Source organism: Micromonospora sp. NPDC049359 (assembly GCF_044466585.1).
GTDB lineage: Bacteria > Actinomycetota > Actinomycetes > Mycobacteriales > Micromonosporaceae > Micromonospora.
Genome location: NZ_JBITMW010000007.1, coordinates 111263 through 167205, shown reverse-complemented (window position 1 = coordinate 167205; position 55943 = coordinate 111263). Strand labels below are relative to the sequence as shown.

General features: G+C 71.6%; 54 protein-coding genes (2 of these 54 running past the window's edge). 31 read left to right on the top strand and 23 right to left on the bottom strand.

Annotated elements, in window-relative coordinates:
• From ACIBTX_RS18065 to ACIBTX_RS18055, 3 genes are all read left to right on the top strand, one after another.
• A protein-coding gene (locus ACIBTX_RS18065; protein WP_357172127.1) for a sugar phosphate isomerase/epimerase family protein crosses the window boundary here: on the top strand, window positions 1-851 show its 3' portion. The gene continues 1 nt to the left of window position 1, outside the view; 851 of the gene's 852 nt are visible here — the last part of the coding sequence; the start codon is cut by the window's left edge — 2 of its three bases fall inside, at window positions 1-2; the stop codon is at window positions 849-851.
• A gap of 73 nt (window positions 852-924) precedes the next feature.
• Window positions 925-3321 carry an RICIN domain-containing protein gene (locus ACIBTX_RS18060; protein ID WP_357172128.1) on the top strand — a complete coding sequence of 799 codons (2397 nt, stop codon included), beginning with the start codon at window positions 925-927 and terminating at the stop codon, window positions 3319-3321.
• A gap of 268 nt (window positions 3322-3589) precedes the next feature.
• Window positions 3590-5266, top strand: coding sequence for a ricin-type beta-trefoil lectin domain protein (locus ACIBTX_RS18055; protein ID WP_357172129.1), 1677 nt, complete (start codon window positions 3590-3592; stop codon window positions 5264-5266).
• Between the two features lie 135 nt (window positions 5267-5401).
• On the opposite strand, the gene ACIBTX_RS18050 is transcribed toward ACIBTX_RS18055, so the two are convergent.
• Complete coding sequence (locus ACIBTX_RS18050; protein WP_357121317.1) at window positions 5402-6427, bottom strand: LacI family DNA-binding transcriptional regulator; 1026 nt, start codon at window positions 6425-6427, stop codon at window positions 5402-5404.
• A 361-nt stretch (window positions 6428-6788) separates the two neighbouring features.
• On the opposite strand from ACIBTX_RS18050, the gene ACIBTX_RS18045 reads away from it, so the two are divergent.
• From ACIBTX_RS18045 to ACIBTX_RS18030, 4 genes are read left to right on the top strand one after another with little or no spacing between them, the layout of a single operon-like run.
• Window positions 6789-8144, top strand: coding sequence for an extracellular solute-binding protein (locus ACIBTX_RS18045; protein WP_357172130.1), 1356 nt, complete (start codon window positions 6789-6791; stop codon window positions 8142-8144).
• Window positions 8141-9112, top strand: a complete 972-nt coding sequence (locus ACIBTX_RS18040; RefSeq protein WP_357172131.1) for a sugar ABC transporter permease — start codon at window positions 8141-8143, stop codon at window positions 9110-9112. Before ACIBTX_RS18045 ends, ACIBTX_RS18040 begins: the two co-directional genes overlap by 4 nt.
• Window positions 9109-9933, top strand: coding sequence for a carbohydrate ABC transporter permease (locus ACIBTX_RS18035; RefSeq protein WP_355050051.1), 825 nt, complete (start codon window positions 9109-9111; stop codon window positions 9931-9933). The genes ACIBTX_RS18040 and ACIBTX_RS18035 overlap by 4 nt, the downstream gene beginning before the upstream one ends.
• A gap of 3 nt (window positions 9934-9936) precedes the next feature.
• Entirely contained in the window at window positions 9937-11091 is a 1155-nt protein-coding gene (locus ACIBTX_RS18030; protein WP_357172132.1) for a serine hydrolase domain-containing protein, read from the top strand.
• A gap of 101 nt (window positions 11092-11192) precedes the next feature.
• On the opposite strand, the gene ACIBTX_RS18025 is transcribed toward ACIBTX_RS18030, so the two are convergent.
• Complete coding sequence (locus ACIBTX_RS18025; RefSeq protein ID WP_357172133.1) at window positions 11193-12620, bottom strand: endo-1,4-beta-xylanase; 1428 nt, start codon at window positions 12618-12620, stop codon at window positions 11193-11195.
• Window positions 12621-13288: 668 nt separating this feature from the next.
• On the opposite strand from ACIBTX_RS18025, the gene ACIBTX_RS18020 reads away from it, so the two are divergent.
• From ACIBTX_RS18020 to ACIBTX_RS18010, 3 genes are read left to right on the top strand one after another with little or no spacing between them, the layout of a single operon-like run.
• Window positions 13289-14296, top strand: a complete 1008-nt coding sequence (locus ACIBTX_RS18020) for an ABC transporter permease (RefSeq protein WP_357121332.1) — start codon at window positions 13289-13291, stop codon at window positions 14294-14296.
• A 40-nt stretch (window positions 14297-14336) separates the two neighbouring features.
• Complete coding sequence (locus ACIBTX_RS18015; RefSeq protein WP_357172134.1) at window positions 14337-15389, top strand: ABC transporter substrate-binding protein; 1053 nt, start codon at window positions 14337-14339, stop codon at window positions 15387-15389.
• The gene (locus ACIBTX_RS18010; RefSeq protein ID WP_357172135.1) at window positions 15389-16201 is read left to right on the top strand and encodes an ATP-binding cassette domain-containing protein; all 813 of its coding nucleotides are present in this window, start codon (window positions 15389-15391) and stop codon (window positions 16199-16201) included. The genes ACIBTX_RS18015 and ACIBTX_RS18010 overlap by 1 nt, the downstream gene beginning before the upstream one ends.
• A 93-nt stretch (window positions 16202-16294) precedes the next feature.
• On the opposite strand, the gene ACIBTX_RS18005 is transcribed toward ACIBTX_RS18010, so the two are convergent.
• Window positions 16295-16990, bottom strand: coding sequence for a FadR/GntR family transcriptional regulator (locus ACIBTX_RS18005; RefSeq protein WP_357172136.1), 696 nt, complete (start codon window positions 16988-16990; stop codon window positions 16295-16297).
• 8 nt (window positions 16991-16998) lie between these two features.
• Window positions 16999-18393: an enolase C-terminal domain-like protein gene (locus tag ACIBTX_RS18000; protein WP_357172137.1), complete on the bottom strand. Its 1395-nt coding sequence runs from the start codon at window positions 18391-18393 to the stop codon at window positions 16999-17001.
• Between the two features lie 408 nt (window positions 18394-18801).
• Here ACIBTX_RS18000 and ACIBTX_RS17995 point away from each other — a divergent pair, with 408 nt between their 5' ends.
• Window positions 18802-19296 carry an N-acetyltransferase family protein gene (locus ACIBTX_RS17995; protein WP_357121345.1) on the top strand — a complete coding sequence of 165 codons (495 nt, stop codon included), beginning with the start codon at window positions 18802-18804 and terminating at the stop codon, window positions 19294-19296.
• Window positions 19297-19366: 70 nt separating this feature from the next.
• Here ACIBTX_RS17995 and ACIBTX_RS17990 read toward each other — a convergent pair whose 3' ends face one another.
• The 3 genes from ACIBTX_RS17990 to ACIBTX_RS17980 all read right to left on the bottom strand — a co-directional run bounded on the left by ACIBTX_RS17990 (window position 19367) and on the right by ACIBTX_RS17980 (window position 22461).
• Window positions 19367-19720: a TraR/DksA C4-type zinc finger protein gene (locus ACIBTX_RS17990; RefSeq protein WP_357121349.1), complete on the bottom strand. Its 354-nt coding sequence runs from the start codon at window positions 19718-19720 to the stop codon at window positions 19367-19369.
• 37 nt (window positions 19721-19757) lie between these two features.
• Complete coding sequence (locus ACIBTX_RS17985) at window positions 19758-20705, bottom strand: ion transporter (RefSeq protein ID WP_357172138.1); 948 nt, start codon at window positions 20703-20705, stop codon at window positions 19758-19760.
• Between the two features lie 496 nt (window positions 20706-21201).
• On the bottom strand, window positions 21202-22461 hold the full coding sequence (locus ACIBTX_RS17980; protein WP_396832743.1) for an ice-binding family protein: 1260 nt from the start codon (window positions 22459-22461) through the stop codon (window positions 21202-21204).
• A gap of 313 nt (window positions 22462-22774) precedes the next feature.
• On the opposite strand from ACIBTX_RS17980, the gene ACIBTX_RS17975 reads away from it, so the two are divergent.
• Window positions 22775-23467 carry a TetR/AcrR family transcriptional regulator gene (locus ACIBTX_RS17975; protein ID WP_357172140.1) on the top strand — a complete coding sequence of 231 codons (693 nt, stop codon included), beginning with the start codon at window positions 22775-22777 and terminating at the stop codon, window positions 23465-23467.
• A gap of 61 nt (window positions 23468-23528) precedes the next feature.
• Here the strand turns inward: ACIBTX_RS17975 and ACIBTX_RS17970 are convergent, their stop codons facing one another.
• A complete protein-coding gene (locus ACIBTX_RS17970; protein ID WP_357172141.1) occupies window positions 23529-24386 on the bottom strand; it encodes an SDR family oxidoreductase in 858 nt (285 codons plus the stop codon).
• 87 nt (window positions 24387-24473) lie between these two features.
• Between ACIBTX_RS17970 and ACIBTX_RS17965 the strand changes: the two genes are divergently transcribed.
• Window positions 24474-24869, top strand: coding sequence for a helix-turn-helix domain-containing protein (locus ACIBTX_RS17965; RefSeq protein WP_357121365.1), 396 nt, complete (start codon window positions 24474-24476; stop codon window positions 24867-24869).
• Between the two features lie 30 nt (window positions 24870-24899).
• Here ACIBTX_RS17965 and ACIBTX_RS17960 read toward each other — a convergent pair whose 3' ends face one another.
• Entirely contained in the window at window positions 24900-25355 is a 456-nt protein-coding gene (locus ACIBTX_RS17960) for a DUF6624 domain-containing protein (RefSeq protein ID WP_357121368.1), read from the bottom strand.
• 248 nt (window positions 25356-25603) lie between these two features.
• A complete protein-coding gene (locus ACIBTX_RS17955) occupies window positions 25604-26566 on the bottom strand; it encodes an AraC family transcriptional regulator (RefSeq protein ID WP_357392744.1) in 963 nt (320 codons plus the stop codon).
• A gap of 367 nt (window positions 26567-26933) precedes the next feature.
• Here ACIBTX_RS17955 and ACIBTX_RS17950 point away from each other — a divergent pair, with 367 nt between their 5' ends.
• The 3 genes from ACIBTX_RS17950 to ACIBTX_RS17940 all read left to right on the top strand — a co-directional run bounded on the left by ACIBTX_RS17950 (window position 26934) and on the right by ACIBTX_RS17940 (window position 31313).
• Window positions 26934-27596 (top strand): hypothetical protein, encoded by a 663-nt coding sequence (locus tag ACIBTX_RS17950; protein ID WP_357121374.1) that lies wholly within the window; start codon window positions 26934-26936, stop codon window positions 27594-27596.
• 84 nt (window positions 27597-27680) lie between these two features.
• Window positions 27681-29633, top strand: coding sequence for a Xaa-Pro dipeptidyl-peptidase (locus tag ACIBTX_RS17945; protein ID WP_396832742.1), 1953 nt, complete (start codon window positions 27681-27683; stop codon window positions 29631-29633).
• A 171-nt stretch (window positions 29634-29804) separates the two neighbouring features.
• Entirely contained in the window at window positions 29805-31313 is a 1509-nt protein-coding gene (locus ACIBTX_RS17940; protein ID WP_357172145.1) for a phosphoesterase, read from the top strand.
• A 73-nt stretch (window positions 31314-31386) separates the two neighbouring features.
• Here the strand turns inward: ACIBTX_RS17940 and ACIBTX_RS17935 are convergent, their stop codons facing one another.
• Window positions 31387-31911, bottom strand: coding sequence for a MarR family transcriptional regulator (locus tag ACIBTX_RS17935; RefSeq protein WP_357172146.1), 525 nt, complete (start codon window positions 31909-31911; stop codon window positions 31387-31389).
• 113 nt (window positions 31912-32024) lie between these two features.
• Here ACIBTX_RS17935 and ACIBTX_RS17930 point away from each other — a divergent pair, with 113 nt between their 5' ends.
• The 4 genes from ACIBTX_RS17930 to ACIBTX_RS17915 are packed head-to-tail and all read left to right on the top strand — an operon-like array spanning window position 32025 to window position 35507.
• A complete protein-coding gene (locus tag ACIBTX_RS17930) occupies window positions 32025-33320 on the top strand; it encodes an LLM class flavin-dependent oxidoreductase (RefSeq protein WP_396832741.1) in 1296 nt (431 codons plus the stop codon).
• A gap of 12 nt (window positions 33321-33332) precedes the next feature.
• The gene (locus ACIBTX_RS17925) at window positions 33333-33617 is read left to right on the top strand and encodes a hemerythrin domain-containing protein (RefSeq protein WP_396832795.1); all 285 of its coding nucleotides are present in this window, start codon (window positions 33333-33335) and stop codon (window positions 33615-33617) included.
• Between the two features lie 40 nt (window positions 33618-33657).
• Window positions 33658-34254 carry a helix-turn-helix domain-containing protein gene (locus tag ACIBTX_RS17920; RefSeq protein ID WP_357172148.1) on the top strand — a complete coding sequence of 199 codons (597 nt, stop codon included), beginning with the start codon at window positions 33658-33660 and terminating at the stop codon, window positions 34252-34254.
• Window positions 34251-35507, top strand: a complete 1257-nt coding sequence (locus tag ACIBTX_RS17915) for an MFS transporter (protein WP_357172149.1) — start codon at window positions 34251-34253, stop codon at window positions 35505-35507. The genes ACIBTX_RS17920 and ACIBTX_RS17915 overlap by 4 nt, the downstream gene beginning before the upstream one ends.
• A 193-nt stretch (window positions 35508-35700) precedes the next feature.
• Here the strand turns inward: ACIBTX_RS17915 and ACIBTX_RS17910 are convergent, their stop codons facing one another.
• From ACIBTX_RS17910 to ACIBTX_RS17900, 3 genes are all read right to left on the bottom strand, one after another.
• Window positions 35701-36396, bottom strand: coding sequence for an alpha/beta hydrolase (locus ACIBTX_RS17910; RefSeq protein WP_357121394.1), 696 nt, complete (start codon window positions 36394-36396; stop codon window positions 35701-35703).
• A gap of 39 nt (window positions 36397-36435) precedes the next feature.
• Window positions 36436-36816, bottom strand: coding sequence for a VOC family protein (locus ACIBTX_RS17905; protein WP_357121397.1), 381 nt, complete (start codon window positions 36814-36816; stop codon window positions 36436-36438).
• A 94-nt stretch (window positions 36817-36910) separates the two neighbouring features.
• Entirely contained in the window at window positions 36911-37948 is a 1038-nt protein-coding gene (locus ACIBTX_RS17900; RefSeq protein ID WP_357121400.1) for an L-dopachrome tautomerase-related protein, read from the bottom strand.
• A 236-nt stretch (window positions 37949-38184) separates the two neighbouring features.
• Here ACIBTX_RS17900 and ACIBTX_RS17895 point away from each other — a divergent pair, with 236 nt between their 5' ends.
• Window positions 38185-39987, top strand: a complete 1803-nt coding sequence (locus tag ACIBTX_RS17895; RefSeq protein ID WP_357172150.1) for an acyl-CoA dehydrogenase — start codon at window positions 38185-38187, stop codon at window positions 39985-39987.
• 3 nt (window positions 39988-39990) lie between these two features.
• Here the strand turns inward: ACIBTX_RS17895 and ACIBTX_RS17890 are convergent, their stop codons facing one another.
• Both ACIBTX_RS17890 and ACIBTX_RS17885 read right to left on the bottom strand, forming a co-directional pair.
• On the bottom strand, window positions 39991-40167 hold the full coding sequence (locus ACIBTX_RS17890; protein ID WP_357121405.1) for a hypothetical protein: 177 nt from the start codon (window positions 40165-40167) through the stop codon (window positions 39991-39993).
• Window positions 40168-40383: 216 nt separating this feature from the next.
• A complete protein-coding gene (locus ACIBTX_RS17885) occupies window positions 40384-41097 on the bottom strand; it encodes a spermidine synthase (protein ID WP_357172151.1) in 714 nt (237 codons plus the stop codon).
• A 126-nt stretch (window positions 41098-41223) separates the two neighbouring features.
• Between ACIBTX_RS17885 and eccB the strand changes: the two genes are divergently transcribed.
• The gene (gene eccB, locus ACIBTX_RS17880) at window positions 41224-42594 is read left to right on the top strand and encodes a type VII secretion protein EccB (RefSeq protein ID WP_357172152.1); all 1371 of its coding nucleotides are present in this window, start codon (window positions 41224-41226) and stop codon (window positions 42592-42594) included.
• Window positions 42595-42639: 45 nt separating this feature from the next.
• Here eccB and ACIBTX_RS17875 read toward each other — a convergent pair whose 3' ends face one another.
• The 4 genes from ACIBTX_RS17875 to ACIBTX_RS17860 form a co-directional block, all read right to left on the bottom strand.
• Window positions 42640-43245, bottom strand: a complete 606-nt coding sequence (locus ACIBTX_RS17875; protein WP_357172153.1) for a class I SAM-dependent methyltransferase — start codon at window positions 43243-43245, stop codon at window positions 42640-42642.
• 61 nt (window positions 43246-43306) lie between these two features.
• Window positions 43307-44173, bottom strand: a complete 867-nt coding sequence (locus ACIBTX_RS17870; protein WP_357121417.1) for a carbohydrate ABC transporter permease — start codon at window positions 44171-44173, stop codon at window positions 43307-43309.
• On the bottom strand, window positions 44173-45123 hold the full coding sequence (locus ACIBTX_RS17865) for a sugar ABC transporter permease (RefSeq protein WP_357172154.1): 951 nt from the start codon (window positions 45121-45123) through the stop codon (window positions 44173-44175). Before ACIBTX_RS17865 ends, ACIBTX_RS17870 begins: the two co-directional genes overlap by 1 nt.
• Complete coding sequence (locus ACIBTX_RS17860; RefSeq protein WP_357172155.1) at window positions 45120-46514, bottom strand: extracellular solute-binding protein; 1395 nt, start codon at window positions 46512-46514, stop codon at window positions 45120-45122. Before ACIBTX_RS17860 ends, ACIBTX_RS17865 begins: the two co-directional genes overlap by 4 nt.
• 116 nt (window positions 46515-46630) lie before the next feature.
• Between ACIBTX_RS17860 and ACIBTX_RS17855 the strand changes: the two genes are divergently transcribed.
• Genes ACIBTX_RS17855 through ACIBTX_RS17835 form a run of 5 tightly spaced genes read left to right on the top strand, consistent with a single transcriptional unit; the run spans window position 46631 to window position 50847 of the window.
• Entirely contained in the window at window positions 46631-47668 is a 1038-nt protein-coding gene (locus tag ACIBTX_RS17855) for a zinc-binding alcohol dehydrogenase (protein ID WP_357172156.1), read from the top strand.
• Window positions 47669-48490 carry a sugar phosphate isomerase/epimerase family protein gene (locus tag ACIBTX_RS17850; RefSeq protein WP_357172157.1) on the top strand — a complete coding sequence of 274 codons (822 nt, stop codon included), beginning with the start codon at window positions 47669-47671 and terminating at the stop codon, window positions 48488-48490.
• Window positions 48487-49827, top strand: a complete 1341-nt coding sequence (locus ACIBTX_RS17845; RefSeq protein ID WP_357172158.1) for an MGH1-like glycoside hydrolase domain-containing protein — start codon at window positions 48487-48489, stop codon at window positions 49825-49827. Before ACIBTX_RS17850 ends, ACIBTX_RS17845 begins: the two co-directional genes overlap by 4 nt.
• 57 nt (window positions 49828-49884) lie before the next feature.
• Window positions 49885-50283, top strand: coding sequence for an NUDIX domain-containing protein (locus ACIBTX_RS17840; protein WP_357172262.1), 399 nt, complete (start codon window positions 49885-49887; stop codon window positions 50281-50283).
• A gap of 60 nt (window positions 50284-50343) precedes the next feature.
• Complete coding sequence (locus ACIBTX_RS17835) at window positions 50344-50847, top strand: DUF2267 domain-containing protein (RefSeq protein ID WP_357172159.1); 504 nt, start codon at window positions 50344-50346, stop codon at window positions 50845-50847.
• Window positions 50848-50869: 22 nt separating this feature from the next.
• Here the strand turns inward: ACIBTX_RS17835 and ACIBTX_RS17830 are convergent, their stop codons facing one another.
• Together ACIBTX_RS17830 and ACIBTX_RS17825 are read right to left on the bottom strand one after the other, a co-directional pair.
• A complete protein-coding gene (locus tag ACIBTX_RS17830) occupies window positions 50870-52183 on the bottom strand; it encodes a hypothetical protein (RefSeq protein ID WP_357172160.1) in 1314 nt (437 codons plus the stop codon).
• Window positions 52184-52232: 49 nt separating this feature from the next.
• The gene (locus tag ACIBTX_RS17825) at window positions 52233-52748 is read right to left on the bottom strand and encodes an NUDIX domain-containing protein (protein ID WP_357172161.1); all 516 of its coding nucleotides are present in this window, start codon (window positions 52746-52748) and stop codon (window positions 52233-52235) included.
• Between the two features lie 64 nt (window positions 52749-52812).
• Here ACIBTX_RS17825 and ACIBTX_RS17820 point away from each other — a divergent pair, with 64 nt between their 5' ends.
• The gene (locus ACIBTX_RS17820; RefSeq protein WP_355050009.1) at window positions 52813-53304 is read left to right on the top strand and encodes a type II toxin-antitoxin system PemK/MazF family toxin; all 492 of its coding nucleotides are present in this window, start codon (window positions 52813-52815) and stop codon (window positions 53302-53304) included.
• A 27-nt stretch (window positions 53305-53331) separates the two neighbouring features.
• Here the strand turns inward: ACIBTX_RS17820 and ACIBTX_RS17815 are convergent, their stop codons facing one another.
• Entirely contained in the window at window positions 53332-53982 is a 651-nt protein-coding gene (locus ACIBTX_RS17815) for an NAD(P)H-dependent oxidoreductase (RefSeq protein WP_357172162.1), read from the bottom strand.
• Between the two features lie 152 nt (window positions 53983-54134).
• Between ACIBTX_RS17815 and ACIBTX_RS17810 the strand changes: the two genes are divergently transcribed.
• The 3 genes from ACIBTX_RS17810 to ACIBTX_RS17800 all read left to right on the top strand — a co-directional run.
• The gene (locus ACIBTX_RS17810) at window positions 54135-54479 is read left to right on the top strand and encodes a metalloregulator ArsR/SmtB family transcription factor (protein WP_355050007.1); all 345 of its coding nucleotides are present in this window, start codon (window positions 54135-54137) and stop codon (window positions 54477-54479) included.
• Window positions 54463-54936 (top strand): SRPBCC family protein, encoded by a 474-nt coding sequence (locus ACIBTX_RS17805; RefSeq protein ID WP_357172163.1) that lies wholly within the window; start codon window positions 54463-54465, stop codon window positions 54934-54936. Before ACIBTX_RS17810 ends, ACIBTX_RS17805 begins: the two co-directional genes overlap by 17 nt.
• A 149-nt stretch (window positions 54937-55085) precedes the next feature.
• A protein-coding gene (locus tag ACIBTX_RS17800) for a phosphotransferase (RefSeq protein ID WP_363661236.1) crosses the window boundary here: on the top strand, window positions 55086-55943 show its 5' portion. Its footprint extends 81 nt past the window's final position; 858 of the gene's 939 nt are visible here — the first part of the coding sequence; its start codon is at window positions 55086-55088; the stop codon falls past the right edge of the window.

Genomic DNA, 55943 nt, shown 5'->3' with positions numbered 1-55943 from the left:
TGTACGCCATTGGCGTCAACCCCTGGGTGTGGGCCTCGCCGGTCGACGACGAGGCCCTCGCCCGGTTGATCCCGCGGATCGCCTCGTTCGGGTTCGAGGCGGTCGAACTGCCGATCGAGCAGCCCGGTGACTGGGATCCCGTCCGCACGCGGGACCTGCTGGCCGAGCACGGTCTCGCCGCGGCCGGGGTCTGCGCGGTCACCCCGCCCGGGCGGGATCTGGTGGACGCCCCGCCGGCCGTCGTCGAGTCGACCGTCGCGTACCTCATGGGGTGTGTGGCGAGCGCGGCGGCGGTCGGCGCGCCCTGCGTCGGCGGTCCGGTGTACGCGGCCGTCGGGCGTACCTGGCGGATGTCGGCGGCGGCCCGCGCGGCCTGCTACGCCGACTTCCGGCGGGCGCTCGCGCCGGTCGCCGACCGGGCCGGCGAGTGTGGCGTGAGCATCGGTGTCGAGGCGCTGAATCGCTACGAGACGAGCGTGCTCAACACCGTCGAGCAGACGATCGAGGCGATCGACGGCCTGCCGTCGAGCGTCGGCATCATGATCGATACGTACCACATGAACATCGAGGAGGCAGACCCCTACGCGGCCCTCGCGCTGGCCGGTCCGCACATCAAGCACGTCCAGGTCAGCGGCACCGATCGGGGCGCTCCCGGCGCGGACCACTTCGACTGGCCGCGCTTCTTCTCCGTCCTGCGGGGCACCGGCTACCGGGGCGCGGTCTGCATCGAGTCGTTCACGGCCGACAACGCCACCATCGCCACCGCGGCGTCGATCTGGCGGCCCCTGGCCCCCACCCAGGACCGCCTCGCGGTCGACGGCCTGCACCACCTCCGCAAGGTCGTCGCCTGACCGGGCGTCGGCACGCCCATGTTGTTAGCGCTAACCCCACCACCCCACCTCTACCCCCCCAGGAGACCGTCCAGTGTCCGTCTCATCCATCGCCGTGGCGCGCCGGCTCCTCGCCGGCGCCGCCACGGCGGCACTGACCGCAATGGTCGCCGTCACCGCCGCGGCCACACCGGCCGCCGCGGCGACCACCACCCTCTACGCGTCCCCGTCGGGCGGCGGGAGCACCTGCTCCGCCAGCCAGCCGTGCTCGCTTGCCGGCGCGCAGGCCGCCGTCCGGACGCTCAACAGCTCCATGTCCGGCGACATCGTCGTGGAACTGGCCGACGGCGTGTACCGGCTCACCTCGCCGCTGCGGCTGACCGCCGCCGACTCCGGCACCAACGGCTACCAGGTGATCTGGCGGGCGGCCGCCTCGGCCCACCCGACGATCAGCGGCGCGCGGGCGGTCACCGGCTGGTCGCTTGTCGACTCCGCGAAGAACATCTGGCGAGCCAGCGTCCCCACCGGGCTGGACAGCCGCCAGCTCTACGTCAACGGCGCCATCGCCACCCGGGCGCGTACCGCCGTCAACCGCGCCGACTTCACCTTCACCACGACCGGCATGCGGTTCAGCAACAGCGCGTTGAGCTACCTGAACAACGTCGGTAACCAGAGCCGGGTCGAGGTGGAGAGCGTCGGCTCGTTCACCGACCGGTACTCGCCCGTGCAGAGCATCAGCGGGAACTTCCTGACGATGCAGCAGCCGGCCTGGAACAACAACACGTTCGGCTTCGACACCCTGTCCCGTCCGCACCGGGCCGGCCCGTTCTACCTGGCCAACGCGTACGAGTTCCTCGACTCGGCGGGGGAGTGGTATCTCAACCCGGGCAGCGGGCAGCTCAACTACATCCCGCTCGCCGGGCAGAACATGAACAGCGTCAGCGTGGAGCTGCCGCAGCTCCAGTCGCTGGTCAACGTGGGCGGCACGTACGACGCGCCCGCGCACCACATCTCGTTCAGCGGCGTCACCTTCACCGGTACGAGCTGGCTCGGCCCGAGCAGCAGCAACGGCTTCGCCGACCAGCAGACCGGCGCGCACATCGTCGGCACCTGGGCCCGCCCGTCCGACGCGTTGACCTCCTGCCAGGAGGGCTGCCCGCTGTTCGAGGCCACCCGGCCGAGCTGGGCCCAGATGCCCGCCGCCGTGCAGGTGTCGGCCGCCAACACCATCTCCTTCAGCGACTCCCAGTTCGTCAACCTGGGTCAGACGGCCATCGGCATCGGCAACGACGCCAACGCCCACGCGAGCGGTGTCGGCCTGGGTACCAGCAACATCACGGTCACCCGTTCCGAGATCGCCCGCAACTCGGCCGGCGGCATCGTGGTCGGCGGCGTGCGCGCCGACGCCCACCACCCCGGCGACCAGCGGATGGTCAACCGGAACGTTACCATCAGCAACAACCGGGTGCACGACCTGGGCGTGGAGTACCGGGGCGTGGTGTCGATCCTGACCACCTACGTCAGCACCTCGTTGGTCTCGCAGAACGAGGTCTACAACATGCCGTACACCGGGCTGTCCGTCGGCTACGGCTGGGGCGCCAACGACGCCGGTGGCAGCCAGCACTACGCCAACCGGGGCCTCTACAACTACCAGCCGCGCTACTCCACGGCCACGACCGCGTCGAACAACCAGGTCATCGGCAACTACGTGCACGACGTGATGCAGCAGATGACCGACGGCGGGTGCATCTACACGCTCTCGGCGAACCCGGGCGGGACCATCAACCAGAACTACTGCCTGCGAACCAACGGCTGGTTCGGGCTCTACTTCGACGAGGGCTCGCGCTACTACACCGCCCGCAACAACGTGTTCTCCTCCACCGGCACCTGGGCCACCGCGAACTACTACTACGCGGAGAACATGGGCAACTTCACCGTCACCAACAACTGGTCGACCAACGGCAGCACCAACGTGACGAACGGCGACCGGGGCAACGTGGTCAACAGCAACGTCACGGTCTCCAACGGAAACTGGCCGTCGGGCGCGCAGTCCGTGATCGCGGCGGCCGGCGTCCAGGGCGGCGGCAGCACCAACCCGCAGAGTGGGCAGATCGTGGGCGTCCAGTCGGGTCGCTGCGCCGAGATCGGCGGATCCGTCACCACCAACGGCACGCAGGCCCAGCTCTGGGACTGCATTAGCGGAGCCACCAACCAGCGGTGGACGGTGACCGCAAGCCGGCAGCTCATGGTGTACGGCAACAAGTGCCTGGACGCCTCCGGTGCCGGCACCGCCAACGGCACCAAGGTGGTGATCTGGGACTGCAACGGCCAGGCCAACCAGCAGTGGAACGTCAACGCCAACGGCACGATCACCGGCGTGCAGTCGGGCCTCTGCCTGGACGCGAACGGCGCCGCAACGGCGAACGGCACGAAGCTCATCCTCTGGTCGTGCAACGGCGGCACCAACCAGCAGTGGCAGTTGCGTAGCTGAGGCGGGCTCGCCCCGACCGGCCGTACCCCCGGCCGTCTGCGGCGGGAATGGGCCCCGTCGGTCATCCGTGACCGACGGGGCCTGCGCCTGCCCTGGTGGGTCCGCTCGCCGATACGTCGAGACATGGAAGTAGTTGAATTCGACGAAACGGCTCCGTAATATGACCGGCGTCTGCTGTTAACGCTAACAGTGGTCGCGCACACGACGGTGCCCGCCTCATCCGGGTTGCCGTCCCCCGTGGATGGCACTACCGAAAGGACGCTCCCGAATGAAGCGAATCCGAGCCCGTCACTGGGGGCGGGCAGCGGCGGCCGGGCTCCTCGTGGCCGCCGCCCTCGTGGGCCTGCGGGCACCCGGGGCCCAGGCGCTGGAGAACGGCGTCGCCCGGACACCCCCGATGGGGTGGAACAGCTGGAACTCCTTCGGTTGCAACATCAACGAAGGGCTGATCCGGCAGACCGCCGACGCGATGGTCAGCAACGGAATGCGCGATCTGGGCTACCAGTACGTCGTGGTCGACGACTGCTGGTTCAACCCGAACCGCGACAGCTCCGGCAACCTCCAGGGCGACCCGACCCGCTTCCCGAGCGGGATGAAGGCGCTCGGCGACTACCTGCACGCCCGGGGGCTGAAGTTCGGTCTCTACCAGGTGCCCGTCGACAAGACCTGCGCGCAGTACTTCAACAGCTACCCCGGCGCGACCGGCAGCCAGGGCCACGAGGCGCAGGACGCCCGGCAGTTCGCCGCCTGGGGCGTCGACTTCCTCAAGTACGACTGGTGCTCCCCGAACGGCAGCATCAACGACCAGGTCACCACGTTCGCCAAGATGCGCGACGCGCTGGCCGCGACCGGCCGGCCGATCGTCTACAGCATCAACTCCAACAGCATCCACGCCAAGACCGGCCCGCAGCGCAACTGGGGCGACGTGGCGAACATGTGGCGCACCACCGAGGACATCACCAACGCGTGGGACACCGGGCAGACCAACGGCTACCCGATGGGCATCCAGAACATCATCAACGTGACCGTCCCGCTGGCCTCGTACGCGCGCCCGGGTGGATTCAACGACCCGGACATGATGGAGGTCGGCCGGGGCGGCATGAACGACACCGAGATGCGCAGCCACTTCGCGATGTGGGCGATGATGGCGTCGCCGCTGATCGCCGGCAACGACGTCCGCAACATGAACGCCGCGACGCAGACGATCCTCAAGAACGCGAACCTGATCGGCATCAACCAGGACGCCCTGGGCTTGCAGGCCGGCCAGGTGTCGTTCGACGGCACCCGTCGCGTGCTGGCCAAGCGGCTGGCCAACGGTGACGTCGCGGTCGCGCTGTTCAACCAGAGCGGTTCGACGACGACGATCTCCACGACGGCCGCCGCCGTCGGCAAGTCCGGCAGCTCCTTCACCCTGGTGGACGCCTGGAGCAACACCACCAGCACGAGCACCGGCTCCATTTCCGCCAGCGTTCCGGCGCACGGCACGGTGGTGTACCGGGTCAGTGGCGGCGACACCAGCACCCCGCCGCCGACCACGCCGCCGCCGACCACCACGCCGCCGCCGACCACCTCCTTCGCGCTGTCGAGCGTTGCCTCCGGCCGCTGCCTGGACGTCCCGCAGAGCAACACCACCAACGGCACCCAGCCGGTGATCTGGGACTGCAACGGGGCCGCCAACCAGCGGTGGACGGCCAACGGGCAGACCCTCCAGGCGCTCGGCAAGTGTCTGGACGCGCCCACCAACGCCAGCGCCGGCAGCAAGGTCCAGATCTGGGACTGCAACGGCGGCGCCAACCAGCGGTGGACGTTCAACTCGAACGGCACGATCAGCGGAGCGTCGTCGGGCCTCTGTCTCGACGTCAACAACAACGCGACGGCCAACGGCACCACGGTGCTCCTGTGGACCTGCACCGGGGCCTCCAACCAACGCTGGACCCGGCGCTAGCCACACCGCGCTGACAGCTCGACAGGTCCGGACCGGGGCGGCACGGCCCCGGCCCGGACCTGTCGTCGTCCGGCCCCGCCGCGCCGGGCGCGGGCGCGTGCCGGTACGGGCCCGCCCGCGGAGGGGGTGCCCGGATCAGGAGGCGGGAGGCGCGAGGGACCGGCGTCGGCGCAGCGGCATCGCGACGAGCGACCGCTCGGCGGCCCCGCCATCCAGGAGCAGTTCGACCGCGCGCCTCCCCATCTGCTCGTGCGGTAGCGCGGTGGTTGCGAGGCTGGGACGTAGCCAGGCGGCGATCGGATCGTCGTCGAACGAGATCACCGAGATGTCGTCCGGGACGGTCAGGCCCGCCTCGCCGAGTGCCTGGTAGGCGCCGAACGCCAGCCGGTCGTTCATGCAGATGATGGCGCTTGGCCGTTGGGTTCGGTTCAGCAGGGCGCGCGTGGCGGCGTAACCGTGCTCGGGCAGCCACTCGGTGCAGAAGGACTCCGCCAGGAGGGTGACGCCCGCGTCGCTCAACGCCTGCTGGATGCCGTGCAGGCGGGCCCGAGCGGCGAGGGAGATCTCCTGGTCGCCCTCCTTGATCCGGTTGCGGCCGATGAGCGCGATGGCGTCGCGGTGACCGTACTCCAGCAGGGCGGTGGCGACCGCGCGACCGGCCCGGTCGTCGTCGGGAAGCACGCAGGGCAGATTGTCCGAGCTGGTGGCGTTGAGCAGCACCACCGGGCCGCCGAGGATGGCGGGGGGCACCGTGAGTCGCCGGGTGGCCATCGCCGCGTAGATCACCCCGTCGACCTGCCGGTCGAGCATGGCCTCGATGGCGTACTGCTCGAAGGTGGCATCGCCCTGCGTCTCGGTGATGAGCAGCACGTGGTCGCGTTCCCGGGCCGCGTCGAGCGCGCCGCGGATGAGGCCGCCGGCGAAGCGGGTGGTGGCGACGATGTCGGAGACGAACGCGATGGTCGCCGTCTTGCGGGTACGCAGGCTGCGTGCCGCCAGGTTGGGCCGGTAGCCCAGCTCCTCGGCGGCGGCGAACACGCGCTGGTGTGCCTCGGCCGAGAGCCGGGTGCCCTCCCTGCCGTTCAGCACCATCGACGCGGCGGTCTTGGACAGCCCGGCCCGCCGTGCGACGTCGGCCAGGGTTGCTCTGTTGCGGCCCATCTGTCCTCCGAATCAGGCGCGGCGCCACGGGCTCCCGCTCCCGCCCATCATGATGCGTCGGCGCACGGAGCCCGGCCCCGGTCGGGTCGGGCGTGGTGTGAACCCGATGTTTCCGGACCGTTGCCAGGTTGTCCTTGACAGCCTCCGGTGTCACGCGCATGCTCTGCTAAATCAGTTTAGCGGCCACTTTTGGCGCGTCGGTAGACGCCGTCGGTCGCCTGCTGAGTCGGTACGCGAGCGCGGCGGCGCGAGATGGTCACGGCGTACGTGTCGTGGCCGCTCGCCCGTCGCGAAGGTCCCGGTGGAGCCGTCGCGCGGCCGTGGGTCGTGGGACGCGCGGAGGAAACATAGGAGTCATGACATGGCACAAACGCTGACGACATTCCCGCGACGCGGCGCGCTGGTCCTCGGACCGCTGCTGGTGCTGGGGCTCGCCGCCACGGCGTGCAGCGCGCCCGGAGCCGACCGGTCGTCGACCGCCGGGCCCGACGCCGCCGTCAAGACGGACCTGGGCACCGGGCCGGTCACCCTCCAGATGTACGCGGAGACCGGCTTCCCGCTGGCCAAGGCGCTGGCCGACGAGTTCTCCAAGCAGCACCCGAACGTCACTTTCAATATCCGCGAGGACCAGTTCACGGTCATCGTGGAGAACGCCCCCCGCGTGATGGCCTCGGACAACGCGCCCGACATCATCCGGCTTCCCACGATGGTCGACCTCGTGAAGGACGACCTGCTCAAGAACCTCGACCCGTACGTCACCGCGTACGGCTGGGACAAGTTCCCCGCCTCGCAGCTCGTGCAGTTGCGCGTCGGCGACGAGACGCGGGGCGTGGGATCGCTCTACGGCATGGGGCTCGGCTACAGCGTCACCGGAGTCTTCTACAACAAAAAGCTGGCCGCCCAGGTCGGCATGTCCCAGCCGCCGGCCACGGTAGCGGAGTTCGAGCAGGTGCTGGCGAAGGCGAAGACCAGCGGGGTCCAGCCGATCATGCAGTTCAACAAGAACACCGCGGGCATCAACTTCCCGCACCAGGCGCTGCAGAACCAGTTCGGCGACCCGGCGCAGGTCGCCGACTGGATCTTCCAGAAGCCGGGAGCCACCTTCGACACGCCGGCCGCGCTGAAGGCCACCCAGACCATCCAGAAGTGGGCGCAGGCCGGCTACTTCACCAAGGACGCCAACGCCCTGGACTACGCGGGCATGGTCGGGCAGTTCCAGAAGGGGAACGGTCTGTTCATGTTCAACGGCGACTGGGAGTCGGCGAACCTCGACAAGACGATGGCCGGCAACGTGGGCTTCTTCCTGTTCCCCGGCGAGGCGGCCGGCGCCAAGCACGTGGCGATGTCCGCCCCCAACACCTTCGGGGTCTCCGCCAAGGCCAAGAACCCGGACGCCGCCGCGTTCTTCCTGAACTGGGTCCACACCGACGCCAAGGCGCGAGAGATCGCCGTGACGGTCGGCGGGTCCAGCCCGGGTGGCCCGAGCGACCTTCCGGTGCCGGCCGCCGCCCCGAACACCGTGCTGGCCGAGACCCTCAAGGCGGCGCAGCAGCTCGGGGCCGAGAACGGCGCGGTCGACTTCACCGCGAACGCGACCGGTGGCATCTTCGCCGCCGCGATCACGCCCGAGATGCAGAAGCTGGTCGCCGGCCAGCAGACGCCCGAGGGGTACGTCAAGGCGGTCCAGGCCGAGTACGAGAAGGAACTGTCCCGATGACGTCTGCCCTCGGCAGCGCACCACCAGGGCGGGACGGCCGGGCGTCGTCCGTGGGTCGTCCCGCCCGTCCCGCGTCCGCGCGGGCCCACCGACGCCGGTGGGCCCGCGCGGCCGGGACCGGCTGGTTGTTCGTCCTGCCCGCCTTCGTGATGTACGCGGTCTTCGTCCTGCGGCCGCTCGCCCTGACCGTCCAGTACTCGCTCTACGACTGGAACGGGATCGGGGTGGCCCGCTGGGCGGGCCTGGACAACTACGTCACGGTCTTCACCGACAGCGACCTGCTGAAGATCATCTCCAACGCGATCGTCCTGATCGTCTTCTTCAGCCTCATCCCGGTCGCGCTCGGGTTGCTGGTGGCGAGCGTGGTCCGCCGGATCACCACCGGCGCGTTCGGCACCGTGGTCCGGACGATCCTGTTCCTGCCCCAGGTCATTCCCCTGGTGGCGGCCGGCATCGCGTGGAGTTGGCTGCTCTCGACCAACGGTCTGGTCAACCAGGTGCTGCGCGCCGTCGGGCTCGGTGGCGTGGCCCGCGCCTGGCTGGGCGACTTCGACACGGCGCTGCCCGCCGTCGGGGTGATCGGGGCGTGGGTCCTGCTCGGCCTCTGCACGATCCTGCTGGTGACCGGCATGAGCAAGATCGATCCGGCGCTCTACGAGGCCGCCCGGCTGGACGGCGCGGGGCCGGTCCGCGAGTTCCTCGCGGTGACCCTGCCCAGCCTGCGTCAGGAGATCGGGGTCTGCCTCACCGTCACGATCATCGCCGCGTTGGCCAGCTTCGACATCGTCTACATCTCCACCAGCGGCGGCCCGGGACTGCAGACCACCGTCCCCGGTCTGGAGATCTACCGGCTGGCCTTCTCGCAGCGTCAGGTGGGGTTGGCCTCGGCGCTCGCGGTCGTACTGATGTTTCTGGTGCTGGCCTTCGTGCTGCCGATCCAGCGACTGACCCGGGGGGAGAAGCCGTGAACCTGAGCCGACGCGAGCAGCTGACCGGTCGGGTCTTCCTGATCGCCCTGATCCTGGTGACCCTGCTGCCGTTCGTCAGCATGCTCTCGGCCGCCCTGCAACCGCGCGGCACCGTGCCCGACGGTCTGGCCTGGCCGTCCGACCCGCAGTGGGGCAACTTCGCCGACGCGTTCACCGCCGCCAACATGGGCGCACTGCTGCGCTCCAGCCTGCTCATCGTGGCGGGCGTCGTACCGGTGTCCGTGCTCATCGCCACCATGGCCGGTTTCGGGCTGGGTCAGTTGCGGGTGCCCGGCGGCCGGCTCGTCTTCGGTCTGCTGCTGCTCGGCCTCACGCTGCCCTTCGAGGCCGTCGTCACCCCGCTCTACTACCAGATGCAGGACCTCGGCCTGCTCAACACCCGGTGGGCCATCATCCTGCCGCTGATCGGCCTCTACATGCCGTTCGCGGTGTTCTGGATGCGCGCCCACTTCACCAACGTGCCGGTCGAGCTGTCCGAGGCCGCCCGGGTGGACGGCAGCAGCACCTGGCAGCTGTTCTGGCGGGTCCAGGTGCCGCTGGCCCGCCCGGCCATCGCGTCGCTGACGATCCTGATGTTCCTCTGGACGTGGAACCAGTTCCTGCTCGCGATCGTGCTGGTCGACGACGCCACCAAACGCACGATGGCCGGAGCGCTCGGCGCGTTCCAGGGCCAGTGGGGCACCGACCTGGTGCTGCTGTGCGCTGGCTCGCTGCTGATCCTCACACCTACCCTCATCGTGTTCCTGATCTTCCAGCGACAGTTCATCAAGGCCCTGATCCAGGGCTCACTGAAGGGATAGGCAGTGGCCACGCAGCCGCAGATCCACGGCGACGTCGACGAGCGCTACAGGCGCGTCGCCGACGCGTTCCGCGACAACTTCACCCTCCGCGGTGAGGTCGGCGCCGCGGTCACCCTCTACGTGCGGGGTCGCAAGGTCGTCGACCTGTACGGCGGTCTGGCCGACACCCGCACCGGACGCCCCTGGACGGCGCACACGCCGGTCGTCGTCTTCTCCTGCACCAAGGGGATCCTGGCGATCTGCGCGTACCTGCTCGTCCAGCAGGGGCGCCTCGACCTCGACGCGCCCGTGACGCGCTACTGGCCGGAGTTCGGCCAGCACGGCAAGGCCGACATCCCCGTACGGTGGCTGCTCACCCACCAGTCCGGCCTGCCGGCGCTGGACCGGCCGCTGACCCTTGACGAGGTGCTCGCGTGGGACCCGGTCATCGCGGCGATCGAGGCGCAGACCCCACTGTGGGAGCCGGGTACGGCGCACAGCTACCACTCGATGACCTACGGGTGGCTCGTCGGCGAGGTCATCCACCGCGTCACCGGTCAGCTCCCCGGCGCGTACTTCCGCGACACCGTCGCCGGCCCGCTGGGACTGCGTACCTGGCTCGGGCTGCCCGCCGCCGAACGCGACGGCGTCGCCTGGAATCTGGCCCCACCACCGGACGCCGATCCCTTCGTCGACCCGGTCGCCGAACGGGGGATCACCATGGGCGGCGCGTTCGCCTTCCCCGCCGACGCCGACGGTCTGGTCAGCTTCAACGACCCGGACATCCAGGCGGCCGGCATTCCGGGCGCGGGAGCGGTGAGCACCGCGGACGGCCTCGCGCGCCTCTACGCGGCCTGCGTGTCCGACGTGGGCGATGGACCCCTGCTCACCCGGGCCTCGGTCGACGACGCGGTCATCGTCCGCTCACGGGGCCAGCAACGGCACGGCCCGCCCGACACCGGCCAGCGCTGGGGCACCGGTTTCCTGCTGCACTCCGAGCCGGCCCGGCCGCTGCTGGGGGAGCGCAGCTTCGGCCACGACGGGGCCGGCGGCAACCTCGCCTTCGCCGACGCGTACCACGAGGTGGGGTTCGGCTACGTGGTCAACCAGATGTACGGCGCGGGCGACGAGCGCGCCAACCGGCTCACCGCCGCGGTCCGCTCCTGCCTCGACGCCTGACGCGGGGTAGGCGCACCCCCCAGGACGGCGAGCACCCCCGGGGCGCGCGGTGGTCCGCGCGGCCCCGGGGGCGCTCAGGGGGTGAGCTGAGAGGGGACGGGTCAGCTCGCGGTGCAGGTAGGAGTCGCGGACGGACCGGCGCCGGTGCCCTGGAAACCGAACTCGGTGCTGCCGCCCGCGCCGATCTGGCCGTTGTATTCGACGTTGCGGAAGTCCACCGCACCCGAGGAGCCGCTGGCCTGCGCGCTCCACGTGTTGGTGATCGCGGCGCCCGAGGGCAGCGTGATCCGGACCGACCAACCCCGTACGGCCGTCGAGCCGGCGTTGACCTTGACCGTGGCGACGAAGCCACCGTTCCAGGAGTTCAGCGACACCGAGGCGGTGCAGCCGCTACCGGTGGGCGGAGGAGTGGTCGGCGGCGGCGTCGTGGGCGGGGGGGTGGTCGGCGGGGGAGTGGTCGGCGGAGGGGTGGTGGGCGGCGGCGTGGTCGGGGTGCCGATGCCCGCGTTGAGGGCGTTGAGGACGGAGGTGTACGCCGCCTTCTTGTTGCCCGACCGGTCGAACAGCAGCGGGTTGTCGTTACCGCGCCACGAGTCGCTGTCCCGGACCCCCCACACCGTGATGCCGGTGCAGCGGGCGATGGCCATGCAGGCCCGGGTCACCTGGGCGTAGGCGTTGGCCTGGTTGGAGCCCTGGGCGATGTCCAGCTCGGTGATCTGGACGTCGACGCCCAGGTCGGCGAAGCGCTGCAGGTTGGCCTGGTAGTCACCCGGCACCGAGGTGCCCAGGTGGGACTGGAAGCCGACGCAGTCGATCGGCACGCCGCGGGACTTGAAGTCGCGGACCATGTTGTAGATGCCGGTGGACTTCGCGTTGATGCCGTCGGTGTTGTAGTCGTTGTAGCAGAGCTTGGCGCCCGGGTCGGCGGCGCGGGCGGCGCGGAACGCCACCTCGATCCAGTCGTTGCCGGTGCGCTGCAGGTTCGAGTCGCGTCGACCGCCGCTGCCGCCGTCGGCGAACGCCTCGTTCACCACGTCCCAGGCGTAGATCTTGCCCCGGTAGTGGGTGGCGACCTGGGTGACGTGGTTGATGGCGGCGTTGCGCAGCGCGGTGCCGGACATGCCCTGCGCCCAACCCGGCTGCTGCTGGTACCACAGCAGCGTGTGGCCGCGGACGATCATGCCGTGCGACTGGGCGTGGGCGACGATCTGGTCCCCGCCGCTGTAGTTGAACCGGCCCTGCTGCGGCTCGGTGGCGTCCCACTTCATCTCGTTCTCGGGAGTGAGCTGGTTGAACTCCCGGTTCACGATGCCAGCGAACTGGCTGTCGGACAGCTTGAAGGCGGGTACCGCGGCGCCGTAGTAGCGGCCCTTCTCGGCCGCCGAGGCACCCAGCGTGGTGCCGGCGTTGGCGGCCGAGGTCACCGCCACCGTCGCGGCGACCGCCGCGAGGGTGGCCGCGAGCGGCACCAGCACCCGACGGCCCCGGAGGAGGGGTCGCGGTGTGCGTTCGTCGGGGATCTTGTCCATGGTCCTGCCTTTCGACAAATGGTGGCGGCGGAGTCGAGGTCGGGCTGCCCGATCGGCGAAGGGCTGCCGGGGGTCGTGCGGGGCGAGATTCGGCGGTGCCCGGGACGGTCCGACGGGTCGACAACGGTGCTGCCTGCGGGGTAAACGTCACGATGGACTGCCGCGTGCGCGGACGCGGGAATGACGTACGCCGGACAGGTGTGGCTTGGACAGCTCACCGGCCGTCGACCGGGTCGTGGGACCCGATGCCCTTCGAGGTGCCGGTGGTTCCGAACGGGAGGGACGTGCCCTCGACTCCTTGGCGGAACATAGCATGTTATCGATAACATGCTCAAGGCGACCGGTGGCCGTGCGGCAGACCCCTCCGTTGACGACGTCGGTCGCCGTCCCGGACCGGACACGGTTAGCGGGTCTTTTGGTCGGACGTATCGTGCCCGAGGTGCGAATAACGATGCCACAACATGCCGGTAAGACCTTGGCAACACGAGTGTGACCATGGCAAGGTAACGCCTGATCATTGCAAACATCTGATCTATCGTGCGGGCGCTACGGGGCGTGGCCCGTGCGTGACTTCCTGGGGAGGTCCGGTTGCGAGCGAGAGCGTCAATCACCGGCGGCGGCGCGTGCCGAGCCGGGGGAGACACAGTGGACGACGGCCGGGCCCGGCGATGAGCGCCGTCGAGGCGACCGACCAGGCCCACGGCGGCGCGCTCAACGACTGGTTGCGCGAGCGGATCTCCCACGCGCTGTCCGAGTTCACCGCCGCGACCGCGCTCGTCGTCCTGTTCGTCGCGCTGAGCTTCGCCAGTCCCTACTTCCTGACGGCCGACAATCTGTTCAACATCGGCGCGCAGACCGCGGTGATCGCCATCATCGCCGCCGCGCAGACGATGGTCATCATCACCAAGGGAATCGACCTGTCGGTCGGTTCGGTCGCCGCGCTCGCCGGCGTGGCCGGCGCGATGGTCGTACGGGACCTGGGCTTTCCGCTCCTCGCGGCCACGGCGGTCGCGATCGGTGTCGGCGCTCTGGCGGGACTGCTGAACGGGTTGCTGGTCACCGTCGCCCGGATACCCCCGTTCATCGCGACGCTGGGAACGATGTCGGTCGGCCGAGGACTGGTCTTCATCATCACCGGCGCGGTCGGCGTCTACGGGCTGCCCAAGTCGTTCCAGCTGCTCGGCAACGGCGAGATCATCGGCATTCCGTTCGCGGTCGTGATCACCGCCCTGGTCGCCGTCGGGGTCGCCTTCCTGCTCTCGCAGACCCGCTTCGGGCAGTACACCTACGCGATGGGCTCCAACCTGGAGGCCGCCCGCCGCTCGGGCATCGCGGTGGGGCGCTACCTGACCTACGTGTACGTCCTGGCGGGTGTCCTGGTCGGCCTCGGCGGCATGATCGCCGCCTCCCGGGTCAACTCCGGGCAGCCGAACTACGGCATCTCGCTGGAACTCGACGTCATCGCCGCGGCGGTCATCGGCGGCGCCAGCCTATTCGGCGGGCAGGGCCGGATCGTCGGGACCATCATCGGCGCCTTCCTCATCGCCCTGGTCCGCAACGGCGCCGTCCTGCTCGACATCAGCATCCACTACCAGCAGGTGATCGTCGGCCTGATCATCTGGGCTGCCGTCTACTTCGACCAGTACCGCCGTCGGCGGCTGGAGTCACGGGGCTGATCTGCCGTTCCCGCAGCTCACCAGAGGAAGGACGCACACCATGGCACACACCACCATCCGCCGACGTCCCCGGGGTCACCTCCTGCGCGCGCAGGCCGTCCTCGCCGCCGCCGTGGCGGCGGCGCTGCTCAGCGCCTGCGGCGGAGTCGAGGTCCGCGACGGAGGCGACGGCGCGACCAAGGACGCCTCCGGGCCGCTGAAGCTCGCCGTCGTGCCCAAGGCCGTCGGGGCCGACTACTGGAACACGGTGAAGGCGGGCGCCGAGTGCGCCGCGCAGCGCGCCGGCAACGTCACCGTCCAGTGGGACGGGGTGACCACCGAGACCGACGTCGAGGGTCAGGTCAACCTGATCCAGAACTTCGTCACCAAGAAGGTCGACGGGATCGTCTACGCGGCCACCGACTCCCGCGCGCTGGCACCCGCCACCGACCAGGCGATCGGCGCGAACATCCCGGTCGCGATGATCGACTCGGGCACCAGCCCGCAGCCGTCGAGCGTGCCGCTCTTCGCCACCGACAACAAGGCCTCGGCCGTCGAGGCGGCCAAGCTGCTCGCCACCGAGCTGGGCTCCGGCAACCACGACGTGGCGCTGGTGGAGTTCCAGCCCGGCTCGCAGACCAACACCGAGCGGGTCGACGGCTTCAAGGAGGGCCTCAAGCAGTTCCCCAACCTCAAGCTGGTCGGCCAGCAGCCCAGCCGCAGCGACGTCAACGAGGCGCGGCGGGTCACCGAGAACATCCTCACCGCGAACCCCAACCTCGCCGGCATCTTCGCCGCCAACGAGCCGAGCGTGCTCGGCGCGGCGCAGGCCATCCAGGCGGCGGGCAAGTCCGGCAAGGTGGTCATCATCGGTTGGGACGCCGCCCCGGACGAGATCGCCGGACTGCGCAACGGCCAGATCTCGGCGCTGGTCGTGCAGAATCCCTTCAAGATGGGCTACTTCGGCGTCGACAAGATGGTCAAGCACCTCCGGGACAAGGCGCCGCTGGCGTCGGCGGACACCGGCGTCACCTTCGTCACCAAGAAGAACATCGACTCGCCGGAGATCAAGGCGGTGCTCGAGCCCAGCTGCGCCAACCCCCCGGTGCAGTGATGGCGACGACCTCCGCGCCGACGACCGACAACGACCAGCGGCGGTCTCCCGAGGAGCCGCCGGTGCTCGAAGCCCGGGGGATCGTCAAGCGGTTCGGCCACGTCGAGGCGCTGCGCGGCGCCGACTTCACGGTCCACCGGGGCGAGGTCGTCGCCCTCATCGGTGACAACGGCGCCGGCAAGAGCACGCTGGTCAAGACGCTCTCCGGCGTGCACGCGCCGGACGAGGGCGAGATCCGGGTCGGTGGCCGCCCGGTCCACTTCTCGACTCCGGTGGACGCCCGGCGCGCGGGGGTGGAGACCGTCTACCAGGATCTCGCGGTCGCCGACGACCTCAGCGTCGCCGCCAACCTCTACCTCGGGCGGGAGATCCTGCGGTCCGGGCCGCTCGGTCGGCTGGGGCTGCTCGACAAGCGCGCCATGCGCCACGGCGCAGCCGTGGCGCTCGACGAGTTGGGCGTACGGATCCCACGGGTCACCACGCCGATCGCGATGCTGTCCGGCGGGCAGCGGCAGTGCGTCGCGGTGGCACGGGCGATCATCTGGGCGACGAACGTGGTCATCCTCGACGAGCCCACCGCGGCGCTGGGCGTCGTGCAGACCGAGCGGGTGCTCGACGTGGTGCGGCGGGCTCGTGCGGCGGGCATGTCGGTGGTGCTGGTGAGCCACAACATGCCGCAGGTTCTGGAGATCGCCGACCGGGTGGAGGTGCTGCGTCTCGGCCGGCGGGCGGCTCGGCTGCGTGCCGACGAGGTCAGCACCGACGATCTGGTCGCGGCGATGACCGGAAGCAAGGGCTCGGAGCGGGACTAGGGCGGGGGGTCGCCCGCCCGTGAGCGCGCGCGGTGCACCGGGAACGGTGCCACCGACGAGCGGCACGGGCGGGCGATCAATCGACGGCGGCGGTCAGCCCTCGTCGGGCAACCCCTGGAGCGACTCCTCCACACCGATCAGGTGGTTGGCCATCCGGGTGCGGGCCCGCTCCGGGTCGCGCGCCCGGAGGGCCTTCAGGATCGCCACGTGCTCGTCGTGGGTACGCCGGTCCGCGCCCTCCTCGTGCAGGCTCCGCCAGAGCCGCCCGCGCAGGGTGCGCCCGGCGAACGCCTCGATCAGGCCGATGAGCACCGGGTTGTCGGCCTGTGCGGCGATGATCCGGTGGAACGCGATGTCGATTTCCATGATGCGCTCGTGGTCCTGCGGTGACCGGCCGGCGATCCGGGCCGCCTCGTCGAGCAGTTCGGCGGCCTGCGCCAGGGCCTCGTCGGTGATCCTGGTCGCGGCCAACCGGGCGGCCTCGCATTCGAGCAGGCGGCGGACGGTGTGGATGTGCCGTCCGTCGCCCTGCCCCTGGAAGTCGACCACGAAGCCCATCGGGGCCAGCAGTTGCGGCGCGTCGAGGTTCGTGACGTACGTGCCGTCACCCTGGCGGATGTTGACGATGCCGAGGATCGACAGCGCGGACATCCCCTCGCGCAGGGAGCCCCGCGAGACGCCGAGGGATTCGGCGAGGTCCTTCTCGATGGGCAGCCGGTCCCCGGGCTTGAACGTCCCTTCCAGGATCATCCGCTTGATGCCGTTCACGACCTCGTCGGTGCGGGACATGACACCTCCTAGCGGCCGGCGGGGGTGGCGGCTCCACCCGCGATGACGTACGGCTCCGGAGATGACACGGTAGCCGCCTCGGTCGAGGCCCAGTAGCGGCCGTCCGGGAACCGGTACCGTTCGATCGACTCGGGGTGCATACGGGTGGAGTAGCCGGGCGCGTGGGGCAGGACGTATCCGCTGCCCCAACCGGTGTCCCGGATGACGCACGGATCGGTGAAGTGCTCGTGCAGGTGGTCGACGAACTCGGTGACGCGGCCGGTGAGATCCCCCGACACCGCGACGTAGTCGAGCACCGACACGTGTTGGACCATCTCGCAGAGCCCGACGCCGCCCGCGTGCGGGCACACCGGGACGCCGAACTTCGCGGCGAGCAGCAGCACCGCGACAATCTCGTTGACGCTGGCCAGCCGGCCGGTGTCCAACTGGCAGAAGTCGATGGCCTCGGCCTGGAAGAGCTGCTTGAACATCACCCGGTTGTGGCAGTGCTCGCCGGTGGCGACGCCGACGGGAGCGACGGCGCGGCGCACGGCCGCGTGGCCCAGGATGTCGTCCGGGCTGGTCGGCTCCTCAATCCACAGTGGGGTGAAACGGGCCAGCGCCCTGACCCACTCGATGGCCTGGTCGACGTCCCACACCTGGTTGGCGTCGAGCATCAGGTTGCGGTCCGGGCCGAGGATCTCCCGGGCGATGGTGCACCGGCGGATGTCGTCGTCGAGGTCGGCGCCCACCTTGAGCTTGACGTAACCGTAGCCGGAGTCGACGGCCTCCTGGCATAGCCGGCGCAGCTTGTCGTCGCCGTACCCGAGCCAGCCCGCCGAGGTGGTGTAGGCCGGGTAGCCGGTGCGGGCCAGCTCGGCGAGGCGGTCGGCCTTGGTGCTCTGCTGTGCCCGCAGGATGGCCAGCGCCTCGTCCCGGGTCAGCGCGTCGGACAGGTAACGCAGGTCCGCGATGTCGACGAGTTGTTCGGGGGACATGTCGGTGAGCAGCCGCCACAGCGGCTTGTCGGCCAGTCGCGCGACCAGATCCCAGGCCGCGTTCAGCACGGCCGCCAGGGACAGGTGGACGACGCCCTTCTCCGGGCCGAGCCAGCGCAGCTGGGTATCGGAGGTGAGCAGGCGGTAGACCGCGCCCATGTCGGCGGCCATCGTGGCGACGTCCAGGCCGACCAGGCGGTGGGCCTGGTGGGCCGCCGCCGCCACGACGATGTCGTTACCCCGACCGATGGTGAAGGTGAGGCCGTGACCCGCCAGCGGTACGCCGGCGCTGTCGACGCCGTCGGTGTGCAGGATGACGTAGGCCGCCGAGTAGTCGCCGTCCTTGTTCATGGCGTCGGACCCGTCAGCGGTCAGCGAGGTGGGAAAGCGGACGTCCTCGACGGTGACGCCAGTGATCTGCGGCATGCGCTCCTCGCCCGGCTCGGCTAAAGATCAGATGATCATTCGGAGTATACGGAGGGCGGTTTGGATGCGTCAACGACGCCGTCGGGCCTATACGCATAGACATCCAACGTTTCCTCGCGCTCTCCGCGACGGACCGCGCCGGTTGCTCCCGGCGGCTCACGCCGTTGCGGTCCGGTTGCGGTAAGGGAACCTGCGAGTTGCGGGGAAGGTTCGACGTTCACAATCGCGGCCGGTTGAACCGACGCGGCGAGCTGCCACCATCGAATCGATACATCACATCTTTCGACGAGCGGACGCCGGGACGTGCGGGACGCCGGTGAGCGCGGCGGAAGGCCGGTGTCCCCGCACGGTACAACTGTCTGACACACCAGACCCGCGACATCATGGAGAGAAGATCGGAGCCCACCCGTGGCCGAGACGACCCTGCGACCGATGAGCCCCGGCGACGCGGACCGCGTCCTGGCGATCTACCAACTCGGCCTCGACGGCGGCGACGCCAGCTTCGAGGTCACCGCACCGACCTGGGCGGCGTTCGACGCCAGCCGGATCGCCGCGCACCGGTTCGTGGCGGTCGCCGACGGCCTCGTCCTCGGCTGGGTCGCCGTCACGCCGACGTCGAGCCGTCCGGTCTACGCCGGCGTCGTCGAGCACTCCGTCTACGTCGACCCGGCGGCTCAGGGGCGCGGGGTCGGCCGGCTGTTGCTCGACGCGCTGATCACCTCGACCGAGGGCGCCGGCATCTGGACGATCCAGTCCGGCATCTTCCCCGAGAACACCGCCAGCCTGGCCCTGCACCGCCGGGCCGGCTTCCGGGTCATCGGCGTACGCGAACGGATCGGCCGCCACCGCGACCGCTGGCGTGACGTCGTGCTGCTGGAACGCCGCAGTCCCACCGTCGTCTGACCGGAACCCGTCCGTGCGCGGACACCCCCGCGGCGTCCGCCGGGCACCGGGTCCGCGGGCGTCGCCACCGTCACCGTCGGCTGGCGCAGGCGACGCAGGTACGCGCCGACGGGCGGGCCGCGAGCCGTTCGGCGGGGATCGGGCGGGAGCACCGTTCGCAGACGCCGTAGGTGCCCGCCGCGACGCGGCTCAGCGCCTCGTCCAGTTCGGCGACGCGTCGACGGGCCGCGGCCAGCACGGCGCTCAGTTGTGCCCGCTCGAACGCGATCGTGCTGCCCTCGGGGTCGTGTTCGTCGTCGGCGTTCGAGGACCGGGACGCCTCGAACAGGCTCCGCAGGTCGCCCTCGAGCGCGGCGATCTCGGCGGTGGTCTCGTCGCGTCGACGGTGCAGATCCGCACGAATCGCGCTGGGGTCGGTGTCCATGACGGTTCCACGCTACGCGCGGGGAACGATCGCGGGGTCAGCGTTCGGAGCGCGCCTGGACGCGATGCGGCCGGCCGTGCGCGTCCTCCCGGTCGATCCGCAACTCCCGCTCCAACGCGCCGATGACCGCGCGCAGGTCGTCCAGCCGCTGGGTGAGCGCGATGCGGTCCACCTCGTCGGGGATGCCGTCACCGTCCTCGTCGTAGCCGGGGGCCAACCGCTCGGTCATCTCCAGCCGACGGGCCTCCTCCATGGAGTTCACGATGACCGCGATGAGGATGTTGAGCAGCAGGTTGACGGTGATCACCACGTAGCTGACGTAGTAGAGCAGCGTCCACGGCGAGATGGCCAGCCCCTGCTCGATGAGGTCCGGCAGCGTCTCCAGCGACAGCAGCACGAACAGCGTCAGCAACGACCTGCCGATGTCCCCGTACTCGTCGGGATACCGGTCGCCGAAGATCAGCCAGCCGGCCATCCCGTACACGTAGAGCGTCACCACGGCCAGCGCGAGGAATCCGGTGACGCCGGGCAGACTGCGCCACAGCGCGGAGACGATGGTCCGCAGGCCCGGCGAGAACCGCACCAGCCGGACCATCCGGGCGACCCGCACCACGCGCAACAGCGCCGCGTCGCCGTGCAGGCCCGGAACGAAGATGGCGGCGATCACGAGGAAGTCGAAGACGTTCCAACCGTGCCGGAAGAAGTCCTGTGGACGCCGGCCGTACGCGGCCAACCGGACGCCGATCTCGATGGTGAAGACGGCGCGGAAGAACAGCTCCAGCCCGTGCAGCGCGCCGCTCGCGGGGAACAGCCCCTCGTACGTCTCCACACCGAGGACGATCCCGTTGGCGAGGATGACGACGACGATGCCGATCTCGAAGGGACGCGACCGGGCGAGCCGCGCGCAGGCGTCGGCGACCGTGGGCCGGCGACGGTCGGGGCGTGACCGATCACCTCGCTGCGCGGGAGCGGGCGCACCGCTCACCAGGCGGCCGATCTGTCGGAACGTGCCAGGGTCACCGCCAAGACCCACCCTTGGTCGTGGTGGCGGCGCGGAAGCATGGCGACCACCCTAGGCCGCGTTTTCAAAGGTCCACAACCATTGGCGTAGCGCGGTGATAGTGACGGTGGCCTGGAACGACTGACAGCTGGGCTTACCGGAGCCCAGGTGACGGTCCTGGACGTTCTCGATCTCGCACCGAAGGTACGTTCTCGTACCGACCGAGTGGACGTTGGACTTCGCGACGCCGCAGGGCAGGGCCGGCAGCCCGCAGTTCGCCCAGACCTACCTGGTGCGCTGCGACGGCGACCGCCACGGATTCTGCGCTACCTCCCGCACGAGCGCGAGGACGCCCTCATGCGCGAGCTGAGGCTCACCGGCTGACGGTCCATGGCGAACACGTCGTCGGCCCGCCCCTGGTGGGGAGCGGGCCGACAACGGGAGGTGGCCCGGCCGGGATCACACCGGCCGGGCCCACCGATCAGGACTCCAGGCGGCGACGCCGGGCGAGGAAGAACGCGACCGCGCCCAGGACGACCATCACACCTCCGACGCCGGTCATGGCCGGGACTGCACCGCCGCCGGTGACCGGCAGGATGGGTTGCTCGCCGCCCCCACCAGGTCTGCCGGGGCTGCCGGGTGCGCCAGGACTGCCGGGTGCGCCAGGACTGCCGGGTGCGCCGGGGCTACCCGGTGCGCCAGGGCTCCCCGGTGCTCCAGGGCTGCCGGGTGCTCCAGGGCTGCCGGGTGCGCCAGGGCTGCCGGGTGCTCCGGGGCTGCCGGGTGCTCCGGGGCTGCCCGGTGCTCCGGGGCTGCCGGGGGCGCCGGACGGGCCGGGTGCGCCGGACGGGCCGGGTGCGCCGGGGCTGCCGGGTGCGCCAGGACTGCCGGGTGCACCAGGGCTACCCGGTGCTCCGGGGCTGCCGGGCGGGCCGGACGGGCCGGGCGGGCCGGACGGGCCGGTGGGCCCGGGTGGGCCGGTCGGTCCAGGCGGGCCCGTCGGCCCGGCGCAGATCGGTGCGCTGATGACGTTGGTGTCGAGGGTGACGGCGGCGGTGCGCGCCAGCGCGCGGCCCTGGAGGGTCGCGCCCGTGGCCATCGTGATCGCGGCCTGAGCCATGATGGTGCCCACGAAGGTGGTGCCGGTGCCGATCGTCGCCGAGCTGCCGATCTTCCAGAACACGTTGCAGGCCGACGCCCCGTTGGTCAGGACGACGCTGCTGTTCGACGCCGTCGTCAGCGAGGAGTCGACCTGGAAGATGAACACGGCCGACGGGTCGCCCTGGCCGTTGAGCGTCAACGTTCCGGTCAGTTGGGCGGCCCCGATCCGGTAGACCCCTTCGTTGAGTGTGTTGCCACCCAGCTCCGCCGGGAGGTTGGTGAACGGGGTCCGGCCGGCGGCGTCGTTGAAGGCGGTGGTCAGGTCGCTCTGAGCCTGGAGCGCGACCGCGTCGCCGAGGTGCACCTCCCCGCCGATGGTGGCCGTTCCGAAGCCGGACGCGGTGTTTCCGGGGAAGCGCCCGAGGCTCTGGGCCAGGAAGCTGGGGCCGGTGTTGGTGGGCTCCGCTCCGGCGAGGACGGAGAAGTCGGCCGCCGTCCCCAGGTTGACCGGTGCTTCCTGCGCGTTTGCTGCGGTCGAGCTGAAGAGCAGCAGGCTGGCTGCCACCGTGGCGGCTGCGCCAGTCGCGAGCGACGGCAGGACCACCCGCCGCCGTAGCCAATTCTTGGGTTTAGCTGTCACAGAACACCCTCCGTGGGTACTACTCGCAGGAGACGTCCAACGAGTGGCGTCCTGCGTGATACGGCCTGAATGACGCCGATGAAGCGCGCTGACCACCACATCACGTCAAATGGTCCAATGAGGGATAATTGGGACAATAACCCAAGCCGATCTGTCCGATCGGACTGACATTCGCATTCGTATTCGTCGGTTCTGGGAGTAGCGGTAGCGGTCGGGTTCCGGCCCGAGAAACCCCCGCGTAAGGAGTGGCCCACCGCGCGACCCCGCGCGGCGCCTGCCGGGCGGACCCCGTCAGCGGCTCTAGAGTGGGTCGGTGACCGACGCAGCCGGGAGGTCCGGAGACCGCGAGGCCGGCCGGCAGCCGATCTGGGCCAGACCCGAACGGGGAACCCGTGGCCCCGCGCCGACGCACAGCCGGGAGGCGATCGTCGCGGCGGCGATCACCCTGGCCGACACCGAAGGGCTCGCCGCGGTGTCGATGCGGGCCGTCGCCGCGGCGCTGGGCACCGGCGCCGGATCGCTCTACCGCTACCTGTCGTCCCGTGACGACCTGCTCGACCTGATGACCGACCGGGTCGTGGGGGAGCTGCGGCCGTACCCGCCGGAGCAGGCCGACTGGCGGGACGAGATGCTGCTGGTTGCCCGCCGGCAGTTGGGCTTGTTCCGCGCCCACCCGTGGCTGGTGGACGTGATCCAACGGCCGTCGGGCGTCGGTCCCGAGAGTCTGGCCTGGTTCGACAACTGCATCCGGATCCTGGAACCCGTGCGCTGCGCCGTCAGCGCCAAGTTCGAGGCGATCGCCGTGCTGACCGGCGTGGTGAGCTTGTTCGCCCGCAGCGAGGCCGCCGCCGGGTCACCCGGCTTCGCGGGCGTCGACCTCGGGGCGTACCCACATCTCGTCGCGGCCCTCGGCCGGGTCGGGCCGCCGACGCCCCCGACGGACCTCTTCGAGCGGACGCTGCGCAGCCTGCTGACCGGCCTGCTGACGCCGGCGTCCGCCGATTGAACGGGCGGGCGACGGAGGGCGTGCCCTCGTCGCCCGCCAGCACAACGAACCCGGGCCCGAGTCAGGCGCGCGCGGCGCGGATGGCGTCGCGGAGCCCGGTCGTGGGTCGACCGATCAACCGGCTGAGGTCGTCGCTGTCGGTGGCCAGCTCGCCGATGGCGATCGAGTGGTCGAGCGCGGCCACGAACCCGGCGGTGCCGGCGTCGAGCCCGACGTTCCGCAGCGCGGAGGCCAGCTCGGCGGTCGACATGTCCCGGTGCACGACGGTCGTGCCGGTGAGCTCGGTGACGGCGTCGGCCAGCTCGTCGAAGGTGAACGCGGTGCCGCCCAACTCGTAGACGGCGTTGCCGCCCTCGTCCCGGGTCAGCGCCGCCGCGGCGGCGGCCGCGTAGTCGGTCCGGGGAGCGGCCGAGACCTTGCTGCCGCCGGTGGCGCCGAGGATGGTGCCACTCGCCAGGTACTGCGGGAGCTGATCGGTGTAGTTCTCGGTGTACCAGCCGTTGCGCAGCACCGTGTACGACAGGCCCGACGCGGCCAGCACCTCCTCGGTGGCCTTGTGCTCGGGAGCGAGCGGGTTCGTGGTCGTGTCGGCCTTCAGGATGCTGGTGTAGACCAGGCGCTGGACCCCGGCGAGCCGGGCGGCGTCGATGACCGCGGTGTGCTGGGGCACCCGCTGCCCCGGGGTGTCCCCGGAGATGAGCAGCAGGCGGCGTACGCCGGCCACGGCGCCGGGCAGCGTCGAGGGGTCGTCGTAGTCGGCCTGCCGGATCTCGACGCCGCGGGCGGCCAGGTCGGCGGCCTTCTGCGGGCTGCGGACGACGGCGGCGATCTCGGCGGCGGGCACACCGGCGTCGAGCAGGTGCTCGATCACCAGCCGGCCGAGGCGGCCGGTGGCGCCGGTGACGGCATAGGTGGGCATGGGGACCTCCGATAAGCGGTTACTTCTAGTAAGCACTTACGAATCTACAGCACAAGTCGTTGAGTAAGCCTCGGGTAGGCTGGTGACGTGACCGACGTGCCGGCCCACGACCCGGCGGGGCCTACCCAGGAATTCGTCAGCGATGTTTTCGCGCGGAGCTGCACCTCCCGTGCCGCCTTCGAGGACGTCACGTCGAAGTGGGCCTCGCTCGCCCTGCTCGCGCTCGGCGAGGGCAGCTACCGGTTCAACGCCCTGCGGCGGCGCATCGAAGGGGTCAGCGAGCGGATGCTCTCCCAGACCCTGCAGACGCTGGAGCGCGACGGAATGCTCACCCGCGAGGTGCTCACCGCGATCCCGCCGCGCGTCGAGTACACGCTCACCCCGCTCGGTGTCCGGGTCGCCGAGCAGCTCCGTGGCCTCGCCGACCTGCTGGAAGCCTCGGTGCCCGAGGTGCGGGCCGCCCGTGAGCGGGAGCGGCCCTGAGGGGCCGTCACGCGCTGGACGGGCACCCGCCTAGTTGGTGTCCTGGGCGCAGATCGTGGTCATCTCGGCGAGGTAGCTCGCGAGGGTGGGCAGGCCAGCCTCGGCGCGGCGGCGTTCGACGCCCGGCTCGTCCCTGATCGGGGTCGCCGGGACGGGACCGTCCGGCCCGCAGCGGATCTGTGTCCCGTACACCTGGGGCTCGCCCTTGGCCACGGCGACGCGGTCCTCGAGGTAGGCGAGGTTGCCCGGCGACGCCTGGCGGGCGGCGACGGCCGCGCGCAGCAGGTCCAGCGCCTCCTGTTGGAAGGCGGGGTCCAGGTCGGAGTGCTGGACGATGGCCCAGGCGGCGTTGCCCCCGTCCTCGCCCACGAGAGCGAAGGTCGGCCAGCCGTGGGTACGGATGATCTCTTTCAGCCGGAGGGTGCGCGCCTGGTCGGACTCGGTCTGCGGGGTGCCCGCACGGTCGGCCTGGTCGCGCTCCAGCATCGCGATCAACTCGTCGTGCAGCGCCTTGTCAAAGGCGGCGGGGGAGACGGAGGTTGCCGGGGACGGGGACGGGGACGGGGACGGGGGCGGGGGGTCGCCCGTAGGGCCGTCGGTGGTCCCGGGCGAGGTGCCGCAGCCGGTGAGGAGCAGCAGGCACACAAGCGGCCGGGCGAACCTCGACGGAAGCCTCACAGCATCGATTTTCGTCGCCACCAGGACGTGTTCACAAGGTCCGCGCCGGGGCGACCTCAGGCGTGCAGCGTCTCGCGGGGCGGCACCCCGTAGCTGGCGTGGTACCAGGCGGTGAACCTGCTGTGGCTGGCGAACCCCCAACGGCTGGCGATGGCCGACACGGTCTCCCGTCGAGGGTCGGCCCGGACCAGGTCGTGGTGCGCCCGGTCGAGCCGGACCCGGCGCAGGTACGCCATCGGTGTGGTGCCGAGGTGGCGACGGAAGGCGAGCTGCACCGCGCGCAGGGAGACCGCGGCGGCGTTGGCGATGTCGGCGGCGCCGATGTCCCGGTCGGCGTTCTCCTCCATGAAGGCGATGGCGCGACGCAGGGTCGCGGTACTGGCGTCGTGGCGGTCCCGGGCGGTCTCGTCGGTGAACGCCGTGTTGGGAAAGATCGCGAGCGCCGCCGCGGCGAGCATGCGGGCGGCGCTGCCGATCACCAGCGGCTGGGCGCTGGCGGTCGGGCTGTTCAGGACGACGTCGTTCACGTACCTGGTGGTCCGTCGCCACTGCCGGGTGAGGGTCGCGTCGACGGGGCCGAGGTCGGTGAAACGGATCGGGCCGGGCCGCCGAGCCGGCGTGGCGGTCGCCACCTGTCTCAGTACCCCGAGGTCCAGTACGCAGAGTTCCACCTCGCCGGGTTCCCACCGCAGGCTGAACGGCTCGCCCGGCCGGTTGGTCAGGAACACGTCGCCGGGGCCGAAGCGGTGGGTCTCTCCCTGAGAGGTACGGCTGATCAGGGCGCTGCGGGTACGGCAGACGATCAGCCCGTCGATGTCGCCCACCTCGATGTCGAGATGGGCGCTCTGGCCGGTTGTGGCGAGGGCGAACGGCCCGGCGTCGACGCGCTGGTGGACGAGGTGGTAGCCGGTCTCGCCCGCGTGGATACGCAGGTCCGCGGTGTACGTGCTGGCCAGGAAGCGGTGGATGGCCGCCGGGTCGTGACTCTCGAATGCTCGGGCCTGCACTGGTGACGTCATCCGCTGTCTCCGTCCGAGAGGAGACCGCCGGTCGGATCGGGGCCGGCGGTGGGGTCGGGACGTGGCTGGGCGCACGTGCCGGTGATCGCGGCGCGTTGCCGACCGGGTTCGGCGGTGGTGGTGGCGTCATTCCCAGCAAATCACATATCCATTGATGGGAATTCCACCATACGGCAACCGGCCGTGCACGTCCGTCGATCCGCCGTTTTGCCGAGCCGACTTCGCTTTCCGGCTATCGCACGCGGCGATCCTGCGCCCGCTGTCCTAGTCGCCTCCGATGCGGCAGCGAAATCTTGTTCATGATCCCCCGGGCGTCCCGACGTCCGGGCCACAGCCGGAGATCCGGCCGACAGGCGGGGGTGAGTCGTTGGACGGTACCGATCCGGACCGCGTCGTACGGTTGGCGGTGGCCGAGGCGCTGGCGCGGGTGGCGGACGAGGACAGCCTGGGACTGGGCGAGGGCGACGCGCTGATGAGCCTCGGCGTCGCGCTGCGGGAGGTGCTGCGCCGCGCGCTCGACGACCGCGTCCCGCTGACCACGCCCGAGTTCGTCGACCTGTGCCGTGACCTACGGCTCAACCGCGACTCGTTCGACCTGCTCGGGCACTACCTGCTCACGGCATTGCTGGCCCACCACGTCGGGCCGGACGCCCTGGTACGCGTCGGGGCGCTCCTCGGCACCGTCCGGCGCTACCTGCCCGCCGCCCGGCCACCCGGACGACGCAACGAAGGGCCCGAGCGCCGGCGACGCGACGTCCGCGCGGACAACAGCGTCGTGGGCCGCTATCGCCGTGCCAAGCTCCCCGAGCACCTGCCCAACCCGCCGAGCTGGACGTGTACCGGCTGCGGCCGCGAGTGGCCCTGCGCGACCAAGCAGAGCCAACTGCTCGCCGAGTTCGGCGGGGCGCGCGCCTCCCTCGCCGTCTACCTCGGCTCGTGCCTCGTCGCCGCCGCCCAGGACCTGCCGACGCTGCCTCTGCCCAACGCGCGACACCGTTTCCTGGGCTGGCTGCCCCGCGCCCGGATCTGAGGACGGCGCGCCGCCGTGGCCACTGGGCAAAGAGGCATCGATACGATGGAATGTCCTGGACGCGCCGCACCCGGGAGGACACCGATGCCGACCGCCCGAACCCGCGCACGAAGCGCCGCCGCCCTGGCCGGCCTACTGGTCGCGGCGCTCGCCGCCGCGCCCGCCACCGCCGACCCGACCGACCGGCACCGTCCGGCCCCACCCCACGTCGTCGGCACCGGTACGGTCCCGGCCTACTCCTATGCCAGGGCGATCCGGGAGAGCGTCTGGGTCGAGACCCGCGCCGACAGCGACGGCGACGGCGTCCGCGACCGGGTCGCGGTGGACATCGTCCGGCCCCGGGAGGCCGCCGCCGCAGGGATCCGGGTACCGGTCATCATGGAGGCGTCGCCCTACTACCTCTGCTGCGGCCGGGGCAACGAGGGCGAGTTCAAGGCGTACGACGCGTCCGGCGTCATCGCCTCGGTGCCCCTGTTCTACGACAACTACTTCGTCCCGCGCGGCTACGCCTTCCTCGCCGTGGACCTCGCCGGCACCGCCCGCTCGACCGGGTGCGAGGACGTCGGAGGCCCGGTCGAGGTGGGCAGCGCCAGGGCGGTGGTGGACTGGCTCAACGGCCGGGCCCGCGCGTACACCGCCGACGGACGACCGGTCGACGCCGGCTGGAGCACCGGCCGGGTCGGCATGATCGGCAAGTCGTGGGACGGCTCCGTCGCCAACGGGGTCGCCGCCACGGGCGTGCCGGGCCTGGCCACCATCGTGCCGGTCTCAGCCATCTCAAGCTGGTACGACTACATGCGATACCAGGGGACGCTGGTGTCGACCGACTATCCCGGCTGGCTGCACTCGGACGTCAGCAGCCGCCCCGAGTCCGCCTGCGCGGCGGTGCTCGCCCGGCTGCGGGCGGACAGCGCCGAGCAGACCGGCGACTACAACGGGTTCTGGGCGCAGCGCGACTACCGGCCGTCGGCCGACCGGGTGCGGGCCAGTGTCTTCGTGGCACACGGTCTCAACGACCTGAACGTCACCACGAACCAGTTCGCCCGCTGGTGGCAGGAGTTGGCCGAGCGGGGCGTACCCCGCAAGCTGTGGCTCTCCCAGGCCGGCCACCAGGATCCGTTCGACGTGCGACGCGCCGAGTGGGTGGCGACCCTGCACCGCTGGTTCGACTACTGGTTGCAGGGGTTGCCGAACGGGGTGATGGACGAACCGCGGGTCGACCTGGAGACCGCCCCCGGCAGGTGGACGACGCAGCGCGACTGGCCCGCGCCCGCCACCCGGGAGATGCGGGTTCACCTCGGCGTCGGGGACGGCGTCACCGGTACCCTCGGCGGCCGCGCCGCGCGGCCGGGCCAGGAGCGGGAGTACGTCGACGAGGCGCTGACCGAGGACGCGGTGGTCGCCGAGCCGAACAGCGCGACCGCCGGCCGGCTGGTCTTCCTCTCCGGTCCGCTGGACGCCGCGCTGCGGATCTCCGGCAGCGCGTCGGTGCGACTGCGCGTCCGGGTGGATCGGCCGACCACGCAGCTGAGCGCCCGCCTGGTCGACTACGGCACCGCCGAGCGGAGCTGGTTCGGGGCGGTGCGGACGCTGGACACCGAGTCCTGCTGGGGTGCGTCCACCCAGGCCGACGACGCCTGCTACCACGACACCGAGGAGATCACCGAGGTCTCCGACCACGCGGTGCTGGCCCGGGGCTGGCTCGACGCCGCGCACCATCGTTCGCTGCGGTTCACCACGCCGCTGCGGGCGGACCGGTGGTACACGGTCACCGTGCCGCTGAACGCGTACGACGCGGTGGTGCCGGCCGGGCACGTCCTCGGCCTGGTGCTCGGTCAGAGCGACCCGGAGTTCACGATGGCCGAGGACCGGGACGCGACCGTCCGGGTCGACCTCGGGCGCAGCGAACTGGTCCTGCCGATCGCCGGTCGGACCGGGTTGCCGGCCGTCGCCGTCGCGCCGACGGTGGTCACCGCGCCCGCCGCGCCGTCGACGGCCGAATCGGCACGCGTGGAGCGGGGGCGCCAACGCCCCTGATCCTGTCGCCCCGCTGTCGTTTCGTCACCCAGCGCCAGCGCCACCGTGCCCTTCAACGGGCTCGGCCAGGGAGTTCACCGGGTACCCGTCCGGCGTACGGCGGGCGTTCACCGACCTCTCCGAGGCTCCTTGATCGAAAGAGCATTCGCTTGATCGAGGAGAGGCTCTGACGTGAGAGACAAGCAAGCCGAAGAGGTCGAGCGCGCGCAGTTGTCGCGGCGCAAGCTGGTCAAGTACGCGGGTGTCGGCGCGACGCTGGCCGCCGCGAGTCCCCTGGTGGGCGGCGGCGCGGCGTGGGCCGACGAGGAGCGCCGGCCCGGCGATGACGAGGGCGACCGGGGCGGCGTCAAGAACCGGTCGTGGCGCGCGGGTGACCACCACGTCCACTCCGAGTACAGCGGCGAGTTCGACACCACCCGGAGCCCGATCGTCTTCCACAAGGGCGCGGACGCGGTCTACCCGATCGTCACCAACGCCATCATGGCCAAGAACTTCGGCCTGACCTGGGCGATGTGCACCGACCACGGTGGACCGACGCACTCGAAGGTCAACATCGAGCAGGCGTACCCCGACCTGCTGCGCTCGCGCAAGCTCGTCCCCGAGGTGCTCCAGTTCTGGGGCATGGAGTTCGACGCGCCCTCGCTGGACCACCACACGCTGATGATCCCGCGCCACGACGACGAGGCGAAGCAGCTCTTCGAGCTGGAGAGCCGCTTCGCCAAGTACGACGCGTTCCCCACCGACCCGGCCCGCGACACCGAGGCCAAAATGGTGGAGTTCCTCAAGGTCGCCCGGGGTATGCCGCACAAGCCGCTGGTGATCGCCCACCACGCCTCCCGTTCGGCGCCCGGCCTCGGCGTCTACGGCCAGGACACCCCGCGCGAGTTCCGCAACGGCAACAACGCCGCGCCCGACGTGTACATCGGCTTCGAGGGCGCGCCCGGTCACCAGGCCGGTCCGCTCAACGGCGGCAAGCGTGGCGGGTACGGCAACCACCCCACCTACGGCGGCTTCGACCAGATGACCGCACGGGTCGGTGGCCTCTGGGACTCGCTCCTCGGCGAGGGTCGGCGCTGGTGGATCACCGCGACGTCCGACTCGCACGTGCACTGGACGCGCGGCGGCTCGGACTTCTGGCCGGGGGAGTACAGCAAGACCTACGTGTACGCGCGCCAGGACTACGGCGACATCATGGACGGCCTGCGCAACGGCCGGATCTGGGTGACCACCGGCGACCTGATCCGCAGCCTCGACGTGACCGCCACGTCGCAGGGCAAGACGGCCGAGGTCGGCGAGACCATCACGGTCAACCGTCGCAGCCGCACCGACGTCGAGATCGAGATCCGGTTCCGCCCGCAGGACGGCGTGAACGGCAACGGGGTCCGTCCCGAGGTCCGTCGCGTCGACCTGATCGTCGGCCAGATCACCGGGCCGAGCGCCAACCTGGACGCCGACACCAACCCCACCACCAAGGTGGTGGCCCGGTTCGGCCCGCGCGACTGGCGTCGGCAGGGTCACGACTACGTCATCCGGCACACCCTGCGCAACGTCGAGGCCGACACGTACGCCCGGGTGCGCGGCACCAGCACCGACGAGGCCGAGCCCCTCGCGGACGGTCTCGAGAGCCCGTGGGACGACCTGTGGTTCTACTCCAACCCGGTGTTCGTGCACGTCCGCTGATCCCGCCCCACCCTCCCTGTTGATCAAGAGGTTCGCGTCACCGCAGGCCGGAATCCTGACGCGAATCTCTTGATCAACGCCGTTCTGCGGGTGGGGCGGGGTGGATTTCGGTCACCGCTTCGCAGAGGTTGCGGAGGGGGTCGGTGGCCTGGGTTGAGCAGGCCACTTTTTGCAGCAGGGTGCGCAGGGTCGTCGACTCGGTCGGCGTGAGCGACCCCAACAGGTGCGCCTCCACCCGTCGTAGCGCCTCGCGTCGCTGCTCCCAGGCCGCCCGCCCGGCGTCGGTGACGTCCACCAGTCGGCTGCGCCGGTCGGACGGGTCGGCCCGCCGGGCCACGAAGCCGGGGCGTTCGAGGTCGTCGATCAGGTACGTCAGCACCGTGCGGTCGATCCCCAACTCCTCGGCGATCGCGCCCTGATTGCGACCCGGGCCGGTGACCGAGGCGGTGAGCACCTGATAGCCGCGCGGGCCGCCGGGAAAATCGGTCAGCGCGTGCTCGGCCGCCCGAACGTAGCCACGGAAGACGATCCCCAGCATCCAGCCCAGATCGTCGTCGAGCGGATCGGGCCGGTCCGGCCGGTCGGTGGCACCCGTCATACCCCGACGATAGCCGAAGTCACAGACCATGTTGGCAACAGATGTTCTGTCTGACATAAGGTTGGCGTCGCGACGCATCGCGCGACGCGGCGCGTACGACAGGAGGCTCGCACATGAGCGACTACGGCCACGACCTGGTCTTCGGCTCGTTCACCACGCCCGGCAACGACGACCCGGACCGCACCGTCGGGCTCGCCGTCCTGGCCGAGCAGGTCGGGCTGGATCTGGTCACCTTCCAGGACCACCCGTACCAGCCACGGTTCCTGGACACCTGGACGCTGCTGAGCTTCATCGCCGCCCGGACCGACCGGGTGCACCTGTCCGCGAACGTCACCAACCTGCCGCTGCGCCCACCCGCCGTGCTCGCCCGCAGCGTCGCCAGCCTCGACCTGCTCACCGGAGGTCGGGTCGCGTTGGGCCTCGGCGCGGGCGCCTTCTGGGATGCCATCGAGGCCATGGGCGGGCGGCGGCTGACCCCCGGGCAGGGCGTCCGGGCGTTGGAGGAGGGCATCGACGTCCTCCGGCAGACGTGGGACGCGCAGGCACGCGGCGGTGTGCGGGTCGACGGCGAGTTCCACCGGGTCATCGGCGCGAAGCGCGGTCCGGCCCCCGCCCACGCGGTGCCGATCTGGCTCGGGGCGTACAAGCCGCGCATGCTCGCGCTCACCGGTCGTCGGGCCGACGGCTGGCTGCCCTCGCTCGGCTACCTCGAACCCGGTGACCTGGCCCGGGGCAACGCCGTCATCGACGACGCGGCCCGCGAGGCCGGCCGTTCACCCGCCGACGTCCGCCGGCTGCTCAACATCTCCGGCACCTTCGCCACGGTGGGCCGTGGCCCGTTGCACGGACCCGTCGAGCAGTGGGTGCGGGAGCTGACCGAGTTGGCGCTGGGGGACGGGATCGGCACGTTCATCCTGGCCAGCGACGACCCCGACGACCTGCGCCGGTTCGCCGGTGAGGTGGCGCCCGCCGTGCGTGAACTGGTGGCGACCGAGCGCGACCGGGACGCTGCGTCGGTGCGTACCCCCGCCGAGGTCCTTGCGGACACGCAGCCGGCGGCGGTCGTCGCGCCCTCCGCGCCGCGGGCCCGGGCGCGGGTGAGCGCCGGCGCCTTCGCGGTGGTGCCGACACCCGACGACGGCCGCCGGCTCAGCGACCGGCAGGTCTGGGACGAGGCGGCCCGCCCCACCGGGCCGACGCCCGATCCCACCCGCACCTACACCGCGCACGAGCAGGCCACCGGCCAGCACCTGGTGCAGGTGCACGACGGACTGCGCGCCGAGTTGGCGCAGATCCACGACCTGATCGAGCAGGTGGCGGCCGGCGAGATCGACGCCGGCGCGGCGCGGTCGCAGATCAACACGATGACCATGCGGCAGAACCGGTGGACGTTGGGGGCGTACTGCTAGTCCTACTGCCGCATCGTCACCACCCACCACACCATCGAGGACCAGGCGCTCTTTCCGCGCCTGCGGCAGGCCGACCCACGGCTGCGCCCGGTCGTCGACCGGCTGGAGCAGGAGCACCACGTCATCCACGAGGTGTTGGAGGGTGTCGACAAGGCGCTGGTGGCGTACGTCGGCGCGCCGGACGGGCTGGCCGAGCTGCGCGCCGCGGTGAACCTGCTGACCGACGCCCTGCTGTCGCACCTGAGCTACGAGGAGCGGGAACTGGTCGAGCCGCTCGCTCGCCTGGGGGTGAGCTGACCGGGTTGCCCGGAGGGACTTGAGAGACTACTTTCGAAACATGTCTCTCAAGAATCCGTACGGGGATTTCGAGATCACCGAGCCGCAGGCCCTGCGGGCGTTGGCGCACCCCGTCCGCCTGGCCATCCTCGACCGGCTCCAGCGACACGGCCCGTCCACCGCCACCGGGCTGTCGCCGCACGTCGGGGCCACGCCGTCGGTGGTGAGCTGGCACCTGCGTCACCTCGCGACGTTCGGCCTGGTCGCCGACGCCGACGGAAGCACCAGCAAGCGGGAGCGCTGGTGGCAGGCGACCGCGCGAGGGTTCCGCTTCAGCCTGCCGGACGACGCCGAGGGGCAGGCCGCGGCGCGGCAGCTCCGCGGCGAGATGTTCGCGCGGATCGCGGAGACGCCGCAGCAGTGGCTGTTGCAGGAGGAACCCCGACTCGACGACACCTGGCGCGCGTTGGCCGGGGTGGCCGACACCCGGTTCGTCGCCACCCCCGACGAGCTGCGCCAGCTGGAGGAGGCGATCGAGGAGCTGCTCGCCCCGTACGTGCGGCGCAAGGACGACGACACGAAGCCGGCCGACGCGCAGGTCGTCCGGATGCTGCGCTACCTGCTGCCCGAGGCCGCCGACGACGAGTCCGCGTCATGACCGTCGTCGACGCCCCGGCCGCGCCGGTTCGGCACCGCGACCGGCGCTTCCGTACCTTCTGGATCGGTCAGACGATCACGGCGTTCGGCGACCGGATCAGCGAGCTGGCCCTGCCCCTGATCGCCGTCGCCCTGCTCGCCGCGACGCCCGTGCAGGTCAGTGTCCTCACCGCGCTGATCTGGCTGCCCAACCTGCTGGGCCTGTTCCTCGGCGCGTGGGTCGACCAGCGCACCCACAAACGCCGCCTCCTGATCATCGCGGACCTGGTCCGCGCCGCCGTGCTGCTCAGCCTCCCGGTGGCGTACCTGTTCGGCGCGGTCAGCCTGACCCAGCTCTACCTGGTGGCGCTGCTCACCGGCGCCGCAGCGGTGCTGTTCGCCCTGGGGCAGCAGGCGTTCTTCGTCTCCCTGGTGCCACGCTCGGCGTACGTGGAGGCCAACAGCAAACTCAGCGTGAGCCGGTCCCTGTCGTTCATCGTCGGCCCGGCCGTCGGCGGAGGACTCGTCCAGGCGCTCAGCGCGCCGGTGGCGATCCTCGTCGACGCGGTGTCCTTCCTCGCGTCCGCGCTGCTGCTGCGTCGTATCCCGGTCACCGAACCCCCGCCACCGCCACGGCAGACGTCCACCCTCGGAATGGTCCGCGAGGGCATGGCGCTGGTGCTGCGCCATCCGGTGCTGCGCGCCGCGCTCGGCTGCACCAGCACCGTCAACTTCTTCACCTTCATCGCGTCGGCGCTGCTGGTGCTCTACGCCAACCGGGAACTCGGCCTGTCGGCCGGCGCGATCGGCGTCGCGTTCGGCGTCGGAGCGCTCGGTGGCCTGGCCGGAGCGGCCCTGGCACCCCGCATCTCGCGCGCCATCGGGCTCGGTCGTACGGCGATGATCGGCGCGGTGGTGTTCCCCGCCCCGCTCGCGCTGACGGCGCTGATCAACGGCCCGACCTGGGCGAAGGTGGCCATGCTGGCGGCCATCGAGTTGGTGTCCAGCGTCGGTGTGATGCTGATGGACGTCAACCTCAACGCCCTGCTCGCCGCCGTCACCCCGGACGACGCGCGGGGTCGTCGAGCGGGCGCGTACAGCGCCGTCAACTACGGCATCCGGCCGCTCGGCGCGCTGGTCGGCGGCGTGCTCGGCACCACCCTCGGACTGCGGCCGACCCTGGTCGTCGCCGGAGTGGGCGGTGTGCTCGCCGTGCTGTGGCTGCTCGCGTCCCCGGTGCGCCACATCAGGACCCTCGACACCGTCACGCCGTGACCGTCCCGACTGGCCGTCGCCCGGCTTGTGCCGCTCCTGGCTGGCCGTCGCCCGGCTTGTGCCGCTCCTGACTGGAGGCAACTGCCTCCCGAGGCGTGATGCCTGTGAGTCATCTTGATGACTCACAGGCATCACGCTCATGGCACCGATGCCCCCGAGCCGACCTTGACGGCGTGCCGGCACCGGCCGCCGGTCAGCTCGCCTCCGCCGCGAGCAGCGCGGCCAACTCGGCGGGCTGGGAGAACATCGGCCAGTGGCCGGTGGCCATCGTGAGGAGCCGCCAGCGCTCGCTGGCGAGCAGCGCCGCCACCGTGTCGTTGGGCTCGGGCCCGTCGAGCAGGCACTTGACGTACGTCGCCGGCAGGTCGCCCAGGTAACCGCTCAGCACGGCCGGCTCGGTCAGCGTGCGCCCCGGATGCGGGGTGGCGCCCTTGACCAGCCGCGCGATCTGCTCGTCGGTGAGACCCTGACCGTCGAACTCGGCTGGGGCGAGCGGCGGCCAGTCGCCGCCGTTGGCGGCGAGCACCGACTCGAACGCCGCCTGCCCCTGCCACCAGCCGGATGCGAACGACCCGCCGTCGACCGGCACCTCCGAGTCGAGGAAGACCACCCGGGTCAACCGGTCGCCAATCCGCTCGGCGGCCTGCCCCACCGGGATGCCCGAGTAGCTGTGCCCGACGAGCACCACGTCGCGCAGGTCGCGGCGTTCGATCTCGTCGACAATGTCCCGCACGTGGGTCTGCTGGCCGGCCGGCACTCCCTGCCTCTCGGCGAGACCGGAGAGGGTCAGGGCAAAGGTCTGGTGGCCGGCGGCCCGCAGGGGCGGCGTCACCTCGTCCCACGCCCAGGACCCCAGCCACGCTCCTGCCACCAACACCAGATCAGCCATGGCCGGAACCCTACTGCGGCCCTGCGACAGGTGCGCGCGTCACGACCAGGTCCGGGCCTGGGCGTCGAACACCTCGGGTGGACTCTCGACTGGCAGGACGCAGAGCAGGTGCCCTCCGGGCGCCCGCAGGATGCGGCACTCCATCCACCGCGTCACCTCAGTGGCGCCCAGGCCGACCAGCCGGGCGGTCTCGGCCGCCACGTCGTCGGTCTCGATGTCGAGGTGGTAGCGCGGCGCGTCGTCGACGGCCTGGACGGCGGTGACCAGGCCCGGCACCGCCTCGTGCAGCCCCACGAACTGCGGCTCCTCCGGGTGGGACCGGGTGCCGACGCCCAGGGCCGCCGACCAGAACTCCGCCGCCCGCGCGGCCTCCGCCTCGGGCGCGTCGATGAGCAACGCGTACACACGGCTTCGATGCATGCGAGGCAGGATATCGACGATTCCTACCCTGTGCTGGTCGCGCCGAGGTGAGCGGCGATCTGGGCCGGCAGCGGGTAGGGAGGGAATATCGCCGTCAGGCGTGGTCCGTCGGTGGCGGGCCGGCGTCGACCGGCATCCGGTAGATCCGGATGGGGTAGGCGACGGCCGGATGCCCGCCGTTGAACCCGGCCGTCAGGTGCAGTTGGGCCGCCGGCAGCCAGAGCTGCCCGTCGGTGTCGAGCCACATCGCGTCCACCCAGTTCAGGCGTGGGTCCGCGACGAGCGTACGCACGCTGCGGTCCGGCCCCACCGCGAGGATGCGGCGGCTCTCGACATCGCTGACGTAGATGGTGCCGCGCGCGTCGATGGCCGTGCCGCCGGTGCTCGGGGTGTCCGACCAGGGCTCGACCCGCCGGGCCAACTCCTCGTCCGACAGCGTCGGGTCGTCCAGCCACCGGGTGCCGATCCGGGACATCCCACCCGAGGCCGGCTGGTAGTACAGCCACCGACCGTCCGGCGACACCTCCAGTTGGTCGGTGTGCAGGCACACCTCGGCCCCGCTGGGATCCCGCAGCGCCCGGCCGTCGGCGACCACCGGCCTGCCCACCGTGCTCGGGTGCCCGTCCAACACCCGTCGGCACGCGCCCGAGTCGAGATCCACGACGACGAGGCCGGGCGCGCCGGCATCGGTGACGTACGCGGTGCCGTCGTGGAACCGGACGTCGTCGACGTAGCTGTGCGGACGCACCGCGCCGTCGAGGTGGTAGACCCGGTCCACCCGGTCGCCGTCCACGTCGACCACGATCAACCGCGCCCCGCCGGGCACCTGGTCGCCGCCGAGCTGGGGCGACCCGGAGTCGACGATCCACAGTCGACCGTCCGGGCCGGCGCGCAATCCATTGACGTGCACGAACGTCCCGTCCGGCGGTTGGTCCCGCGCATTCCAGGCGGCGTCCGGGTACGGGTTGCGACGGCCGTCCGGCAGCGCCTCGACCACCTGCACACCCGGCCCGTCCGCCGACGGGTAGCTCAGGAAGACGCGCCCCCGCAGCGTGGTCACGCCCGTGCAGACCCGGTCCTCGACGAGTACCGGTGTCAACCGAGGATCCTCCTCGGTGGGAAGCATGGACATCGGCCCGCTCCTCACCCGACGGGCGACACCGCCGTACCGTCGATGGTCCGCCACCGTTGGCGCGGTATCCCCGTGCCGGCCCCGGCGAAACACCGCCCCCGCCACCGGGTCGGGTACGCCAGCCACACCGCCCCGGGCCGCCGGTGGTGCGCTCCCGACTGATCGGTCAGGATGGGACCGGGCGACGCCGGGCCGCCGCCCCGAGCCGACACACCCCAGCCCTGCCGAGGAGTTCCGTGCCGTCCACCCTGCTCTCCCGCCGTGACCTGGACTTCCTGCTGCACGACTGGTTGCGGGTGGCGCACCTCGTCGAGCGTCCCCGCTACGCCGAGCACTCCCGGGAGACCTTCGACGACGCCCTCGACCTCGCCGAGCGGGTGGCCACCGACCAGTTCGCCCCGCACAACCGGGCCGCCGACCTCGCCGAGCCCACGGTCGACGGGAACCGCGTGCGGACGATCCCGCAGATCGAGGCGGCACTGCGCAGCTTTGCCGAGACGGGCCTGCTCACCGCCGCGATGGACGACTCCGTCGGTGGTCTGCAACTGCCGCACGCCGTCGCCGCGGCCTGCTTCGCCTGGTTCCAGGCGGCCAACGTGGCCACCTCCGCGTATCCGCTGCTGACCCTGGGCAACGCCAACCTGCTGCTGGCTCACGGCAGCGCCGAGCAGGTCGACACCTACGTCCGGCCGATGCTCGAGGGCCGGTTCTTCGGCACCATGTGCCTGTCCGAGCCGCACGCCGGCAGCTCACTGGCTGACATCGTCACCCGGGCCGAGCCGCAGCCCGACGGCACGTACCGCCTGTTCGGCACCAAGATGTGGATCTCCGGTGGCGACCACGAGCTGGCCGAGAACATCGTCCACCTGGTGTTGGCGCGGATACCCGGCGGCCCGCCCGGGGTGAGGGGCATCTCGCTGTTCGTCGTACCCAAGGTGCTGGTCGGCCCGAACGGCTCGCTGGGGGAGCGCAACGACGTGGCGCTGGTCGGGCTCAACCACAAGATGGGGTTCCGGGGCACCACCAACGCGCTGCTCAGCTTCGGCGACGGCGGACACACCCCGGGCGGCCAGCCCGGCGCGGTGGGCCACCTGGTCGGCGCGCCCCACCAGGGACTGGCCCAGATGTTCCACATGATGAACGAGGCCCGGATCGGCGTCGGGGCCGGCGCCACCGCGCTGGGCTACACCGGCTACCTCAAGAGCCTGGCGTACGCCCGGGAACGGCCGCAGGGCCGACCGGTCGGCGCGAAGGACCCGGCCACGCCGCAGGTGCCGATCATCGACCACCCCGACGTACGCCGGATGCTGCTGGCGCAGAAGAGCTACGTGGAGGGGGCGCTGGCCCTGGTGCTCTACTGCGCCCGGCTGCTCGACGAGGAGAAGACCGCGCCGACCGACGCGGACCGCGAGCGGGCGCACCTGCTGTTGGACGTGCTCACCCCGATCGCCAAGAGCTGGCCGTCGCAGTGGTGCCTGGCGGCGAACGACCTGGCCATCCAGGTTCTCGGCGGCGCCGGCTACACGCGCGACCACGACGTGGAGCAGCACTACCGCGACAACCGGCTCAACCCGATCCACGAGGGCACCCACGGAATCCAGGCGCTGGACCTGCTGGGGCGCAAGATGACCATGCACGGCGGCGCGGGCCTGCTCCTGCTGACCGAGACGATGGGGGACACCGTCGCGCGGGCGCGGGTGGCCGGCGGCGAGGCCGCCGAACTGGCCGAGCGGCTGGACACGGCGGTGCGACGGATCACCACCGTCACCCGGCGGCTCTGGGCCGGCGGCGACCCGGTGCTCGCCCTGGCCAACGCCAGCGCGTACCTCGAGGCGGTCGGGCACGTGGTGATCGCCTGGATCTGGCTCGAACAGGTGCTGGCGCTGCCGCCCACCGGAAGCGCCGATTCCTTCCACGCCGGGAAGCGGCAGGCCGCCCGCTACTTCTTCAGCGTCGAACTGCCCCGCACGGGACCCCAGTTCGACCTGCTGGACAGCCTCGACCGCTCCGCGCTCGACATGCGCGCGGACTGGTTCTGACCGTCACCGTCGACGGCCCTGATGGTGCATGGCCTGCCGCCCCTTGACCACACCCAGGACGATCACGATCACCAGCGCGATCAGACCGATGATGATCAGCCAGCGGACGGCCTCGAGGATCAGCCCGAGCAGAATCAGCACGCCAGCCACCACGCCGACGACCCAGAGCAGGGCACGCATCGCGACCTCCCGTAACTCGGTCGCGGCGCGAGATGCGGCGACCCCGGGCCCCACCTTCCCGCCCCCGCGAAACCCAAACACCCCCCGGACGCCCACCCCTGCGCGATCTTGCACTTTCTGTCCCGGCAAAAAGGACTTCGGCCCGCATATCACCAACAGAATCTGCAAGATCGGCGAGGGGTTGAGGGCGAGGGCGGGGGCGAGGGCGAGGGCGCGTCAGCGCCGGGCGACGTAGACGGTGTTGGCGGACTGGCCACCGGTCAGCGGGTTGGCGAACGGCACGACGTGCGCCCGTACGGTCGTGAACACCTTCCCGAGCGCCGCGGTGAACGCGTCGTCCGGTGGGTCGTCCGACCAGAGCGCGAAGACACCCTCCGGACGGAGCAGCGCGGCGAGCCGACGGAGGCCGTCCGGGGTGTAGAACGGCGCGTGGCTCGGGTGCAGGACGTTGCGCGGCGAGTGGTCGACGTCGAGGAGGACCGCGTCGAAGCGCCGCCCGGGGGCCTCGGCGTCGAACCCCTCGTCGCCGGCCACGGCGGCGAAGAAGTCGGCCCGGACGAACCGGGTCCGAGGGTCCTCGGCCAGCCCGGCCGCGAAGGGCAGCAGCCCTCGTCGGTGCCAGTCGATGACGTCCTCGATGGCCTCCACCACCAGCAGCGCCCGTACCCGTGGGTCGGCCAGCGCGGTGCACGCCGTATAGCCCAGTCCGAGGCCACCGACCACCACGTCGAGCGTGTCGCCGGCCAGTTCGGCGAGGCCGAGGCGGGCCAGCTCGATCTCGGCGACGGGGAAGAGGCTGGACATCAGGTACTCGTCGTCGAGCTTGACCTCGTACACCTCGACCTGGAGCGCCGGGTCGCGACGCCGCCGCAGGCTGATCGCGCCGATCGGTGTCTCCCGCCAGGCCAGTTCCTCGAAACGCGCGCCCACGGTGCCCTCTCGCCGCCGGATTCGTCCCCGAATGGTACCGACCGGGTTCCGCCCCGCCACGCAGGGTCCACGGGACATCGACGCAGCGCATATCCTGTGCCCGGTCGAACCAGCGGAAGGGACCCGATGCCGTCGCGGCAGGATCAGCTGCACTCCTACCAGTTCAGCGTCCAGCGGGCGGTCGCCGCGCTGGTGATGCGGGAGACCGACCCGGCCCAGTCGCCGTTCCGACGGCTGGCGGGCGCGGGCCTGGCCAGCGTCCTCGTCGCGGTGATCGGGCTCGGGGGCGCGGCGCTGTACGGCCTGTTCGCCGGTGGTGGCACCCGCTGGCGGGACCCGGGCGCGGTGATCGTGGAGAAGGAGTCCGGTGCCCGGTTCGTGTACCGCGAGCAGAAGCTGCACCCGGTGCTCAACTACGCCTCGGCGTTGCTGATCGTCGGCGCGGACCGGTCGAAGACGGTACTGGTCTCCCGGCGGTCGATCGACGGCGTGCCGCGCGGCCTGCCACTGGGCATCGCCGACGCGCCGGACTCGTTGCCCGCGCCGGGTCGCCTCGCGAAGTCGCCCTGGACGGTCTGCTCGACGACGGCCGGCGCGGACGCCCGTTCGGCCCTGCTCATCGGCGTCGACCCCGACGGCGGCCGGCCACTCGGCGACGAGGCGCTGCTGCTCCGCCATCCGGACGGCGACCTGCACCTCGTGTGGCACCAGCGTCGCTACCTGATCCGCGATCCCAACCGGGTGCTGGCCGCGCTGGCGACCACCCGGACGCGGGCGGTGCCCGTCGCGCCAGCACTGCTCAACGCCCTCCCCGCCGGGGTCGACCTGGCCCCGCCGCCGCTGCCCGGCGAGGGCCGGCCCTCCGCCCGGGTGCCGGGCGCCACCATCGGGCAGGTCTACCTGGTCCGCAACTCCGGCGGCGGCCGGCAGTACGCGGTGGCGCTCGACGACGGGCTGGCCGGGATCACCGAGTTGCAGGCCGGGCTGCTGTTGGCCCGTACCGGGCAGGGGGAGTCGGAGCCGATGACGTTGGGTCGGTTCGCGGCGCTGCCCACGATGCCCGACCTCGCCCCGAGCGGCCCGACCGCTCCGCCGCCCGCCCCGCCCCGGCTCGCCGCCACCGACGAGGCGGCGATCTGCACCCGCGTCGGCGACGACGACGCGGGCGAGGTGCGCTGGGGCGTACACCTGCCGGACCTGGCGGCCGTTCCGCGGACCGCGCCGTCCGGCGGCGCGGCGCTGGCCGACCACGTGGTGGTGCAGCCCGGTGGCGGCGCGGTGGTCGAGGCCGCCGCGGCGCCCGGCGCGTCCGGAGGGGCGGTGTCGGTGGTCACCGACCTGGGCCGGCGGTACGTGCTGGCCGACCGGGAGGTGCTGCCGATGCTCGGGTATCGCGACGTGCGACCGGTGCGGCTGCCCGCCGGCCTGGTCAGTCTCGTGCCGGCGGGCGCGACCCTCGATCCGGCCGCGGCGCGGGCCGTCGCCGCCCCGTCCTGACGCCGCTCGGGCCGTTCGCCGCCCCGTCCCAACGTTGCCCCGGCGTCAGGTTGCCGGACGGCGCAGCACGCTGACCGCGAAGGGCGCGTCGTCCCGCCACGGGCGCAGGTCCCAGGTGGCGAAGCGGTGTTCGAGGCGCAGCCCGGCGGCGACCGCGTCGGCGTCGAACGCGGTCAGCGGGTAACCGCGTTCGGTGCCGAAGCCCACCGCCAGGACGCCGTCCGGGCGCAGGTGCCCGGCGAGGCGGCGCAGCACCTCCGGCTCGGTGCCGACGGCGACGAACGCGAGCACGTTGCCGGCGAGCACGGCGGCGTCGAACGGCTCGCCCTCTCCCATCGCCGGCAGGTCCAGGTCGGCCAGGTCGGCGACGAGCCAGCGCGGACCGGGATGATCGGCGCGGGCGGCCTCCACCAGGACGGGGTCGGCGTCCACCCCGACGACGATGTGCCCGCGCTGGGCCAGGGCCGCGCCGACCCGACCGGTGCCACTGCCGGCGTCGAGGATCCGTGACCCGGGCTCGACCAGGGTGTCCACCAGTCGGGCCTCGCCGGCCAGGTCGGCGCCCTCGGCGGCGAGTTTGCGGAACCGGTCGACGTACCACTGCGAGTGCTCCGGACCGGTGTCGGTCGCCCAGCGGGTCGGGTTGGCCATACGGCCCACGGTAACCGGGTCGGCCGGGGCCGGGCTGGCGGGTGCGCCGATCGGTGGCGGCTCAGCCCTTCTCCGCGCCGCTGGTCAGGCCCTCGGTCAGCAGCCGTTCACTGGCGAAGAAGAGGATCACGATGGGCAGGGTGAGGACGACCGACCCGGCCATCAGCACCGTCTTGGGCACCTCCACGCCGTCGGAGAGCAGCGACAGGCCGAGCGACACCGTCCAGCGGTCGGGTTTGTCGACCAGGAACAGCAGGGCGAACAGGAACTCGTTCCAGGCGATCATGAAGTCGTAGAGCGCGACCGCCATGATCGACGGCATCGCGAGGGGCAGGCTGACCCGGCGGATGATGCCGAGCCGGCCGGCGCCGTCGATGGCCGCGGACTCCTCCAGGCTGACCGGGATGGTCTCGAAGTAGTTCTTCAGCATGTAGACCGATACCGGCAGGGTCTGCGAGACGTAGACCAGCACCAGCCCGAACAGCGAACCGCGCAGCCCGGCGAGGCTGAACACCACGAACAGCGGGATCGCGATGACGATCGAGGGGAACAGGTAGACCGCCAGGAACAGGAAGTCGACCTGCCGCCGACCGAAGAACCGCAGCCGGGCCACCGCGTACGCGCCGGGGATCGCGACGAGCAGCGTGAGGACGGTCGCCGCGACCGCCACCAGGGCGCTGTTGCGGATGAAGGTGAGGAATCCCTGGCCGCCGTCGTCGGTGGCCTTGAGGACCTCGGCGTACGTGGCCACGGTCAGCTCGCCGAAGCCGACGACCAGCGCGCCCGGGTCGAGCAGCAGCCGTTCGATGGGGCGTACCGAGAGCACCAGCATGTAGTAGAAGGGGAAGACGGTGACCACCAGGAACGCGGCGATCACCAGGCGGCGCAGCCAGCGCAGGCTCACCGTCTCGACCATGTCCCGGTCCATCAGCCGACCCTCCGTCCGAAGAAGCGCAGATAGATCAGCACGAACACGATGAGCACCACGGCCAGCACGACCGCCTGCGCGGCGGCGGCCCCGACGTCGGTACGGGCGGTGAGGAACTCGTAGACCCGGACGCTGACCACCTCCGTGCCGGCGGCCCCGCCGGTGAGCAGGTAGACGTCGTCGAACTTGTTGAACGTCATGATGAAGCGCAGCACGCCGAGCAGGGCGATCACCGGCAGGAGCTGCGGCAGCAGGATGTGCCGGAACCGCTGGGTGGGGGTGGCCCCGTCGACGCGGGCGGCCTCCTCCAGTTCGCCGGGCACCGCCTGGAGTCGGGCCAGCAGGAACAGGAACGCGAACGGGAAGTACCGCCATGCCTCGAACGTGATGACCGTGGCCAGCGCGGTCGACTCCTGGGTGAGGAACGGCACCGGCGCGTCCCAGCCCAACAGGCGCTGCCCCCAGTGGTTCACGATGCCGAGCTGCGGGTCGAGCATCACCTGCCAGACGAAGGTCACCGCGACCACGGGCGCCACGTACGGCAGCAGCATGGAGGCCCGTACCAGGGTGCGACCGCGGAACGGCCGGCGGACGACGAGCGCGGCGATCAGGCCGAGCACGATCGACCCGACGGTGCCGCCGACGCTGTAGAGCAGCGTGACCCACAGCGTGTCGGCGAAGCCGGGGGTGTGTAGCACCCGGTCGATGTTGTCCAGGGTCAGCTCGCCGAACAGGCCGGTCTTGCGCAGGGTGGCGAGCCGTACCCGTTGGAAGGCGAGCACCACGGTCCAGACGATCGGGATGCCGATGACGACGATGGTGACGAGCAGGGTCGGCGCGACCAACGCCAGCCCGGCGCGGGACTCTCGGCGGCGCAGCGTCAGCGGTCGACGACGCGCCCGCTCCGGCCGCTCTTCGGTGGGGGAGCGGCCGGGCGCGGTGGTGGTCAATTGACGCCCGCCTTGATCGCCTCGACGTCCTTCTTGGCCCGACCGGCGGCGGCCGCCGCGTCGGACTTGCCGGCGGTGAGGTCAGCCAGCACCTTGGGCACCGGAAGTTCACCGAGCATCGCGCCGACCAGCTTTCCCTGGCCCTGGCTGAGCCCCCAGCGCCCGAACGTGTCCGGGCTGCGGCGAAGGGTGGCGAGCACGTCGTCGCCGTACACGTCGGTGAGGGGCTTCTTGGTGTCCACGCCGGCCGGGCTGGTGGTCCAGGCGGTCAGGAACGCCTCCGGATCGGCCGGGGTTCCCTTGCGCACCGGGAAGCGGCCCTCGGGGGACATGCCGAACCAGCGCGGGTAACCGTCGCCGAGCATGAACTCCACGAAGGACTTGGCCGGGTCGGTCACCGCGCCGTCCAGCACCGCCCACGAGCTGATCTCGCCGTACTGGGCGGGTTCGGTGCCGTTCGGACCCTTGATCGCGGTGACGAACCCGCTGTTCTTGGCGAGGAACGCCGGGTCGCCCTGGCACTGGGGGCAGGTCGGCTTGGCGTCGTTCCGTAGCCCGGCCAGCTCGTCGAGGATGAACGGCGACCAGATCACCATGGCCGCCTTGCCGGCGAAGTAGGTGGCCCGGGTGGTGTCCACGTCCTGCGCGCCCTTGACGGAGCTGGTGCGGATGAGGTCGCCGTAGAAGCGGAACGCCTCGACGCACTGCGGGGAGTCGAGGGTGACGGCGCCGGAGTCGTCGGTGAGCTGGCAACCGTTGGCCAGGGCCAGGTGCTCGAAGGTCTGTTGGGTGAACACGTCGCTCGCCGAGGTGGCGGCGGTGATGCCGGCGACCCCGCCGGTGTTCAGCTTCGTCGCGGCGGCGGCGATCCGTTCGTACGTGTCGGGGGCGGGCAGGCCGGCGGCGTCGAACAGGTCCTTGCGGTAGACGAGCAGTTGCCCCCACCCGTCGCTGGGCACGGAGAGCTGCTTGCCGTCGTCCGAGGTCAGCTCCAACGCCCGGGGGGAGAACGTCTGCCGGCCCAGCGCGTCGACGACCTCCGCGTTCGCCGAGGCGTGCAGCAGCTCGTTGCCCGCGAGCGTACGGATGCCGGCCAGCGAGACCGAGCCGACCACGTCGGGCAGCTCGCCGGCGGCGGCGTTTGCGGCGATCAGCGAGGGGAACTGGTCCTCGTTGACGGTGACGAGGTCGACCTGGATTCCGGTCTTGGCGGTGAAGTCGGCGATTATCGCCTTGGTGGCGGTGACGCGGTCGGCGACGTCCTCCAGGCTCCACACGGTGATCTTCTTGCTGTTGCTGTCGGATCCGTCGTCTCCGCAGGCCAGCAGGGTGGACGTGGCCAGTGCCAGGATCAGGGTGGTGGCGAGTATCCGCCTCGGAGGTGCTGACATCGGTGGCACTCCTCTCGAAGGGTACAAGAGGGATCCAACACCTTCGATTGATCAATAGCAAGACATATGGCTATTTTTTGGCTATCCTGGAGCCCAGTGCTACCGGGATGTGACACATGGGCAACTGGGTGGTCTCCCTCGCCGGGCCTCGACAGATCAGTCTCGAGCCCTGCCCGCCAGATTCGCTCGGTCCCGGCCAGGTCCGGGTCCGCACCTGCTACTCGGGCATCTCCGCCGGCACCGAGCTGACCCTCTACCGGGGCAGCAATCCCCGGCTCCGCAAGGACTGGGACGACACCGCCCGCATGTTCGTCCCCCGTCAGGCCCCCGTGCCGTACCCGTTGGTCGGCTTCGGTTACGAGGAGGTCGGCGAGGTCGTCGAGGTGGCCGCAGAGGTCGCCGACCGGCATCCGGGCCAGCTCGTGTGGGGCATCTGGGGGCACCGCGCCGAGGCCGTGCTCCCCGCCGACGCGGTCCGACCCCTGCCCGTCGGGCTGGACCCGCTCGCCGCGGTCTTCGCCCGGCCCGGCGCCATCGCGCTGACCGCCGTGCTCGCCGGCGACCTGCACCTGGGCGACTGGGTCGGCGTCTTCGGGCAGGGCGTCATCGGGCTGCTCGCCACCCGCCTCGCGGCGCTGTCCGGCGCCCGGGTGGTGGCTGTCGACCGGGTGCCCGTCCGGCTGGCCCACGCCACCCACTACGGCGCACGGACCACCGTGGACGCCGAGGTCCGGTCCGCCGCCACCGTGCTGCGCGAGGCCACCGGCGGCCGGGGCGCGGACGTCTGCCTGGAGCTGTCCGGGGCGTACCCGGCGCTGCACGAGGCGATCCGCTCCACCGCGCACGCCGGCCGGGTCGTGGCCGCCGGCTTCTACCAGGGCCAGGCCGACGGGCTCGGCCTCGGCGAGGAGTTCCACCACAACCGCATCCAGCTGGTGGCCGCCCAGGTCTCCGGGCCCACCCCCGCGCCGGGCATGGCCGGCCGGTGGACCGGTGACCGGGTGGCACAGACCTTCATGGAGCTGGTGGCCGACCGCAGCGTCGACCCGCTGCCGCTGGTCAGCCACATCGTCGACGCCAGCGCGGTCGCCGACGCCCTCGCGCTGCTCGACCGCGGCGCCGGTGACGTCCTCCAAGTGGTGTTGAGGTTCTAGATGACCACCATCGCGCTCGCCTGCCAGGAACAACTCCTGCCGGGCACCAACCTGATCCAGAAGTACGCCCTCGCCACCGCGCTCGGCTACCAGGGCATCGAGCTGCGCGGTCGCGGTGACCTCGCGTTCGCCCGCCGCCTGCCCGAACTGCGCCGGGCCCGCGCCGCCGGCGTGGTGATGCCCACCGTCTGCGTCGAGATGACCCACTTCATCGGCGACTTCGACCCCGACCGGTCCGCCGACGCGGTCCGCAACCTGCGCTCCCAGCTCTCGGTCATCGCCGAGCTGGGCGGCATCGGGGTGATGACCCCCGCCGCCTGGGGGATGTTCTCCCGGCGGCTGCCGCCCTTCGAACCGCCACGCCCGCCGGCCGGCGACCGGCAGGTGCTCCTGGACGCCCTCGGCGAGCTGGGCGAACACGCTCGGGCCGAGGGGGTCACCCTGTTCCTCGAACCCCTCAACCGGTACGAGGACCACATGGTCAACCGGCTCGACGAGGCGGTCGCCCTGTGCGCCGCCCTCGGGCTGCCCTCGGTCCGGGTGGTCGCCGACACCTTCCACATGAACATCGAGGAGGACGACGTGCACCGGGCGCTGCGGGCCGCCGCCCCGTACCTCGGGCACGTGCAGGTCAGCGACTCCAACCGGTACCAGCCGGGCGCCGGGCACCTCGACTGGACCGGGCTCGTACGGACCCTGCTGGAGCTGGACTACCGGGGCTGGCTGTCCCTCGAGTGCCGGCTCCGCGGCGACCCCGTCCGCGCCCTCGGCGAGGCCGTCACGGTGCTGCGGCACGCGCTGCCCCGCCGGGCCGCCGCATGACCGCCGACGCCGTACCGGCCCGCATCGGTGGTACGGCCGAGCCGGCCGGGCTGAGCCGGCTGGCCGTCGCCACCCTCGACGCGAACTGGGAGCACGACCACACGGTGCCGTCGCGCACGCTCTACCCGCACCAGTGGAGCTGGGACTCGGCGTTCATCGCGATCGGGCTGGCCCACGTCCGGCCCGGGCGGGCCTGGCGGGAGCTGGCGAGTCTGTTCCGGGCGCAGTGGGCCGACGGACGGGTACCGCACATCGTGTTCAATCCGGCGCTGCGGGTCGGCGCGTACTTCCCCGGCCCGGACCTGTGGCGCTCGGCCGACGTGCCGGGCGCACCGGGGGTCGACACCTCCGGCCTGGTCCAGCCGCCGGTGCACGCGCTCGCCGCGCTGCTGGCCTATCGGCGGGTGCCCGACCAGAGTGGACTGGCCGCGCTGCGCCGGCTCTACCCGGCGCTGGTCGCCCAGCAGCGCTATCTGGCCGAGCGGCGGGATGTGGCCGGCGACGGGCTGGTGTGCGTCGTACACCCGTGGGAGTCCGGTCTGGACAACAGCCCCGCCTGGGACGAGCCGATGGCCGCGGTCCACGCCGAGGCGGCCGTGATGCGCGCGTACCGTCGCCACGACACCGCGCACGCCGACGCCGCGCACCGCCCCACGGACCTGGACTACGCGCGCTACCTGGCGATCGTCGCGGCCTACCGCGGCCACGGCTACGCCGACCGTCACCTGGCCGACGACCATCCGTTCCTGGTGGAGTGCCCGCTGTTCAACGCCGCGTTCGGCTCCGCCGAGCACGCGCTGGCCGACATCGCCAGGCTGACCGGCTTCGACCCGGGCCCGCACCGGCTCCGCGCGGACCGCGTCACCGAGGCGTTGGTACGACGGCTGTACGACCCGGTCACCGGCACGTTCCAGCCCCGCGACCTGCGCGCCGGACGGCTCATCGGCGCGCGTACCGTGCTCGGGCTCGCGCCGTTGCTGCTGCCCAACCTGCCTGCCCGGCAGGTCGACGCGCTCGTCGTCGAGGCGACGTCGGCGCGCTTCGGGGTGGCCGAACGAATGGATCGGCCGCTGCCCAGCTACGACCGCACCGCGCCCGACTTCGAGCCGCTGCGCTACTGGCGGGGGCCGAGCTGGCTGAACATCGGCTGGCTGGTGCGGCGCGGGCTGACCGTCCACGGTCACCCGGAGCTGGCCGCCGGCCTTCGCCGTTCGATGATCGATCTGGTGGCCGGCGCGGGCTGCCACGAGTACTTCCATCCCGACACGGGGGCCGGGCTGGGCTCACCGGCGTTCGGTTGGACCGCCGCGCTCCTGCTCGACCTGCTCGCCGCGTGAATGTTCCCGCCGGCGTCAGGTGGTAGCGTGCGCGCTCCCAGCGAGGCGGGAGGCGGCGTGCGCGAGATCGACAAGGTGGCGTGGATCCTGATCGAGGACGGGCGGGTGCTGAGCACCCGGTCGCAGGGCAAGGACGTGTGGTACCTGCCCGGCGGCAAGCGCGAGCCCGGGGAGAGCGATCTGGAGACCCTGCGCCGGGAGATCGGTGAGGAGTTGAGCGTCGAGGTGGACGTGCGCGGGGCGACGCACCTGGGCACGTTCACCGCGCAGGCGCACGGGCACGCGGCCGGCGTCGCGGTGCGGATGACCTGCTACCAGGCCGGATACCGGGGACGGTTGCGGCCGGCCAGCGAGATCGCCGAGATGGCCTGGCTCGGGTACGCCGACCGGCACCGCACCTCCCCGGTCGACCAGCTCATCTTCGACCACCTGGTGGCGGCCGACCTGCTGCGATGAGGGTCGCCGGCCCGCATCCGGCGCTGTTTGCCCCCGTCGGGCGCGGGTAACCGCCCCGGCGTGACCGACAGCGCGGGCGGCGACGGGTTTGGGCACTTCATCGACGCGGTGTCCCGGCGTTCCGGCCTACCGACCGGGCAGGCTGCCGCTCTCGCCCGCGCGGTGCTCACCACGATGGCGGAACGCGTCACCGGTGCCTCGCCCGACCCCGCCGGGCACCTCCCCGACCAGGTCGACGGCTACCTGTACGACTTCGCCCCGGACGCCCACCCGACCGACCCGGTCCCGGCCGTGACGACCGACGGTGACGGGCTCGACGCCGGGGTGGGTCTCGTCGTCGGCGGACCGGCCACGCCGCCGCCCATGGACGCCGGTCCGGTGGACTTCCTACGCCGGGTGAGCCAGCGTGCCGGAGTGGACGCGGCCACGGCACGGCTGGGCACGGGCGCCGTCTTCGCGACCCTGCGCGAGGCGGTGACCGTACGGGAGTTCCACGAGATGGTGGCCCGACTGCCCCGCGACGGGAGCGAGCCCGATCCCGCCTGGCCGACGAGCGATTGGTGATATCCGGTGCGGATCGACGGCGTCAGCTCTCGGCGTCGGGCAGCTCCTCGGGCTCGGTGACCCAGGCGGAGAAGACCGGCACCCCGTGCCACGGGCCGGTGGTCCCGTCGGCCCTGCTGTCGGTGGCGACGGCCACCACGGCGTACGGGTGGCCGAAGCGCAGCTCGGCAGTACGGGCGACTCCCTCCGGGGGCAGGCTGACCGTGCCGAACATCCCGGTCACCGCCGCCGCCTCGAACCCGTACCGGCCGTACCGGGCCATCGCCACCTGACCCGCCTCGAAGCCCTGGACCGGTTGGCCGAGTGCCCGAGCCAGTGTGCCGGCCGCGGCCTCGAAGCCCAGCGTCGCGGCCATGAGATCGTGCTCGCTCCGCGCCGACCAGCAGGGGAGTACCGCCTGATGCCGCTCCTCGCGGCCGTCGCGCGCGCGGGTCCGGACCCGCTCCTCGCGCAGCGTCCACAGCGGGGTCTCGCCGAGCGGCAGGTCGAACAGTGACCGCCGACCCGTCGGTTGCGCGCCGTCGGCCGCGCCAACGCTGAGTCGGTACGCGGCGGCGAGCACATCGCCCGCCGGCACGTGCGGCGCGGCGGCCACCGAGAGGACCACCAGCCCCGCGCCGTCGGTTGCCTGGGCGCGGGCGGCGTGCACGATCACGTCGCCGGCCCGCTCGGTCGTGACGATGGCCCCCTGGTGCCCGTGGCTCGGGCTGCGCAACGCCTGACGGAGGTCGCCCGCCCAGGCGCTACCGGGACCCAGCGCGCGGGCGTCGGTGACGTCGAACGGCTCGGCCCACGAGATCCGGGTGGCGAGCGCGCTGGCCAGGGCGAACACCACGTCCGGGCGGACCTTCAGGGGGAACGTCTCGATCAGGCCGTCGGTGTGCTCGCGCGCCCAGGCGTCCAGGCCGGCCTGGTCGGGGAGCGGGCCGACCTCGGTCGTCGCGGGGAGCGTGGCCCGCCATCCGGCCGGCTCGTCGACTCCTCGAACCGCTCGCAGCCACAACGCCGTGGCGGACGCGACCAGCGGGTGCGGCGCGTCCAGCAGCGTGCGGGCCACGTCGGCCGCGCTGGCCAGATCGGTGCCCAGAGCCGCCGCCAGCCGCTCGCCCGTCGCGTACCGGGCCGCCGCGTCTGACCCGGCTACCGCTTCTGGCCCGCTCGCCGCGTCCGCGTCGGCCGTGTGCAGGCCGGTCGCCTGGGCGGCTTCGGTCGTCGCGGCGCTGACGGCGAGCAGCAGCCAGGCGCCGAGCGGGGAGGCGACGTGGTGCCGATCGCCGATGGCGGCGTGCAGCCGTTCGGCGTACGCGGACAGCGGGCCGTGCAGGTCGGTCGTCATGCCTCCACTCTGCCCGGCGCGACCCGGTCCGGCATCCGCACCGGCCCGGTCACGACCACAGCTCGAACGGCTCGTCGATCCGCTCACCGGCAAGGAGGGGCGTGATCAGCCGAGGGAGCTGACCGGGATAGAAGCGTTCGGCGCTGGTCACCACGTCGGCAAGTGGCCACCAGCGGAAGCCGAAGTAGTCCTCCCGCTCGTAGTCGAGTCGGTCCGTCTCGTCCACGTCCGGGCCGGGACCGGTCAGTCGTACGGCGACGATCACCTCGTCCTGGACGTGGCGCAACTGGCGGTGCAGGAAGCTGGCCCGCCGTCGCCAGGTCGGCGCGCCCACCTGGTCGGCGGTGACGACGATGCCAGTCTCCTCGCGCAGTTCCCGCACCGCGGTCTCGCGGTACGTCTCGCCCGGGTCCATGCCGCCGCCGGGCAGCTCCCACCAGGTGCCGAGCCGAGGGTGGTCCGGGTCGCGGGTGTGGAACAGCAACACCCGGTCGGAGTCGTCGATGACGACCACGCGCACCGCGCGCCGTTCGAGGATCGGCAGGTCGTCGGGTAGGTGGTCCATCGGCTCAGTCTGCCGCAGCGCTCCGGCTCCGGGGGACCGCGCGGGGGCCGGTAGGCTGCCCGCCGTGGCTGGTCTGTTGAGGAACGTGGCGCAACGCATCTCCCGGGTGGGCGCGGCAATTCCGTCGCCCCGGCGTACCGGGCCGTCACCGGCGCGGGTGGCCCGCCCCCGGCAGGTGAACGCGTTGCAGCGGCGCGAGCTGAGCTACGCGCCGGAGGTCGACGGCCAGGCCGACCCGGGTGAGATCGTCTGGACGTGGGTGCCGTACGAGGACGACCCCCGCCAGGGCAAGGACCGCCCGGTGCTGGTGGTGGGGCGGCACAGCCGGACGCTGTTCGGGCTGATGCTGTCCAGTCAGAGCGAGCGGGACGGGCAGCGGCACTGGTTCGCGCTCGGCCCCGGCGAGTGGGACCGGGACAAGCGGCCGAGCTGGGTCCGGCTGGACCGGGTGCTCACCATGCGCGAGGACAGCATCCGCCGCGAGGGCGCCGTGCTGGATCGGCCCCGGTTCGACCGGGTCGGGCAGGCGCTGCGCGCCGGCTACGGCTGGCGCTGACCGTACCCTCGGCGGCCGGACGGACCGTCAGGCCGGCTCGCGGCTCGGACCGACCGCGGCGCCCTGCGCGTCCGGCGGCGGGTACGGCTGTTCGGCGAGCAACCGGGCCAGGTGGGCGCTGTTGAGCGCCAGGGCCTTGGTGGTGCGGCCGGTGGTGTCGGTCTTGGGGCCGGCGTCGCGGTAGTCCACCTTGTGCAGGGCCTCACCGACCCAGTAGGTCGCTCCGGCGGCGGCGACGGTGAACCCCACCTCGTTGAGCGCTCCCTGCACCTCGGCGATGGTGTGGTGCGCGCCGTCCTCGTTGCCGACGACCGCGACGCCGGCCACCTTGCCGTAGGTGAGCAGTCGTCCCTCGTGGTCGGTCTCGGACAGCTCGGCGTCGAGGCGTTCGAGGACCATCTTGGTGACGCTCGCGGGTTGGCCGAGCCAGATGGGCGTGGCGATGATGAGGATCTGGGCGTCGAGCAGCTTGGCGCGGATGGCGGGCCAACCGTCGCCGTTGCCCTCGTCGGTCGACACCCCGAAGCGCACGTCGTGGTCGACCACCCGGACGATCTCGCCGTCCACGCCCTGACGGGCCAGTTCGGCCAGCACCTCCCGGCCCAGTTGCTCTGAGCTGGAGGGGGCCGGCGACGGCTTGAGGGTGCAGTTGAGTACCAGGGCGCGGACGCTCACCACGAGGGGTTCCTCTCGTCGGTCGTATCGGGCTGTTCTCCCCGTACCCGTGTGTCGGGTCGAATCACGGTCCTGGTCCGGTGAAACCGTTGACAGTCGGCGGTCGAGCTGTAGATTCAACCTGTCGGTTAATTAGCTAGGTGGTTGAAAGCGACATGACAGCGGACCCGGTCAGCGCCGTGTTCGGCGCGCTCGCCGACCCGACCCGCCGCGCCATCCTGGCCCGGCTCGCCACCGGTGAGGCGACGGTCAACGAACTGGCCGCGCCGTTCCCGATCAGCGTCCAGGCCATCTCCAAGCACCTGGGGGTGCTGGAGCGCGCCGGGCTGATCGTGCGGACCCGCGACGCCCAGTGGCGGCGGTGCCGCCTCGATCCGACGCCGCTGCGCACCGTCGCCGAGTGGGTGGACCAGTACCGCCGGCTCTGGGCCGAACGCTACGACGCCCTCGACGACTATCTACACGACCTGAAGGAGACCAGCCATGACCGAGACCCGTGACCTGACGGTCGACGTGTCCTCCGAGCGGGACATCACGACGGTCCGTTCGTTCGACGCCCCGCGAGACCTCGTCTTCGCCGCGCACACCCAGGCCGAGCACCTCAAGCGATGGTGGTGCCGGGGCAATCCGGCGGACGTCGAGATCGACTTCCGCGAGGGTGGCCGCTATCGCATCGTCGAGCACGCTCCGGACGGCAACGACTACGCCTTCCGGGGTGAGTTCCGGCAGATCACCGCGCCGGAGCGGATCGTGCAGACCTTCGAGTTCGAGGGCATGCCCGGCCAGGTGGCGGTGGAGACGCTTGTCTTCGCCGAGCTGGACGGCGGCACGCTGCTGACCAGCACCACTCGCTTCGACACCGCCGCCCAGCGCGACGGCATGGTCGAGGCCGGCATGGCGCAGGGCACCGCCGAGTCGTACGCGGCCCTAGACCGGCACCTGTCCACCCTGCACTGACGGACCGGACCACGTTGATCAAGAGGTTCGCGTCAGAATACGAGCCGATCGTGACGCGAACCTCTTGATCAACACGGGTGGGGTGTGGGGTGTGGGGTGTGGGGGTTGTGGAGTGGGTTCAGGAGGCGTTTGGGCTTCGGTTGTCCGTTGTGGACGAGATCCCGCACGGGGCTGATGTGCGGGCTCGGCTGTGGCGGGGTGGGACGGGCGACGGTGGGCGGTATGCCGTCAAGGTCAGCGGTGGCGGTACGCCGGCCGGCCTGATCGTGGCCGCGCACCTGGCCGAGCGGGGCGTGCCCGGGGTCGCGGCGCCGGTCCGCACCCGTGCCGGGCGGCTGTACGCCGAGCGTGACGGGGTACGCCTCTCCGTGGTCCCGTGGGTGTCCGACCTGCGGGCGCTGGACGGCCCGATGAGCGAGGCGCACTGGCGTGCGTACGGGGAACTGCTGGCCGCCGTACACGCGGTCCCGGTGACCGGTGAACTGGAACGGCTGCTACCGGGCGGCGGTGACGCGTACCCCTCGATTCTGGCCGCGACCAGGGACGTGGCCGGACGGCTCCGTGACCAGGTCGACTCGGGCGATCCGCTGGTCGCCGACCTGGCGGCACGCTGGGCGGCGAACGCCGACCGGGTGTCCACCCTGCTCGCCGGGGTCGAGCGACTCGCCGCCCACCGGTCGGGGTCGGCGGTGGTCTGCCACGGCGATCCCCATCTGGGCAACCTGCTGCTCGGCCCGGACGGCCAGGTCTGGTTGATCGACTGGGACGACGCCGTGCTCGCCCCGCGCGAGTGTGACCTGATGTTCGTCGTGGGCGGGGTGCTCGCTTTCGCGCCGATCACTCCCGGGCAGGAGAGGGCCGTGCTCGCCGGGTACGGCGCGGTCGACATCGACGCGGCGCGGCTGGCCTGGTTCCTCGCGGTGCGCGCGCTCGACGACCTCAGCGACTGGACCCGCCAGGCGTTGGACCCCACCGGCGGCCCCGACGATCGCGCGACGGCCGCCCGG

Excerpts from the sequence above, each read along its gene's own strand:
- ACIBTX_RS18055 (WP_357172129.1), top strand. The coding sequence starts at position 3,590 with ATGAAGCGAATCCGAGCCCGTCACTGGGGGCGGGCAGCGGCGGCCGGG.
- ACIBTX_RS18050 (WP_357121317.1), bottom strand. The coding sequence starts at position 6,427 with ATGGGCCGCAACAGAGCAACCCTGGCCGACGTCGCACGGCGGGCCGGG.
- ACIBTX_RS18045 (WP_357172130.1), top strand. The coding sequence starts at position 6,789 with ATGGCACAAACGCTGACGACATTCCCGCGACGCGGCGCGCTGGTCCTC.
- ACIBTX_RS18040 (WP_357172131.1), top strand. The coding sequence starts at position 8,141 with ATGACGTCTGCCCTCGGCAGCGCACCACCAGGGCGGGACGGCCGGGCG.
- ACIBTX_RS18025 (WP_357172133.1), bottom strand. The coding sequence starts at position 12,620 with ATGGACAAGATCCCCGACGAACGCACACCGCGACCCCTCCTCCGGGGC.
- ACIBTX_RS18020 (WP_357121332.1), top strand. The coding sequence starts at position 13,289 with ATGAGCGCCGTCGAGGCGACCGACCAGGCCCACGGCGGCGCGCTCAAC.
- ACIBTX_RS18015 (WP_357172134.1), top strand. The coding sequence starts at position 14,337 with ATGGCACACACCACCATCCGCCGACGTCCCCGGGGTCACCTCCTGCGC.
- ACIBTX_RS18010 (WP_357172135.1), top strand. The coding sequence starts at position 15,389 with ATGGCGACGACCTCCGCGCCGACGACCGACAACGACCAGCGGCGGTCT.
- ACIBTX_RS18005 (WP_357172136.1), bottom strand. The coding sequence starts at position 16,990 with ATGTCCCGCACCGACGAGGTCGTGAACGGCATCAAGCGGATGATCCTG.
- ACIBTX_RS18000 (WP_357172137.1), bottom strand. The coding sequence starts at position 18,393 with ATGCCGCAGATCACTGGCGTCACCGTCGAGGACGTCCGCTTTCCCACC.
- ACIBTX_RS17990 (WP_357121349.1), bottom strand. The coding sequence starts at position 19,720 with ATGGACACCGACCCCAGCGCGATTCGTGCGGATCTGCACCGTCGACGC.
- ACIBTX_RS17970 (WP_357172141.1), bottom strand. The coding sequence starts at position 24,386 with ATGCCCACCTATGCCGTCACCGGCGCCACCGGCCGCCTCGGCCGGCTG.
- ACIBTX_RS17960 (WP_357121368.1), bottom strand. The coding sequence starts at position 25,355 with ATGCTGGAGCGCGACCAGGCCGACCGTGCGGGCACCCCGCAGACCGAG.
- ACIBTX_RS17955 (WP_357392744.1), bottom strand. The coding sequence starts at position 26,566 with ATGACGTCACCAGTGCAGGCCCGAGCATTCGAGAGTCACGACCCGGCG.
- ACIBTX_RS17945 (WP_396832742.1), top strand. The coding sequence starts at position 27,681 with ATGCCGACCGCCCGAACCCGCGCACGAAGCGCCGCCGCCCTGGCCGGC.
- ACIBTX_RS17935 (WP_357172146.1), bottom strand. The coding sequence starts at position 31,911 with ATGACGGGTGCCACCGACCGGCCGGACCGGCCCGATCCGCTCGACGAC.
- ACIBTX_RS17930 (WP_396832741.1), top strand. The coding sequence starts at position 32,025 with ATGAGCGACTACGGCCACGACCTGGTCTTCGGCTCGTTCACCACGCCC.
- ACIBTX_RS17920 (WP_357172148.1), top strand. The coding sequence starts at position 33,658 with ATGTCTCTCAAGAATCCGTACGGGGATTTCGAGATCACCGAGCCGCAG.
- ACIBTX_RS17915 (WP_357172149.1), top strand. The coding sequence starts at position 34,251 with ATGACCGTCGTCGACGCCCCGGCCGCGCCGGTTCGGCACCGCGACCGG.
- ACIBTX_RS17910 (WP_357121394.1), bottom strand. The coding sequence starts at position 36,396 with ATGGCTGATCTGGTGTTGGTGGCAGGAGCGTGGCTGGGGTCCTGGGCG.
- ACIBTX_RS17905 (WP_357121397.1), bottom strand. The coding sequence starts at position 36,816 with ATGCATCGAAGCCGTGTGTACGCGTTGCTCATCGACGCGCCCGAGGCG.
- ACIBTX_RS17900 (WP_357121400.1), bottom strand. The coding sequence starts at position 37,948 with ATGTCCATGCTTCCCACCGAGGAGGATCCTCGGTTGACACCGGTACTC.
- ACIBTX_RS17890 (WP_357121405.1), bottom strand. The coding sequence starts at position 40,167 with ATGCGTGCCCTGCTCTGGGTCGTCGGCGTGGTGGCTGGCGTGCTGATT.
- eccB (WP_357172152.1), top strand. The coding sequence starts at position 41,224 with ATGCCGTCGCGGCAGGATCAGCTGCACTCCTACCAGTTCAGCGTCCAG.
- ACIBTX_RS17875 (WP_357172153.1), bottom strand. The coding sequence starts at position 43,245 with ATGGCCAACCCGACCCGCTGGGCGACCGACACCGGTCCGGAGCACTCG.
- ACIBTX_RS17870 (WP_357121417.1), bottom strand. The coding sequence starts at position 44,173 with ATGGACCGGGACATGGTCGAGACGGTGAGCCTGCGCTGGCTGCGCCGC.
- ACIBTX_RS17860 (WP_357172155.1), bottom strand. The coding sequence starts at position 46,514 with ATGTCAGCACCTCCGAGGCGGATACTCGCCACCACCCTGATCCTGGCA.
- ACIBTX_RS17855 (WP_357172156.1), top strand. The coding sequence starts at position 46,631 with ATGGGCAACTGGGTGGTCTCCCTCGCCGGGCCTCGACAGATCAGTCTC.
- ACIBTX_RS17850 (WP_357172157.1), top strand. The coding sequence starts at position 47,669 with ATGACCACCATCGCGCTCGCCTGCCAGGAACAACTCCTGCCGGGCACC.
- ACIBTX_RS17845 (WP_357172158.1), top strand. The coding sequence starts at position 48,487 with ATGACCGCCGACGCCGTACCGGCCCGCATCGGTGGTACGGCCGAGCCG.
- ACIBTX_RS17830 (WP_357172160.1), bottom strand. The coding sequence starts at position 52,183 with ATGACGACCGACCTGCACGGCCCGCTGTCCGCGTACGCCGAACGGCTG.
- ACIBTX_RS17825 (WP_357172161.1), bottom strand. The coding sequence starts at position 52,748 with ATGGACCACCTACCCGACGACCTGCCGATCCTCGAACGGCGCGCGGTG.
- ACIBTX_RS17810 (WP_355050007.1), top strand. The coding sequence starts at position 54,135 with ATGACAGCGGACCCGGTCAGCGCCGTGTTCGGCGCGCTCGCCGACCCG.
- ACIBTX_RS17805 (WP_357172163.1), top strand. The coding sequence starts at position 54,463 with ATGACCGAGACCCGTGACCTGACGGTCGACGTGTCCTCCGAGCGGGAC.